This is a genomic window from Mesorhizobium sp. CNPSo 4689 (assembly GCF_057784325.1).
The window spans coordinates 1-55,684 of the sequence record NZ_JBWLUZ010000001.1 but is presented as its reverse complement, the minus strand read 5'-3'; the positions used below and the strand labels follow the sequence as shown (position 1 = coordinate 55,684).

General features: G+C 62.9%; 56 protein-coding genes, 1 tRNA gene and 1 pseudogene (1 of these 58 cut by a window edge). 21 read left to right on the top strand and 37 right to left on the bottom strand.

All coding sequences use genetic code 11. The features are described from left to right. From AC04SI_RS00290 to gcvA (AC04SI_RS00275), 4 genes are all read right to left on the bottom strand, one after another. Positions 1–505 carry the 5' end (the start) of an ABC transporter substrate-binding protein gene (locus tag AC04SI_RS00290; RefSeq protein WP_404274748.1) on the bottom strand. Its footprint begins 800 nt before the window's first position, so the window shows 505 of its 1,305 coding nt (coding positions 1–505); its start codon is at positions 503–505; the stop codon falls past the left edge of the window. A 150-nt stretch (positions 506–655) separates the two neighbouring features. Continuing rightward, positions 656–2,110 (bottom strand): hypothetical protein, encoded by a 1,455-nt coding sequence (locus tag AC04SI_RS00285; protein ID WP_488473887.1) that lies wholly within the window; start codon positions 2,108–2,110, stop codon positions 656–658. Between the two features lie 221 nt (positions 2,111–2,331). Then, positions 2,332–3,636, bottom strand: coding sequence for a nicotinate phosphoribosyltransferase (gene pncB / locus AC04SI_RS00280; RefSeq protein WP_404274746.1), 1,305 nt, complete (start codon positions 3,634–3,636; stop codon positions 2,332–2,334). Positions 3,637–3,771: 135 nt separating this feature from the next. Next, positions 3,772–4,746 (bottom strand): transcriptional regulator GcvA, encoded by a 975-nt coding sequence (gcvA, locus tag AC04SI_RS00275; RefSeq protein ID WP_404274745.1) that lies wholly within the window; start codon positions 4,744–4,746, stop codon positions 3,772–3,774. A 262-nt stretch (positions 4,747–5,008) separates the two neighbouring features. On the opposite strand from gcvA (AC04SI_RS00275), the gene speB reads away from it, so the two are divergent. The 8 genes from speB to AC04SI_RS00235 all read left to right on the top strand — a co-directional run bounded on the left by speB (position 5,009) and on the right by AC04SI_RS00235 (position 12,295). Next, entirely contained in the window at positions 5,009–6,070 is a 1,062-nt protein-coding gene (speB, locus tag AC04SI_RS00270; RefSeq protein ID WP_404274743.1) for an agmatinase, read from the top strand. Between the two features lie 81 nt (positions 6,071–6,151). Further along, positions 6,152–6,958 (top strand): transporter substrate-binding domain-containing protein, encoded by an 807-nt coding sequence (locus AC04SI_RS00265; protein ID WP_404274742.1) that lies wholly within the window; start codon positions 6,152–6,154, stop codon positions 6,956–6,958. A gap of 100 nt (positions 6,959–7,058) precedes the next feature. Continuing rightward, entirely contained in the window at positions 7,059–7,727 is a 669-nt protein-coding gene (locus tag AC04SI_RS00260; RefSeq protein WP_404274741.1) for an amino acid ABC transporter permease, read from the top strand. Then, positions 7,724–8,371 carry an amino acid ABC transporter permease gene (locus AC04SI_RS00255; protein WP_006201831.1) on the top strand — a complete coding sequence of 216 codons (648 nt, stop codon included), beginning with the start codon at positions 7,724–7,726 and terminating at the stop codon, positions 8,369–8,371. Before AC04SI_RS00260 ends, AC04SI_RS00255 begins: the two co-directional genes overlap by 4 nt. A 68-nt stretch (positions 8,372–8,439) precedes the next feature. Continuing rightward, entirely contained in the window at positions 8,440–9,528 is a 1,089-nt protein-coding gene (locus tag AC04SI_RS00250) for an ABC transporter substrate-binding protein (protein WP_404274739.1), read from the top strand. Between the two features lie 78 nt (positions 9,529–9,606). Continuing rightward, a complete protein-coding gene (locus tag AC04SI_RS00245) occupies positions 9,607–10,644 on the top strand; it encodes an ABC transporter ATP-binding protein (RefSeq protein ID WP_404274737.1) in 1,038 nt (345 codons plus the stop codon). Further along, a complete protein-coding gene (locus AC04SI_RS00240) occupies positions 10,641–11,495 on the top strand; it encodes an ABC transporter permease (protein ID WP_404274736.1) in 855 nt (284 codons plus the stop codon). The genes AC04SI_RS00245 and AC04SI_RS00240 overlap by 4 nt, the downstream gene beginning before the upstream one ends. Further along, positions 11,492–12,295, top strand: a complete 804-nt coding sequence (locus tag AC04SI_RS00235; protein WP_404274734.1) for an ABC transporter permease — start codon at positions 11,492–11,494, stop codon at positions 12,293–12,295. The genes AC04SI_RS00240 and AC04SI_RS00235 overlap by 4 nt, the downstream gene beginning before the upstream one ends. 50 nt (positions 12,296–12,345) lie before the next feature. On the opposite strand, the gene AC04SI_RS00230 is transcribed toward AC04SI_RS00235, so the two are convergent. The 10 genes from AC04SI_RS00230 to gcvA (AC04SI_RS00185) form a co-directional block, all read right to left on the bottom strand. Continuing rightward, the gene (locus tag AC04SI_RS00230) at positions 12,346–13,749 is read right to left on the bottom strand and encodes an MATE family efflux transporter (protein WP_488473767.1); all 1,404 of its coding nucleotides are present in this window, start codon (positions 13,747–13,749) and stop codon (positions 12,346–12,348) included. Between the two features lie 256 nt (positions 13,750–14,005). Further along, positions 14,006–15,592: an FGGY-family carbohydrate kinase gene (locus tag AC04SI_RS00225; protein WP_488473766.1), complete on the bottom strand. Its 1,587-nt coding sequence runs from the start codon at positions 15,590–15,592 to the stop codon at positions 14,006–14,008. Next, entirely contained in the window at positions 15,589–16,272 is a 684-nt protein-coding gene (locus AC04SI_RS00220) for an HAD family hydrolase (RefSeq protein WP_404274730.1), read from the bottom strand. Before AC04SI_RS00220 ends, AC04SI_RS00225 begins: the two co-directional genes overlap by 4 nt. 18 nt (positions 16,273–16,290) lie before the next feature. Then, positions 16,291–17,769: a mannitol dehydrogenase family protein gene (locus tag AC04SI_RS00215; protein ID WP_404274728.1), complete on the bottom strand. Its 1,479-nt coding sequence runs from the start codon at positions 17,767–17,769 to the stop codon at positions 16,291–16,293. 87 nt (positions 17,770–17,856) lie between these two features. Next, on the bottom strand, positions 17,857–18,627 hold the full coding sequence (locus AC04SI_RS00210; protein WP_404274726.1) for an L-iditol 2-dehydrogenase: 771 nt from the start codon (positions 18,625–18,627) through the stop codon (positions 17,857–17,859). A 2-nt stretch (positions 18,628–18,629) separates the two neighbouring features. Further along, complete coding sequence (locus tag AC04SI_RS00205; protein WP_192178251.1) at positions 18,630–19,628, bottom strand: ABC transporter ATP-binding protein; 999 nt, start codon at positions 19,626–19,628, stop codon at positions 18,630–18,632. 45 nt (positions 19,629–19,673) lie between these two features. Beyond that, positions 19,674–20,498 carry a carbohydrate ABC transporter permease gene (locus AC04SI_RS00200; RefSeq protein WP_120011784.1) on the bottom strand — a complete coding sequence of 275 codons (825 nt, stop codon included), beginning with the start codon at positions 20,496–20,498 and terminating at the stop codon, positions 19,674–19,676. A gap of 11 nt (positions 20,499–20,509) precedes the next feature. After that, the gene (locus tag AC04SI_RS00195; protein ID WP_006201819.1) at positions 20,510–21,382 is read right to left on the bottom strand and encodes a carbohydrate ABC transporter permease; all 873 of its coding nucleotides are present in this window, start codon (positions 21,380–21,382) and stop codon (positions 20,510–20,512) included. Between the two features lie 138 nt (positions 21,383–21,520). Next, the gene (locus AC04SI_RS00190) at positions 21,521–22,831 is read right to left on the bottom strand and encodes an ABC transporter substrate-binding protein (RefSeq protein WP_404274723.1); all 1,311 of its coding nucleotides are present in this window, start codon (positions 22,829–22,831) and stop codon (positions 21,521–21,523) included. Positions 22,832–23,044: 213 nt separating this feature from the next. After that, positions 23,045–23,953, bottom strand: a complete 909-nt coding sequence (gcvA, locus tag AC04SI_RS00185; RefSeq protein ID WP_404274721.1) for a transcriptional regulator GcvA — start codon at positions 23,951–23,953, stop codon at positions 23,045–23,047. A gap of 110 nt (positions 23,954–24,063) precedes the next feature. Here gcvA (AC04SI_RS00185) and AC04SI_RS00180 point away from each other — a divergent pair, with 110 nt between their 5' ends. Next, the gene (locus AC04SI_RS00180; RefSeq protein WP_404274720.1) at positions 24,064–24,249 is read left to right on the top strand and encodes a hypothetical protein; all 186 of its coding nucleotides are present in this window, start codon (positions 24,064–24,066) and stop codon (positions 24,247–24,249) included. Between the two features lie 21 nt (positions 24,250–24,270). On the opposite strand, the gene AC04SI_RS00175 is transcribed toward AC04SI_RS00180, so the two are convergent. Then, positions 24,271–25,230, bottom strand: coding sequence for a sugar-binding transcriptional regulator (locus tag AC04SI_RS00175; protein WP_404274718.1), 960 nt, complete (start codon positions 25,228–25,230; stop codon positions 24,271–24,273). Between the two features lie 243 nt (positions 25,231–25,473). Between AC04SI_RS00175 and AC04SI_RS00170 the strand changes: the two genes are divergently transcribed. Then, positions 25,474–26,106 (top strand): HAD family hydrolase, encoded by a 633-nt coding sequence (locus AC04SI_RS00170; RefSeq protein ID WP_404274717.1) that lies wholly within the window; start codon positions 25,474–25,476, stop codon positions 26,104–26,106. Positions 26,107–26,115: 9 nt separating this feature from the next. Here the strand turns inward: AC04SI_RS00170 and AC04SI_RS00165 are convergent, their stop codons facing one another. From AC04SI_RS00165 to ureC, 8 genes are all read right to left on the bottom strand, one after another. Continuing rightward, positions 26,116–26,883 (bottom strand): class II aldolase and adducin N-terminal domain-containing protein, encoded by a 768-nt coding sequence (locus AC04SI_RS00165; protein ID WP_404274715.1) that lies wholly within the window; start codon positions 26,881–26,883, stop codon positions 26,116–26,118. Between the two features lie 97 nt (positions 26,884–26,980). Continuing rightward, positions 26,981–27,622 carry an urease accessory protein UreG gene (ureG, locus tag AC04SI_RS00160; protein WP_488473765.1) on the bottom strand — a complete coding sequence of 214 codons (642 nt, stop codon included), beginning with the start codon at positions 27,620–27,622 and terminating at the stop codon, positions 26,981–26,983. After that, the gene (locus tag AC04SI_RS00155; RefSeq protein WP_488473764.1) at positions 27,619–28,068 is read right to left on the bottom strand and encodes a DUF3995 domain-containing protein; all 450 of its coding nucleotides are present in this window, start codon (positions 28,066–28,068) and stop codon (positions 27,619–27,621) included. Before AC04SI_RS00155 ends, ureG begins: the two co-directional genes overlap by 4 nt. Beyond that, positions 28,065–28,736 (bottom strand): urease accessory protein UreF, encoded by a 672-nt coding sequence (locus tag AC04SI_RS00150; RefSeq protein ID WP_404275344.1) that lies wholly within the window; start codon positions 28,734–28,736, stop codon positions 28,065–28,067. The genes AC04SI_RS00155 and AC04SI_RS00150 overlap by 4 nt, the downstream gene beginning before the upstream one ends. Further along, entirely contained in the window at positions 28,729–29,340 is a 612-nt protein-coding gene (locus AC04SI_RS00145; protein WP_404274711.1) for an urease accessory protein UreE, read from the bottom strand. Before AC04SI_RS00145 ends, AC04SI_RS00150 begins: the two co-directional genes overlap by 8 nt. After that, a complete protein-coding gene (locus AC04SI_RS00140; protein ID WP_404274709.1) occupies positions 29,337–29,942 on the bottom strand; it encodes a glutathione S-transferase family protein in 606 nt (201 codons plus the stop codon). The genes AC04SI_RS00145 and AC04SI_RS00140 overlap by 4 nt, the downstream gene beginning before the upstream one ends. Positions 29,943–30,087: 145 nt before the next feature. Then, the gene (locus tag AC04SI_RS00135; protein ID WP_404274707.1) at positions 30,088–30,681 is read right to left on the bottom strand and encodes a hypothetical protein; all 594 of its coding nucleotides are present in this window, start codon (positions 30,679–30,681) and stop codon (positions 30,088–30,090) included. A gap of 92 nt (positions 30,682–30,773) precedes the next feature. Continuing rightward, positions 30,774–32,486, bottom strand: coding sequence for an urease subunit alpha (gene ureC / locus AC04SI_RS00130; protein WP_404274705.1), 1,713 nt, complete (start codon positions 32,484–32,486; stop codon positions 30,774–30,776). Positions 32,487–32,650: 164 nt separating this feature from the next. Between ureC and AC04SI_RS00125 the strand changes: the two genes are divergently transcribed. Further along, positions 32,651–33,031 (top strand): hypothetical protein, encoded by a 381-nt coding sequence (locus tag AC04SI_RS00125; protein ID WP_404274703.1) that lies wholly within the window; start codon positions 32,651–32,653, stop codon positions 33,029–33,031. 129 nt (positions 33,032–33,160) lie between these two features. Next, positions 33,161–33,649, top strand: a complete 489-nt coding sequence (locus tag AC04SI_RS00120) for a hypothetical protein (RefSeq protein ID WP_404274702.1) — start codon at positions 33,161–33,163, stop codon at positions 33,647–33,649. A gap of 83 nt (positions 33,650–33,732) precedes the next feature. On the opposite strand, the gene AC04SI_RS00115 is transcribed toward AC04SI_RS00120, so the two are convergent. The 5 genes from AC04SI_RS00115 to AC04SI_RS00095 are packed head-to-tail and all read right to left on the bottom strand — an operon-like array spanning position 33,733 to position 36,115. Next, positions 33,733–34,038, bottom strand: coding sequence for an urease subunit beta (locus tag AC04SI_RS00115; protein WP_192178264.1), 306 nt, complete (start codon positions 34,036–34,038; stop codon positions 33,733–33,735). A gap of 8 nt (positions 34,039–34,046) precedes the next feature. Then, entirely contained in the window at positions 34,047–34,640 is a 594-nt protein-coding gene (locus AC04SI_RS00110) for a HupE/UreJ family protein (RefSeq protein ID WP_404274701.1), read from the bottom strand. A gap of 35 nt (positions 34,641–34,675) precedes the next feature. Then, entirely contained in the window at positions 34,676–34,930 is a 255-nt protein-coding gene (locus AC04SI_RS00105; RefSeq protein ID WP_404274700.1) for a DUF1272 domain-containing protein, read from the bottom strand. A gap of 10 nt (positions 34,931–34,940) precedes the next feature. After that, positions 34,941–35,243, bottom strand: coding sequence for an urease subunit gamma (locus AC04SI_RS00100; protein ID WP_006200750.1), 303 nt, complete (start codon positions 35,241–35,243; stop codon positions 34,941–34,943). Between the two features lie 35 nt (positions 35,244–35,278). Beyond that, positions 35,279–36,115, bottom strand: coding sequence for an urease accessory protein UreD (locus AC04SI_RS00095; RefSeq protein WP_404274698.1), 837 nt, complete (start codon positions 36,113–36,115; stop codon positions 35,279–35,281). 209 nt (positions 36,116–36,324) lie between these two features. Between AC04SI_RS00095 and AC04SI_RS00090 the strand changes: the two genes are divergently transcribed. The 3 genes from AC04SI_RS00090 (at position 36,325) to AC04SI_RS00080 (ending at position 38,611) form a co-directional block, all read left to right on the top strand. Next, positions 36,325–36,579 carry an acyl carrier protein gene (locus AC04SI_RS00090; RefSeq protein ID WP_404274697.1) on the top strand — a complete coding sequence of 85 codons (255 nt, stop codon included), beginning with the start codon at positions 36,325–36,327 and terminating at the stop codon, positions 36,577–36,579. 4 nt (positions 36,580–36,583) lie between these two features. Continuing rightward, the gene (locus AC04SI_RS00085; RefSeq protein ID WP_404274695.1) at positions 36,584–37,792 is read left to right on the top strand and encodes a beta-ketoacyl-[acyl-carrier-protein] synthase family protein; all 1,209 of its coding nucleotides are present in this window, start codon (positions 36,584–36,586) and stop codon (positions 37,790–37,792) included. 114 nt (positions 37,793–37,906) lie between these two features. Further along, positions 37,907–38,611 carry a glutathione S-transferase family protein gene (locus AC04SI_RS00080; protein WP_192178270.1) on the top strand — a complete coding sequence of 235 codons (705 nt, stop codon included), beginning with the start codon at positions 37,907–37,909 and terminating at the stop codon, positions 38,609–38,611. Positions 38,612–38,643: 32 nt separating this feature from the next. Here the strand turns inward: AC04SI_RS00080 and AC04SI_RS00075 are convergent, their stop codons facing one another. The 4 genes from AC04SI_RS00075 to AC04SI_RS00060 form a co-directional block, all read right to left on the bottom strand. After that, entirely contained in the window at positions 38,644–38,967 is a 324-nt protein-coding gene (locus tag AC04SI_RS00075; protein WP_404274694.1) for a hypothetical protein, read from the bottom strand. A 77-nt stretch (positions 38,968–39,044) separates the two neighbouring features. Beyond that, a complete protein-coding gene (locus AC04SI_RS00070) occupies positions 39,045–39,671 on the bottom strand; it encodes a nucleoside triphosphate hydrolase (RefSeq protein WP_404274692.1) in 627 nt (208 codons plus the stop codon). A gap of 85 nt (positions 39,672–39,756) precedes the next feature. Beyond that, a complete protein-coding gene (locus AC04SI_RS00065) occupies positions 39,757–40,863 on the bottom strand; it encodes a hypothetical protein (RefSeq protein WP_404274691.1) in 1,107 nt (368 codons plus the stop codon). A 311-nt stretch (positions 40,864–41,174) separates the two neighbouring features. Further along, complete coding sequence (locus AC04SI_RS00060) at positions 41,175–42,992, bottom strand: methyl-accepting chemotaxis protein (protein WP_404274689.1); 1,818 nt, start codon at positions 42,990–42,992, stop codon at positions 41,175–41,177. 455 nt (positions 42,993–43,447) lie between these two features. Between AC04SI_RS00060 and AC04SI_RS00055 the strand changes: the two genes are divergently transcribed. The 4 genes from AC04SI_RS00055 (at position 43,448) to AC04SI_RS00040 (ending at position 48,561) form a co-directional block, all read left to right on the top strand. After that, on the top strand, positions 43,448–44,335 hold the full coding sequence (locus AC04SI_RS00055; RefSeq protein WP_488473763.1) for a D-alanyl-D-alanine carboxypeptidase family protein: 888 nt from the start codon (positions 43,448–43,450) through the stop codon (positions 44,333–44,335). A gap of 281 nt (positions 44,336–44,616) precedes the next feature. After that, entirely contained in the window at positions 44,617–45,534 is a 918-nt protein-coding gene (locus AC04SI_RS00050) for a DUF1003 domain-containing protein (RefSeq protein ID WP_404274686.1), read from the top strand. 322 nt (positions 45,535–45,856) lie between these two features. Further along, positions 45,857–45,933 (top strand) — tRNA-Arg (locus tag AC04SI_RS00045). Positions 45,934–46,392: 459 nt separating this feature from the next. Beyond that, the gene (locus AC04SI_RS00040; protein WP_404274684.1) at positions 46,393–48,561 is read left to right on the top strand and encodes a tetratricopeptide repeat protein; all 2,169 of its coding nucleotides are present in this window, start codon (positions 46,393–46,395) and stop codon (positions 48,559–48,561) included. A 442-nt stretch (positions 48,562–49,003) separates the two neighbouring features. On the opposite strand, the gene AC04SI_RS00035 is transcribed toward AC04SI_RS00040, so the two are convergent. Next, complete coding sequence (locus AC04SI_RS00035; RefSeq protein WP_488473762.1) at positions 49,004–50,779, bottom strand: hypothetical protein; 1,776 nt, start codon at positions 50,777–50,779, stop codon at positions 49,004–49,006. Between the two features lie 401 nt (positions 50,780–51,180). Here AC04SI_RS00035 and AC04SI_RS00030 point away from each other — a divergent pair, with 401 nt between their 5' ends. Then, positions 51,181–51,924 (top strand): COG3904 family protein, encoded by a 744-nt coding sequence (locus AC04SI_RS00030; RefSeq protein WP_404274681.1) that lies wholly within the window; start codon positions 51,181–51,183, stop codon positions 51,922–51,924. A gap of 82 nt (positions 51,925–52,006) precedes the next feature. Continuing rightward, complete coding sequence (locus AC04SI_RS00025; protein WP_404274680.1) at positions 52,007–52,216, top strand: hypothetical protein; 210 nt, start codon at positions 52,007–52,009, stop codon at positions 52,214–52,216. 443 nt (positions 52,217–52,659) lie between these two features. Here AC04SI_RS00025 and AC04SI_RS00020 read toward each other — a convergent pair whose 3' ends face one another. From AC04SI_RS00020 to AC04SI_RS00005, 4 genes and pseudogenes are all read right to left on the bottom strand, one after another. Continuing rightward, complete coding sequence (locus AC04SI_RS00020; RefSeq protein ID WP_488473761.1) at positions 52,660–54,405, bottom strand: adenylate/guanylate cyclase domain-containing protein; 1,746 nt, start codon at positions 54,403–54,405, stop codon at positions 52,660–52,662. Between the two features lie 462 nt (positions 54,406–54,867). After that, complete coding sequence (locus AC04SI_RS00015) at positions 54,868–55,167, bottom strand: DUF982 domain-containing protein (protein WP_404274677.1); 300 nt, start codon at positions 55,165–55,167, stop codon at positions 54,868–54,870. A gap of 140 nt (positions 55,168–55,307) precedes the next feature. Continuing rightward, positions 55,308–55,451, bottom strand: a pseudogene (locus AC04SI_RS00010) (hypothetical protein); the annotation flags it as partial. Between the two features lie 2 nt (positions 55,452–55,453). Beyond that, a partial coding sequence (locus tag AC04SI_RS00005) for a hypothetical protein (RefSeq protein ID WP_488473760.1) occupies positions 55,454–55,684 on the bottom strand: 231 nt, incomplete at its 5' end.

The window sequence follows — 55,684 nt, the reverse complement described above, 5'->3', positions numbered from 1 at the left end:
TCACGTCGGTGATGCCGGGCTGGAAGACGTAGCGGTTGAGCTTGGTCGAAGCGACGTGATGGCCTTCGCTGACGACGAAATAGGGAATCTTGGCCTCGCCGGCAGCGGGCGCCGAGCCGATGACGACATGCGAGAACAGCGTGCCGAAGACGATGTCGGTCTTGTGCTGAGTGGCGAACTTGCCGACCACCTCGGCGCCGCGGGCGGGATCGGTGCCGTCGTCCTCGATCACCACCTCGACCGGGCGGCCGTTGATGCCGCCGGCATCGTTGATCGCCTTGACGGCGGCAGCGGTGGTCTTCTCGTACCAGCGGCCATAGGCGGCGCCGATGCCGGTGCGGTGCGACTGGAAGCCGATCTTGACCGGTGCCGAGCTCTGCGCCTGGCTGTAGCGGACGAAGCCCGGAGCGACCGCGAGGCCGGCGCCGGCGGCGAGGCCCTTCAGTGCGGTGCGGCGGCTAAGAGTGCTTTTGGAGAGATCGAAAAACCCATTCTTGTCAGTCACGGCAGTTCCCCTTTTTTGAGTTTTGACCAATGGCTGTAACGAGGCGGGCCACTCCTTGCAGGAGGACCGAAATTGCATGTGTACAAACTAAATCACCAAAGCCCCGACGTGGCAAGCGAGCTTTGCCCAAAGGGATGTGGTCGCCTTGTGTCATCCCGCTGTCGGCGTGGCAAGCAGCCAAAGGCCGAAGACGGTATTGGCGATCATCAGCACGGTGAGCGGCAATTGGCTGAGTGCCGCACGCGACGGAACTGGGTGCAGCCGCCAGGCGAGATCGTGGGCGACGAGCACTGCGAGCATATGGCCGGCGATGATGATTCCGGCCTGCAGATTCCACAGCCACCAGGCCGAGTCGGCACCGGCAACGACGCCAGCTTCGATCTGCATGGCAGAGGTGCCAAAGAGGTTCCAGCCGAGCGCAAACGGGTCGGACAGGGCGGCAATCGCATACTGGCCGTCGACCAGCAGCGCCGTCAGATAGTGCGCTACATGATAGGCGAGCGCGATCGGCACGATCGACCAGACCAGCAGACCTGTCGCTTGACCGAAGGAGTGCCGGCTGGCGGCAAGGCGCTGGCCGAGCACGACGGCAAGCATGAATGCCGCTGCCAGCAGCACGAATGTCAACACGAGGCCGAAACTGCCGACGCCGATCACCGCGGTGCGGCCCGGATATTCGAGCGGATTGATGCCGAACAGGTCGAGCCAGAAAAAGGTTTTGGACAGGCCGTCGAAGGATACCGATGAGAGGGCAAGCAGCAGAAAGGCGATGCCGCCTGCCGACAGCGGCTCGGTCGCGCGCAGCTTGGCGCCCGGCCAGCAGAGATTGAGCCGGCCGTCTTCATCGCGCTCGACTTTATTGCGCTCAAGGAGGGCGAAACGCGCCACCATGGCGAAGAAAACCGTCAGGAACTCACAGCGGCGGCTCCAGGCGCGATAGCCGAAGACAAGCATGGCGATGAAGGTCAGCAGCCAGTAGAGGCCGGCAGCAAATGCCAGCCGCGCCGGATCGTCGGGCGCCGGATCAATCAGCTCGAACCAGGCGAAGGCGAAGAACAGGATGACCGCCGGCCAGCTGCCGAGCCATGCGGGCAGGCGCGTTTCCTGCGCCTCGCCTTCGCGCCCGATCAGGCGACTGATGATGCGCCATGGTCCATACCAGGGATTGAGCCACGACCAGAGATCGCCGAGTACCCCCTGCAACATGGCCAAGCCCACCCACAGCAGCGTCCATATGACAAGGGGCAGCGGGTTGGAGAGCGGATCGCGGCTGCCGAACAGGCCGGCGGCGATGAGGATTGCGAAGCCGGCAAAAGAGATCAGGCTGGTGATCGTGCGGAGCCCGTCGCTAAAGACGAAAAGCGGCAGGCGCCGACGCCAGAAGCGGTCGAGGGCGTCGGGCGGCAACAGGGCCAGGACGAGGAAGCTGGCGGCGACAGCCAAGGCACCGCCGGCGATGTAGTAGCCGGTCGGGAGAAGGAGGACGTGGCCGAGATCGGAGGCGTGGGCGAAGGCGGGAGTGGGGAGGAGTGTCAGGGCAGCAGTATGAAGGGCTAACCAGTGACGAAAGCGCTCTACGGCGCCCCCCTCTGTCCTGCCGGACATCTCCCCCACTTGGGGGGAGATTGGCGGTTTCGCCGCCGGCTCTTCCCTTGCAGCGTCGAAAATTGGCGAAGGCGGAGAGGAGATCGCAATCTCCCCCCTTGTGGGGGAGATGTCCGGCAGGACAGAGGGGGGCGCGACGGAACTCAGCCTATCCAAATTTGCCATCCCGGACGCTGACGCCGGATCAAACCAGATGTCGGCGCAGGCTGCCGTCCGACTCCTCACACCTTGACCAGCTGCTCCACGCGATCCTTCGCCCCGAAAATCCTGAGATACCGCTCGATCTCCTTCAGGTCCCCCGTAGCCTTGGCCGGGTTGTCGGACAGCTTGACCGCCGGGCGGCCATTCGCCTCGGTGACCTTGCAGACCAGCGAGATCGCGTCGAGGCTGTTGGTCTCCGTCGGCGCGCAGCCCTCAAAGTCGTTGGTCAGGTTGGTACCCCAGCCGAAGGACATGCGCACCTTGCCCTTGAAGTGGCGGTAGGTCTCCTCGATGGTCTCGACCTCCAACCCGTCGGAGAAGATCAGCAGCTTCTGCCTGGGATCCTTGCCCCTCTCGCGCCACCAGGAAATGATCTTCTCGCCGCCCTCGATCGGCGGCGCGCTGTCGGGACGGAAGCCGGTCCAGTCGGCGACCCAGTCCGGCGCGTCGCGCAGGAAGGACGCGGTGCCGAAGGCGTCGGGCAGCACGATCAAGAGATTGCCACCATAGTAGCGCTGCCAGTCCTGCAGCACCTTGTAGGGCGACTGTTTCAGTTCCTTTTCGGAATTGGCGAGAGCTGCAAACACCATCGGCAGTTCATGCGCGTTGGTGCCGAGCGCCTCGAGGTCGTTGTCCATGGCCAGAAGCACGTTGGAGGTGCCGGTGAAGGCCTCGCCGATGCCTTCCTTGAGCGCCTCGACACACCAGCGCTGCCACAGGAAGGAATGGCGGCGGCGCGTGCCGAAATCGGAGATGCGGATGCCGGGCAAGGCCTTCAGCCGCTCGGTCTTGGCCCACATCTTGGCCTTGGCGCGGGCATAAAGCACATCGAGCGCAAAGGGGCCGAAGGCGCGCATGGCCGCGCGAGATCGGAGTTCATTGATAATAGCCAGCGCCGGGATCTCCCACAGCGTCGTGTACATCCACGGGCCGCTGAAGGAGAGCTCATACTGGCCGTCGCGCTTGGACAGCTCGTAGTCCGGCAGCTGGAAATCTTCGAGCCAGGCGAGGAACTCCGGTTCGAAGATCTGCTTGCGGCCATAGAAATTGTTGCCGCCCAGCCAGATCATCTCCTTCTTGGAGAAGCGCAAGGTGCGGGCGTGGTCGAGCTGGTCGCGCAGCTCCGCCTCGTCGATCTCCTCGGCGAGGCGCACCGAAGTGGTGCGGTTGATCAGCGAGAAGGTGGCGTCCACCTTGGGATACATGCCCCAGATCATCTGCAGCATCAAAAGCTTGTAGAAATCGGTGTCGAGCAGGCTGCGGACGATCGGGTCAAGCTTCCAGGTGTGGTTGTAGACGCGCCGCGCTATATCGGTCTTTGCCATATCTCGTGCCGCCTTCGCTGCTCGCTTCCCGCGAAATGCCTCTTAGCATTGAATTTTTGAAAGCGCCTCCCGCTTTGCGGCCTGGCCCGACAAAAAGCGACCGCTGCGCAAGCGCCGGGTTTACTTGAAACGGCCTCAAGAAGCGCTCTTGGTGCCGATCACCCGCAGCGCCGGACGCTTCCTGCGGATGCCGATGCGGCCGGCCACCGGCGCGTCGGCGCGGCCGTCGGCCTGTTCCTTCTCGGCAAACAGCCAGTCGATGAACAGCTGCACGATCGGCGCCGAACGCATCTCGTTGCGGCAGACGACGTAAAAATCGTCGACCGCCGGCACCGACAGGCTGAACGGCGCAACCAGCAGGCCCCTGGCAAGCAGCGTGCTTGCCGTCACGGAATCGCCAAGCGCCACACCATGGCCATGCACCGCGGCCTCCGTTGCCGTGCGGGCGTCGCCGAGATGGTGGCGGCGGCCGCGCTCGAGATCCAGCCCGTCGGCGGCGGCAAGCCAGGTGTGCCATTCGCGGCCGTCGTCGCCATGCAGGAAGACATGGTCCGCGAGATCGCGGACGGTGCGGATCGGGCGGTTGTTGATCAGCGTCGGGCTGACCACCGGGAACAATTCGAGGCCCGACCATTTGCGCATCCAGCAGTCGCTCCAGCTGCCGTCGCCATAATGCACGCAGACATCGATGTGCGGCGCGCGGATGTCCCTGGCGTCGTTGGACGGGACAAGCGTCAGCCTGATGTCGGGATATTGCGACATGAAGCTGCCGAGCCGGGGCGCCATCCACAAAAGCAGCAGCGCCGGCACGCAGGAGACCGAGAGCGTGCCGGCACTGGCCGGCCTGGTCATGCGCTGGGTGGCGGCGGCGATGCCGTCGAAGGCGCTCGACACCGCCGGCAAGAGTTCGGCGCCGTGCGGCGTGAGTTTCACCCGCTGTCCGGCGCGCTCGAACAGCTTGACGCCGAGCGATTGCTCGAGCGCCTTGATCTGGTGGCTGATGGCGCCGTGCGTGACATTGAGCTCGGTCGCCGCCTTGGTCAGCGAGGCGTGGCGTGCCGTCGCCTCGAAGGCGCGCAGCGGATTCAACGGGGGCAGACGCTTGGCCATCGGCACTCGCTAAGCATGATCCCGGGGCCGGTTTTCGGACAAGATCGCGCGCCAAATTGATTGTGAGATTTTCTCACAGTAATTACACTAACAATATCAATTGATTTTTCAATCCAGCTGCCGGACACTTTGAACCAGAGCAGCATCAAGACGTGAAATTCGAAGGCAGCCAGAGCGGGACAGCGGTCCGGCCGGATGGTGGTCAGTTCGCCAAGCGTCGCCGAGGCCTTTCGAGTCATCATTCAGACAGGAGGAGACCGACATGGGTTATGATCGCGGCAAGCTCGAAGCGTTGCGTCGCAAATATGGCGAAGGCCATGGCGGCGAGATGTTCGACCCGAAATTCCGCAAGGTCGCCGACAAGATCTTTTCAAAGAGCGGCACGCGGCTGGCGCCCTATTCCGGCATCCCGACCTTCCTTGCAGCACCCTATCGCGAAATTGCCGCCGACAATCCGGACTTCGGCGACCTGCAGGTGGCGATCATCGGCGTCCCGATGGATCTCGGCGTCACCAACCGGCCGGGTTCGCGCTTCGGGCCGCGGGCGCTGCGCGCCATCGAACGCATCGGCCCTTACAACCACGTCCTGGAATGTGCTCCAACGCATGAGCTTCGGGTCGCCGACATCGGCGACGTGCCGTTCCAGAGCCGCTACCGGCTGGAGACCAGCCATGAAGACATCGAGCGCCGTACCAACCAGATCGTCGATGCCGGCGTGATCCCGCTTTCAGTCGGCGGCGACCATTCGATCAGCCATCCGATCCTGAAGGCGGTCGGCAAGAAGGTGCCGGTCGGCATGATCCATATCGACGCCCACTGCGACACCAGCGGCCTGTTCGACCTGACCAAGTTCCATCATGGCGGGCCGTTCCGCAACGCGGTGCTGGACGGCGTGCTCGACCCGTCGCGCACCATCCAGATCGGCATCCGCGGCGCGGCCGAGTATCTGTGGGAATTCAGCTACGAATCCGGCATGACCGTGGTGCATGCCGAGGAGGTGACCGGCCTCGGCATCCCCGCCATCATCGAGAAGGCGCGCAAGATTGTCGGCGACGGCCCGACCTACATCTCCTTCGACGTCGACAGCGTCGATCCGGCCTTCGCGCCGGGCACCGGCACGCCGGAGATCGGCGGACTGACGACGCGCGAGGTGCTCGAACTGCTGCGCGGCCTCAAGGGCCTCAACATCGTCGGCGGCGACGTCGTCGAGGTGGCGCCGCAGTATGACGCGACCACCAACACCGCTCATGTCGGCGCTCAGATTCTGTTCGAGATCCTGAGCCTGATGGTGTTCAGCCCGGCGATCACGAGCAAAGGATCCTGACACTAGACAAATCGAAGGCGGCCGCCGCGCTGGAGCCGGCGGCCGGCCTCAAACAAACAAGCTTCCAGCAGGGGAACGACAATGACTTTTCACATGAAGCTCAAATCATCCATCGCCGCCGTGCTGATGCTCGGCGCGACCGGCTTTGGTTTCACCACGCAGGCCAATGCCGACGCGGTCGACGACATCGCCAAGGCCGGCGCGATCAATGTCGGCATCTTCTCCGATTTCCCGCCCTTCTCCTCGGCCAGCGCCGACATGAGCATCAAGGGCTATGACATCGACGTGGCGCAGGCCATCGCCGATTCCCTGAAGGTCAAGCTCAACCTGGTCAGCGTCACCGGCCAGAACCGCATCCCATATCTGACCGACAAGCGCGTCGATATTTTGATGAGCGTCGGCTACTCCAAGGAGCGCGAGCAGGTGATCGATTTCGCCGCCGCCTACGCCCCTTACTACATCGCGGTCATCGGCCCGGCCGCACTTGCGGTCAAAGGCAAGGAAGACCTCGCCGACAAGTCGATCGCAGTCAACCGCGGCACGCTGGAGGACACCTCGCTGACCGAGGCAGCGCCGGCTTCGGCCGACATCCGCCGCTTCGACAACTACAACGCCGTCATCCAGGCCTTCATCTCCGGCCAGACCCAGTTGATGGTGGTCGGCAACGATGTCGGCGCCCAGGTGCTGGCCAAGCAGGACGCGCTGCAGCCGGAGCAGAAATTCCAGTTGCTCACTTCGCCTTCGCATATCGGCCTCAACAAGAACGAGGACCGGCTGAAGCAGGCGGTCAACGACGCGGTCGCCAAGATGCTGGCCGACGGCAAGCTGGATGAGAGCTCGAAGGCCTGGCTGAAGACGCCGCTCAATCCCGACAACCTCAAGGATTGATGCCAGAGTCGTTGATACTTAGAGCGGCTCAGCTTTTGATGAACCGCCGGACCCGCTCTAAGTATTTGTTTTTACGCAATTCCGGACGGGACCTATCGTCATGGGCTACAGCCTCGACTTCGGCTGGCTTGCGGGTGCTGTGGGCGCGATCGCGCGCGGCGCGGCCACGACGATGCTGTTGATCGTCGTGACCACGTTCGTGGGAACGCTGCTCAGCATCCTCGGCGCGGCCGGCCGGCGAAACGGCCCGCTGCTGCTGAAGCGGGCGATTGGCGTCTATGTCGAGGTGATGCGCAACACGCCGTTCCTGGTGCAGCTGTTCTTCATCTTCTTCGGCCTGCCCAGCCTCGGCATCAGGCTCGATCCGATCCTGGCCGCCATGCTGGCGATGACGCTCAACATGGCGGCCTACACGATCGAGATCGTCGGCGCCGGGCTCGACGCGGTACCGCGCGGACAGACGGAAGCAGCACTGGCGCTCGGGCTCAGGCCACGCCAGGTGTTCGTCAAGATCGTGCTGCCGCAGGCGCTGAAGGTGATCTACCCGGCGCTGACCAGCCAGGTCGTCATCATGATGCTGGAATCCGCCGTCGTGTCGCAGATCGCCGTGCGGGAACTGACCTACGAGGCAGACATGCTGCAGGCACGCACCTTCCGCGCCTTCGAAACCTATTTCGTGGTGACGATGGTCTATCTGGCGCTGTCGATGGGCCTGCGCCGGCTGCTGGTGTCAGGCGGACGCCGCGTTCTGGGAGCCGGTGTGTCATGATCGAATTCACCTTCTGGGATATTCTGCGCAACCTCTTGCTCGCCGCGCGCTGGACGGTGCTTTTGTCGCTTGCCGCTTTCGTCGGCGGCGCGCTGGTCGGCCTCGTCGTGCTGTTCTTCAGGATCGCCAAAAACAAGTGGAGCCGGCGCATTGCTTCCGGCTACATCGCGCTGTTCCAGGGCACGCCGCTCCTGATGCAGCTGTTCCTGATGTTCTTCGGCCTGCCGATGCTCGGCCTGCGCATCGAGCCGTGGACGGCGGCGGTGCTCGGCCTCACCTTCTTCGCCAGCGCCTACCTGGCCGAGATCTGGCGCAGCGGCGTCGCCGCGTTGCCGCAGGGACAGTGGGATGCCGGCGCCAGCCTCGGCCTCCACTATCTGCAGGAGCTGAGGCTGATCATCCTGCCGCAGGCGTTCTCGATCACCCGGGCGCCGACCGTCGGCTTCCTGGTACAGCTAATCAAATCGACAGCGCTGACCTCGATCATCGGCTTCGAGGAACTGGTCAGGACATCCAACGCCATCAACAACGCCACCTTCGAGCCGTTCAAGGTCTACGGGCTGGTGGCGCTGATCTTCTTCGTCATGTGCTTTCCACTGACGCAATACGCCCGCACGCTCGAACAACGAGCGGCGGCCCACTGACGCCAGGCGGCGAAACAGTGTGTGAAGGGAACCCGCCGGTTAGCCGGCATCAACTGAGGAGAAACGAGATGAACAGACTGATCGGAAAATCCCTGACACGGCGCGGCGTGCTTGGCGCCGGCCTCGCAACGGCAGGCATGCTCGCCATGCCTTCGATCCTGCGGGCGCAGGACAAGTCGCTGAAGGTCGGCGTCTATGGCGGCTACTTCAAGAAATCCTTCGACGAGCATGTCTTCCCGGATTTCACCAAGGCAACCGGTATCGCGGTCGAATCCGTCGCCGAGCCGACCGGCGAGGCCTGGCTGGTGCAGCTCGAACAGGCGGCCAAGGCCGGGCAGGCGCCGGCCGACCTTTCGATGATGTCGCAGGGCTCAACGATAAAGGGCCAGTCGACCGAATTGTGGACGCCGCTCGATACGTCGAAATTCAAGCACTACAACGACCTGTTGCCCCGCTTCGTCAACAAGTATCCGGACGGCCGCGTTGCCGGCATCGGTGCCGTTGCCTGGTGGATCACGCTGGTCACCAACACCGATGTCTACAAGGACGCGCCGACATCGTGGGCCGCACTGTGGGACAAGGCCAACGAAGACAAGCTCGGCCTGCTGGCGCTTGCCTCCAACTCGTTCCTGCTCGAAGTGACTGCCAAGACCTTCATGGGCGGTACCAACGCGCTCGACAGCGAGGACGGGCTGAACAAGGCGTTCGAAAAGCTCGCCGAGGTCAAGCCGAACGTCCGCCTCTGGTACCGCGACGAGGCGCAGTTCGAGCAGGCCTTGAAGTCGGGCGAGATCCCGATGGGCCAATATTATCACGACGTCACCGGGCTCGCGGCCGCCGACGGCTTCCATGTCCGCTCGACCTTCCCCAAGGAAGGCGGCATCCAGGATTCCGGCAATTGGGTGCTGTCGCGCGCCTCGACCAAGGTCGACGAGGCGCACGCCTTCATCGACTATATGAGCCAACCTTCGATGCAGGGTCTCATGTCGCGCAAGGTCGGCACGACGCCGACGCTCAAGAAAGAGGTGCTCGACCTCAAGCCAGAAGAGTTCGCCGCGGTGTCGTCGGACATCGAGCCGATCATCCCGCGCTACGACCTCTATACGTCGAAGGCCGACTGGATCAACCAGAAGTGGACCGAGCTGATCGTCGGCTAAGCCGACCTGCATTAACCTGACCGGCCGCCGGATAGCCTCCGGCGGCCCTTGCAGTGCAATGCCTGAGAGGGGTGAGTCATGTCCGGATTGAACATCAACGCCATCACCAAGAAATTCGGCAGCTTCGCCGCCGTCGACAATGTCCAGCTCAACGTACCGCACGGCACTTTCGTGTGCCTGCTCGGGCCATCGGGTTGCGGCAAGACCACGCTGCTACGCATGATTGCCGGGCTGGAGGAGCCGACCAGCGGCGCCATCGTGCTCGACGGCGAGGACATCACGCCGCTGCCGACGCACAAGCGCAATCTCGGCATGGTGTTCCAGTCGTTGGCGCTGTTTCCGCATCTTTCTGTCGGAGACAACATCGCCTATGCGCTGCGCATTCGCGGCGCCTCGAAGGAAGAGCAGAAGAAACGCGTCGACGAGTTGCTGAGCCTGATCCACCTGCCCGGCTTTGCCGATCGCCCGGTGGCGAAACTGTCGGGCGGCCAGCGCCAGCGCGTGGCGATCGCCCGTGCCTTGGCGCTGTCGCCGAAACTGTTCCTGCTCGACGAGCCGCTCTCGGCGCTCGACGCCAAATTGCGCGAGGCCATGCAGGTGGAATTGCGCCAGCTGCAGCAGCGGCTCGGCATCACCACCATCGTCGTCACCCACGACCAGCGCGAAGCAATGACCATGGCCGACCTTGTCGTCGTCATGGGCCACGGCAAGATCCTGCAGGCGGCGCCGCCGATCGAAATCTACCGCAAACCGGCCGACGCTTTCGTCGCCGACTTCATCGGCATCACCAATTTGTTGCCGGCCGAAGTCGACAGCGCCGGGCGCACCACCATCCTCGGCACCGCCTTTCCCGGCCTTGCCATGCCGGCGGGACAAAGCAAGGCCTCGGTGTCGATCCGTCCCGAGGACGTGCATCTCGGCGCTCCCGGCGGATCGGCAATCACCGGCGAGGTGAGTTTCGTGCGCGATCTCGGCGGCACCATCGAGACCTTCGTCGAGGTCGGCGGCACCAGCATCATCGCCGTGACGACGCCGCGCGAGCGGCATGACGTGCCGGTCGGCGCCAAGGTCGGCGTCACGCTGCCGCCCGCAAGCTGCGTGGTGCTCGGCTCATGAGACGCGAAGCTCCAAAGTCGGTAGCCGACTACACGCCGCTGTTCTTTCCGGCGCTGATGCTGATCGTCTTCTTCGTCGTGCCGTTCTCGACGATGATCGCGGTGAGCTTCTTCAAGCGCAACCCTTCCGGCTTCTACACGCCGGATTTCGTGTTCGACAATTACGCACGCTTCCTGTCGATGTTCTTCGGCGGCGTGCTCGGCTTTTCGCTGATGCTGGCGGTGCTGGTCGCCGTCTGCTGCGTCGCCATCGCCTTCCCCTTCACCTATCTTTTGACGCGGCGCCCGCGCCGCGTGCAAACGCTGTGGCTGGTCGGGCTGTTGTCGGTGCTGTCGCTGTCGGAGGTCATCATCGGCTTTGCCTGGTCGACACTGTTTTCGCGCACCGCGGGCATCACCAATCTGTTCGTGGCGATCGGGCTGATGGACAAGCCGGTGGCGCTGCTGCCGAGCTTCGGCGCGGTGCTGACCGGCATGGTCTACCAGGCGCTGCCCTACACGATCCTGGTGCTCTACCCCGCCCTCGTGCGCCTCGACCCGACACTGCTCGAGGCGGCGCGCACGCTTGGCGCCTCGCCGGTTCGGGCCTTCTTCAACGTCGTGGCGCCGGCGCTCCGAAACACCATCGTGGCAACGCTGATCATGGTCTTCGTGTTTGCGCTTGGTTCCTATCTGTTGCCGCAGATTCTCGGACGGCCGCAACACTGGACACTTTCGGTGCTGATCACCGACCAGGCGATCTATCAGTCCAACATGCCTTTCGGGGCGGCGATGGCGGTGTTCCTGGTGCTGATCTCGCTGGCGCTGGTTGGAATGACGCTGCTCGTTGGACGCAAGGAGAACGCGCTATGACCGAGACCTGGCTTCGCCGCTTCTATTTCGGCCTCGTCGCCCTGTTCCTGGCGGCGCCGCTCATCGTCGTTGCCGGCGTCTCGGTCAACGAGAAGCAGGACCTGGCTTTCCCGCCGGTCGGCTTCTCGCTGGCGTGGTACGCACAGATCTTCACCGACCCGGAATGGCGGCTGGCGCTGATCCATTCGGTGACGCTCGCCGTCTGCTCGGCGGCGATCGCGGTGGCCATCGCACTGCCGCTGGCCTGGTTCCTGTGGCGGCGCATCGCGCCATGGGCGAACATTTTTCAGGTGCTGGGGCTCGCGCCCTTCATCCTGCCGCCTGTCATCACGGCGCTCGGCTTCCTCAGCTTCTGGGCGACGGTCGGGCTGTTCGGCCAGTTCTTCACCGCAATCATCAGCCACGCCATCTTCTTCGTGACACTGCCGCTGGTGACGCTGTCGCTGGGTTTTGCCTCGATCGACCGCTCGCTGGTCGAGGCCGCCGCCACCATGGGCGCCGACGACCGCACCGTCTTGAAGACCGTGGTGTTGCCGCTGATTCTCCCCTACCTCGTCTCGGGCTACGCCTTCGCCTTCGTGCTGTCGCTCAACGAATATATCGTTGCCTATATGACGATCGGCTTCACCACCGAGACGCTGCCGATCAAGATCTTCAACGCGCTGCGCTACGGCTACACGCCGACCATGGCCTCGGTGTCGGTGTTCTTCGTCGCGGTGGCGGCGCTGGTGTTCGGCGCGATCGCGCGGTTCGGCGACATCCGCAGGCTGCTCGGCGCGATGTCGTCCGACGGTAACTGAGCAATCCGCTCGAAGAAGAAGGCCGTCGGGCAACCGGCGGCCTTTCTGTTTCAGTGCACGAATGCCAATGACGGCGCGATCCGGTCGCGCCGTAGCCAGCGCGCCAGAAGCATTGCCGCCACGACGGCGAGGCCCGACGACAGGCCGATCCAGATGCCGACGCCGTTGAAACCGAAATGGAAGGCGAGCAGCACGCCGAGCGGCAGGCCGATGCCCCAATAGCCGATCGCGGCATAGATCATCGGCACCTTGGTGTCGTGCAGGCCGCGCAGCATGCCGGCGGCAACCGCCTGCGCGCCGTCGAAGATCTGGAACAGTGCCGCAAACGCAAGAAAAGACACGGCAAGCGCGATCACCCTGGCGTTGGCCGGATTGGCGAGATCGATGAAGGCGCTGATCAACAGATGCGGCCAGAGAATCATCACCAGACCCATCAGCGCCATGAAGGAGACGCCGATGACGAAGGCTGTCCAGCCGGCGCGGGAAACCCCTTCCGGATTGCCCGCACCATGGGCAAGGCCGACCCGCACCGTCACCGCCTGGTTGAGGCCGAGCGGCACCATGAACGAGATCGAGGCGATCTGGATGGCGATGGCATGAGCGGCCAGCGAATCCGCATCGATCAGGCCCATCAGAAGCGCTGCCGCGTTGAAGATCGTCACCTCGAAGGCGAGGAGGCCGGCGATCGGCATGCCGAGCCGAAGCAGGCCAGTGAAGCGCGGCCAGTCGGCGCGCCAGAAGCGGCCGAACAGACGATAGCGGCGGAACTTCTTCTCCAGCATCACCACCGCCGCCATGCCGCAAAACATCAGCGTGCTGGAGAGCGTCGTGGCGAGACCGGAGCCGGCAATGCCCATCGAGGTGACCCCTAGATTGCCGAACATGAACACCCAGTTGAAGAAGGCGTTGCAGGCGACGGCGACGAAGACGATGATCAGCGCCCAGCCTGGCCGTTCCAGCGCCGAGATGAAGGAGCGCAGCACGATATAGCCGTAAAACGGCAGCATCGCCCATTCCAGCCAGCGCAGATAAATGCCCGCCTGATGCGCGAGTCTCGGCTCCTGGCCCATGGCCAACAGGATTGCCTCGCCGTGCCAGAGCGCGATCCAGATCGGAATTGAGATCAGGATCGCCAGCCACAGGCCCTGGCGCACGGTGCGGCGCAGGTCGCGCACGGAATGGCGGCGGCGGCCGAGTTCGGTCGCCATCATCGGCGAGGTCGCCAGCATCAGGCCGAGGCCGAAGATCAGCGGCATGAAATAGAGATTGGCGCCGAGCGCGCCGCTGGCCAGCGTGTCCGGTCCGAGACGGCCCATCATCATGACGTCGGTGGCGGTCATGGCCGTCTGGCCGAGATTGGTCAGCACCATCGGCCAGGCGAGCGCCAGCGTCGCCGTGATTTCCTGACGCCAAAGGTTTTCCGGCGCGCGAGCGCCGGCTTCGATCGCAGACATTGTCCTGCTCTTTCCGATTGCGGCGCGTCGGCATCGGAGCCGGAAGCCGCATTGCAAACGGCAAAACCCTCGGTTTCGCGGCGTTTGCGCCGTCTATTGAACGAAATGCGACATGAAGGCAAGGGAGGAGGAGCGGGCAGCTATTGAGCCAGAGCTTGAGCGGTTCAGCGTTTCACGGAAACGCAGAACCGCCCTATCTGTTTGTTTTGACGCAATTCCGGACGGAAAACCGTTTCACACTTTTCCTGGAATTGCTCTAGCGGATCTCATCCAGCGCCCGCCGCTGGCGGTGCATCTCCAAAAAGATGCGGTAGTCGCGGTCGAAGCGAGTGCCGGCGGCCGGGTTGGCGGCGCGTTTTTTGCCGCCTTGCTGCATGGCGACGCAGGCGGCGTTGAGGTCGGGGAAAAGCCCAGCGGCGGTGGCCGCGACCATGCCGGTGCCGAGCAGCACCGCCTCGTCGGCCAGCGGTTCGACCACCGCGCAGCCGGTGGCATCGGCATAGAGCTCCATCAAAAGCGGGTTCTTGGTGTGGCCGCCGGTGACATGCAGCGTGTCGATCAAATAGCCGTTCTCGTTCAGCGCCTCCAGCACATGGCGCACGCCGAGCGCGATGCCGACGGCGGTGCGCCAGTAGAGCTTGCACAGGCTGTCGAAGGAGGCATCGAGTGTAAGCCCGCTGACGACGCCGACCGCATGCGGATCGGCCAATGGCGAGCGGTTGCCGTGGAAATCCGGCAGCACATGCAGCCTCGCCGCGAGACCTTCGCCCTCGGCGGCGCGCAGTTCGGCGACACGGCGGGCGATCCTGGCGTGCATGGCGGCGTCGGGCTCGCCGCCGGCGCCGTGCCAGCGGATGATGTGGTCGAGCAGCGCGCCGGTGGCCGACTGGCCGCCTTCCGACAGCCAGAGTTTTGGCAGTGCCGCGCCATAATACGGCCCCCAGACGCCGGCGAAAGGCTGCGGGTCGGGCGACATTGCCATGACGCAGGAGGAGGTGCCGGCGATCAGCGCCAGATGGCGGCTGATATTGCTGCCGTCGCCGGCAAAACCACCAAGCACACCGAGCGCGCCGGCATAGGCATCGATGACGCCGGCACCGACCCGGCATTTATCCGTCAGACCAAGCTCCGCCGCCGCTTCCGGACTGAGCGGGCCGATATCGGTCCCGACCGGACTTGCCTTCTCCGGCAGATTGCCGTGCTCGAAAAGATCGCCAAGACCGACCGTCTCGAAGAAGTCTCGCCGCCAACCGGTCTCTTCATGCGCGAGATAGGTCCATTTGGCGGTCAGCGTGCATTGCGAGCGCGCCAGCGAGCCGGTCGCCTTCCAGGTCAGGAAATCGGTGAGGTCGAATAGATAGCCGGCTTCATTCCATGTTCCCGGCAATTTGCGCTTCAGCCACATCAGCTTCGGCGTCGCCATCTCCGGCGACATGACGCCGCCGATATAGTCGAGCACGGCATGGCCGCTTTCCGTACATTCGTCGGCCTCGGCGATGGCGCGATGGTCGAGCCAGACGATGGTGTCCCAGCGCCGCTCCCCGGTCACCGACACGCTGAGCTGGCCGCCTTGCCTGTCGCGCACCACCAGCGAGCAGGTGGCATCGAAGGAGATGCCGACAATGTCGCCTGCCGCCACACCGGCCTTCTCTCGGGCGGCGCGCACGGCGACGCACACCGCCGACCAGATATCCTGCGAATCATGCTCGGCATGATCGGCCTTGGGCTGGTGCATGGCGATCGGGTGATCGGCGCGGCCAAGCAAGGTGCCCTTGGTGTCGAGAATGCCCGCGCGGGCGCTCCCGGTGCCGACATCGACCGCGCAAACGAAACTGTTGGTCAAGATGCTTTTTCTCTCGCTCCCAGGCCTGCAATCAGATCGGGCAATTGCAGCATGTCAGCGAATATAAAGTCCGGCTCACTCGACGCAAGCCGCGCTTTCAATGCCGGGTTGCCGGCATGCGAGCCGCCGGTGAAGGCAAAGACGCGCATGCCCGCCGCGCGCGCGGCCGCGATGCCGGCCGGGCTGTCCTCGATGACCAGGCATTTGCGCGGATGGGCGCGCATGCTGGCGGCCGCGTGGAGAAAAAGGTCGGGCGACGGCTTGCCTTTGGCCACCATGGTGGCGCTGAACAGATGCGGCTCCAGATGGCCAAGCAATCCGGTGACCTCGAGCGCGTAGCGGATGCGCTCGAGCGTGCCCGAGGAGGCGACGCAGGATGGCACGCCGAGCTTCGGCAGCACGTCCTTGATGCCGGGGATCGGCTTCAACTCCTCGCGGAATTTGCGCATCAATTCGACGCGCATCGCGGTCAGATGCTGGTCGGTGATGTCGAGCCCGAAGTCGCGGCCGAGGATCTCGCGGACGCTCTTCATGCTTTTGCCGAGGAAATGCTCGTAGGCGTCGTCTTCGCTGACCACGCCGCCGGCAAGCGCGATCATGCCGAGCAGGGCCGAGACGGAGAGCGCCTCGCTGTCGACCAGGACGCCGTCACAGTCGAAGATGACCAGTTCGGGCGTCATTCTCTGCTTCCGTCGGCGTCAGAGCTGGCCGGCGATATAGCGCGTCAGCGTCTGCCGCGCGCCGTTCGCCCACAAAATGTTGAGCGCATGGGCGAACGCTTCGGCGAAGACCGGCGAGCGGCCGACATCGCCATAGATGTCCTCCATGGCAAGCCAGGCGGATGGCGCATCTTTTGCCGCCCTGGACGCCGCCTGCAGCCGGTCCCAGCTCGGATCGTTGGGTTCGATGACGGCGCCGCTGTCGGTGGTGCCGAAGCAGTAGCGGCACCAGAGCGCCGATTCCAGCGCCAGCCCGGCGACGCTCTTTCCCGCCTTCAGCCGGTCGGCAATCGTCGGGATGATGAATTTCGGCTGGCGGTTGGAACCGTCGAGACAAAGCCGGCGAATGGTGTCGCCGATCTTCGGGTTGGAGAAGCGGCGCTCGATGAGCTGGTAATAGTCTTCAAGCACGGTGTCGGGAACCGGCGGCACGGTCGGGATGATCTCGTCGCGCTCCAGCTTGGCGAGGAAGTCGCGCACCAGCGGCTCCTGCATCGCTTCATGGACGAAATGGATGTCCATCAGCCCAGCCGGATAGGCGATCGTCGCGTGGCCGCCATTGAGGATGCGGATCTTCATCAGCTCGTAGGGAGCCACGTCTTTGACGAACTGCACGCCGACCTTTTCCAGCGGCGGGCGGCCGTCGGTGAAATGATCCTCCAGCACCCATTGCTTGAAAGGCTCGCAGAACACCGGCCAGTTGTCCTCGAGGCCGAAATCGCTGGCCAGAATGCCGCGCTCGCGGTCGGTGGTGGCCGGCGTGATGCGATCGACCATGCCGTTCGGAAAGGCGACGTTGTCGCTCACCCAATTGGCGAGGTCCTCGTCGATCAGGCGGGCGAGGCCGATGACGCCGTCGGAGGTGACATGGCCGTTGTGAGGGATGTTGTCGCAGGACATGACGGTGAACGGCACGACGCCGTCGCTGCGGCGGTGCATCAGTCCGGCCAGGATCAGGCCAAAAACGGTCTTCGGCGTCGCCCCTGGCTGCGCGTCGGCAACGATATCAGGGTGGGTCGGGTTGAACACGCCGGAGGCCGGATCGATGAAATAACCGCCTTCGGTGATGGTCAGCGAAACGATCCTGATCGCCGGATCGGCAAGCTGCTCGATGATCGCCGTCGCATCGCCTGGCGTCAGGAAGTCGATCATGACGCCGGTGACGCGAGCACTCATATGGCCTGAGTCCTGCTCGACCACGGTGGTCAGCCAGTCCTGTTCCTGCAGCTTGCCGCGGCCGACCTTCTCGCCCTCGAAGACGCCGGCGCCGACCAGCGCCCAGTCATGGCCGACGCCCTGATTGAACAGGTCGTCGAGATAGACGGCCTGGTGCGAGCGATGGAAATTGCCGACGCCGAAATGCACGATGCCGGCCTTGAGGGCGGCGCGATCGTATTTCGGGCCGGCGACCTTCGGGGGAAGCTTGGCGAGAGTGGAAGACGAGAGTTTCACGGTCATCTGCTTTTACCCTTTGGCCCAACCCGGCCTTCGCGATCCCGGCGTCTTCTCCCCGCGGAGGTACGGGGAGAAGAGCGCCTTCGCCCCTCAACTCATCCACTGGCCGCCGTCGACATTGTAGGTCTGGGCGACAATGTATTCGGCGTCCTCGCTGGCCAGGAACACGGCCATGCCGGTCAAATCTTCCGCTCTGCCCATGCGGCCATAAGGCACGCTCTCGCCGACCAGTCTCTTCTTCTCGCCCTTCGGCCGGTTCTCGTATTTGGCGAACAGCGCATCGACATCGTCCCACATATCGCTGTCGACGACGCCGGGAGCGATGCCATTGACGTTGATGCGATGCTTGATCAAATCGAGCCCCGCCGACTGGGTGAGCGAGATGACGGCGGCCTTGGTGGCGCAGTAGACGGCGACCAGCGTCTCACCGCGCCGGCCGGCCTGGCTTGCGATGTTGATGATCTTGCCGCCTTTGCCGCGCGCGATCATCGAGCGGGCGGCTGCCTGCAGCATGAACAGCGTGCCGGCGACATTGACCGAAAACAGCTTTTCGTAACTTGCCTTGGTGATCTCGACGATCGGCGCCAGGTCGAACAGAGCGGCATTGTTGACCAATATGTCGAGACCGCCTGTCCTGGTCTCGACCGTCTTCACCGCCGCCTCGATCGACGCGAGATCGCTGACGTCGAGCTTGACCGCATAGGCTTTCCCGCCGATCTCCGAGGCCGTCTTCTCGGCGGCTTCGAGGTTGATGTCGGCAATCGCCACGATAGCGCCTTCGCGCGCATAGGCTTCGGCGAAGGCCTTGCCGATGCCGCGCGCCGACCCGGTGATCAGCGCCGATTTGCCGGCCAGGCGCATGCTTACAGCGCCTTCCCGTCGGGGCCGAAGCGATGCAGCTTGGCCTTGTCCGGGGTCAGGTAGATGGTGTCGCCGTGATGGACGGCGAGCTCGCCATCGGCGCGCACCGTCAGCGGCCCGACGCCATCGGCCTGGACGTGCAGGAAGGTGTCGGAGCCGAGATGCTCGGCAACGCCGACGGTCGCTTTCCACTCGCCGGCCGTGGTCGAAATCTCCATGTGCTCGGGACGGATGCCGATCGTCTTGGCGCCATATTTGGCAGTCGGCGCGCCCTCGATCAGGTTCATCTTCGGCGAGCCGATGAAGCCGGCGACAAACAGGTTCTTCGGCGTCTTGTAGAGCTCCATCGGCGAGCCGACCTGCTCGATGTTGCCGGCATTGAGGACGACGATCTTGTCGGCCATGGTCATGGCTTCGACCTGGTCATGGGTGACGTAGATCATCGTCGTCTTGAGCTGGTGGTGCAGTTCGCTGATCTCGAGGCGCATGGTGCCGCGCAGCGCTGCGTCGAGGTTGGACAGCGGCTCGTCGAACAGGAAGGCCGACGGCTGGCGCACGATGGCGCGGCCGATGGCGACGCGCTGGCGCTGGCCGCCGGAGAGCTGGCCGGGGCGGCGCTCGAGATAGTTGGTGAGGTTGAGCACCCGCGCCGCGTCCTTGACCTTCTTGTCGATGGTCGCCTGGTCCTCGCCCGCCATTTTCAGCGGGAAGGCGATGTTCTTGGCCACGGTCATATGCGGGTAGAGCGCGTAGGACTGGAACACCATGGCGAGCTTGCGCTTGGCCGGCGCTTCGCCGGTGACGTCGCGGCCATCGATGTTGATGGTGCCGCCGCTGGTGTCCTCCAGCCCGGCGATCAGCCGCAGCAGCGTGGACTTGCCGCAGCCCGACGGGCCGACGAAGACGACGAACTCGCCATTCTCGATGACCAGGTCGAGGCCGGGGATGATGGACGTCGACCCAAAGGATTTGGAGACGTTCTTGAGCGTGATGTTTCCCATGGTTTCCTCCCGGGGATTGGTGTCCGACGTCCGCCTGCGGCGTTGTTATTTAACCGCGCCAAAGGTCAGGCCGCGCACCAGCTGCTTCTGGCTGAACCAGCCCATGATCAGGATCGGCGCGATCGCCAGCGTCGAGGCGGCCGACAGCTTGGCCCAGAACAGGCCTTGCGGGCTGGAGAAAGAGCTGATGAAGGCGGTCAGGGGTGCGGCTTCGGTGGTAGTCAGCCGGATCGTCCAGAACGCCTCGTTCCAGGCGAGGATGATGTTGAGCAGCATGGTCGAGGCGATGCCCGGCACCGCCATCGGCGTCAGCACATAGACGATCTCGTTCCACAGCGAGGCGCCGTCCATGCGCGCTGCTTCGAGGATCTCGCCGGGGATCTCGCGGAAGTAGGTGTAGAGCATCCAGACCACGATCGGCAGGTTGATCAGCATCAGCATGACCATCAGGCCGGCGCGGCTGTCGAGCAGGCCCGAGTCGCGGAAGATCAGGTAGATCGGGAACAGCACGGCAACCGCCGGCATCATCTTGGTCGAGAGCATCCACATCAGGATGTCCTTGGTCCGCTTGGTCGGCGAGAAGGCCATCGACCACGCCGCCGGTATGGCGACGAGCAGGGCCAGGATTGTCGAACCGACCGACAGCAGCACGGAATTCAAGAAGAACTTGAAATAGCCGCTCTGCGCCTGGACTTCGGAATAGCTCTCGATGGTTCCGGACGGGATCAGGGCGAAGCCCTGGATCGCCTCCTGCTCCGACTTGAACGAGGTGATGATCGTGTAAAGGATCGGGAAGAAGATCAGCAGCGCGACGATCCATGCGGCAGCGGTCGCGATCGTCTTGTGCTGGGTGGTGACTGCACGTGCCATCTTAGCCTCCCTTACTTGTCCAGGTTCTTGCCGACGGCGCGCATGGCGAAGAAGGCGACGATGTTGGCGAGAATGACGGCGATCACACCGCCTGCGGATGCCTGGCCGATTTTGAACTCCAGCAATGCCTTCTGGTAGACGAGGAAGGGCAGGTTGGTGGAGGCATAGCCCGGGCCGCCATTGGTGGTGACCAGGATTTCGGCATAGACCGACAGCAGGAAGATGGTCTGGATCAGGATGACGACGGTGATCGCCCGCGACATGTGCGGCAGCGTCAGATAGATGAAGCGGCTGACGAAGCCGGCGCCATCCATCTCGGCGGCTTCCTTCTGCTCGCCGTCAAGCGACTGCAGAGCGGTCAACAGGATCAGCGTCGCGAATGGCAACCACTGCCAGGCGACGATGATGATGATCGCCAGCATCGGATGCTGCCCGAACCAGTCGATCGGCTGCATGCCGAAGAAACGCGCAATGTCGGCAAAGACGCCGTATTGCGGATGCATGATCATGTTCTTCCAGACCAGTGCGGCCACCGGCGGCATGACGAAGAAGGGCGAGATGACGAGGATACGGACGATGCCTTGTCCCCACATCGGCTGATCGATCAGCAGCGCCAGCGCGATGCCGCCAATCACCGTGATCAGCAGCACGCTGCCGACGAGGACAAGCGTGTTGAGGATCGACTGCAGGAAGGCCGGGTTGGAATAGAAAAGCGCGTAGTTCGAGAAGCCGACGAACCCGTCGCGGATCGGGTTGAGCGGGTTGTACTGCTGGAAGGAGAACCAAATGGTGATGACCAGCGGGACAATCATCCAGACAAACAGCAGCACCACGGATGGCGCCATCATGAAGCGGGCAAGCGAGCGGGTCTGCTGAGTAGCCATGACGGTCACCCTCCAAAGGTCAGCCAGATTTCAGAGTTGTGCCAGAATTTCCCGGGTTTTGAAGGTGGCCGCCCGAACTGGGATTCGGGCGGCCCCTGCCGGTCATGATGCGCGACCGGCTTCGGCACCGGGAGGAGCCTACTGGATATAGCCGCCCTCGGTCATCGCCGCGGTGGCGGCGTCCTGGGCCTGTTTGAGGGCGTCGTCGACGCTCGACTGGCCGGCGAGTGCCGCCGAGAAGAGTTGGCCGACGGTGGTGCCAAGGCCCTGGAACTCAGGGATGGCGACGAACTGGACGCCGACATAGGGCACCGGCTTGACGGTCGGATGCGTCGGGTCGGCGGCGTTGATGGAGTCCAGTGTCATCTTGGCGAAAGGTGCCGCCTTCTGGTACTCGGGATTGGCATAGAGCGAGGTGCGCGTTCCGGGCGGAGCGTTGGCCCAGCCTTCCTTCGACGCGACGAGCTCGGCATAGCCCTTGCTGGTCGCCCAGGACACGAACTTCTGTGCCGCGTCAGCCTTCTGCGTGCCGGCAGGAATGGCCAGCGACCAAGCCCACAACCAGTTACCGCGCTTGCCGAGGCCATTGTCCGGCGCCAGCGCATAGCCGACCTTGTCGGCGACGGTGGATGCCTTCGGGTCGGAGACGAAGGAGGCAGCGACGGTGGCGTCGATCCACATGCCGCACTTGCCCTGCTGGAACAGCGCCAGGTTTTCATTGAAGCCGTTGGACGAGGCGCCCTCCGGCCCAGCGGCCTTCATCAGGTCGACATAGAACTGCAGCGTGTTCTTCCATTCCGGCTGGTCGAATTGCGGCTTCCAGTTTTCGTCGAACCAGCGGGCGCCGAAGGAGTTCGACATGGCGGTCAGGAAAGCCATGTTCTCGCCCCAGCCGGCCTTGCCGCGCAGGCAGACGCCGTTCACGCCATTGGCGCGATCGGTCATCTTCTCGGCGGCCTGCTTGATGAAGTCCCAGGTCGGTGCGTCGGGCATGGTCAACCCGGCCTTCTCCATCAGGTCCTTGCGGTACATGACGAAGGAGCTTTCGCCGTAGAAAGGCGCGGCGTAGAGCTTGCCGTCGACCGAAAGGCCGCCGGCGATGGCCGGGATGATGTCCTTGGTGTCATAGTCGTCGCCGAGCTTGTCGAGCGGCAGGAGCCAGCTCTGCTTGGCCCAGATCGGAACCTCGTAGGTGCCGATGGTCATGACGTCGTACTGGCCGCCCTTGGTGGCGATGTCGGTGGTGACGCGCTCGCGCAGGACGTTTTCCTCGAGCGTAACCCAGTTGAGCTGGATATCGGGATTCTTGCTGGTGAAGTCGTCCGTCAGCTTCTGCATGCGGACCATATCGCCGTTGTTGACGGTGGCGATGGTGATGGATTCGGCGTGCGCGGCGAACGCAAGAGCGCTGGCCGACAACAGGCCCAGTGTGAGCGTGCGAAGTTTCATCAAATTCCTCCCATAAACCAAGATGAGCATTTGCCTTGGCTGTGAGCAATTACTCACCTGGCGTTAATTATGTCAAGCCGGATTCGTTGCTGCATTGCAGCACGACGATGCCGCGCGGCATCGTGCGCCGGGGCGCTTGAGGACGTAGGATGATGGATGTTGCGGCTGCGAAGCGGCGGATACCGGCGACGAGCCGCAGAGAAAACTGGCTGCCTACTGGCAAGCGATCTCGGCTAGAACCCAGTCGCGAAAGGCGCGGATCTTCGGCACGTTGCGGCGCGCCTCGGGATAGACCAGCCAGTAAGCATGGCCGTCGTCGCCGACGAGGTCAAAGGGCTGGATGAGGCGGCCATCGGCAAGTTCGGTCTTGAACAGCGCTCTGGTCAGGATGGCGACGCCCTGCCCGGCGATGGCGGCATTGGCCTCGTAGGCTTGCGCACCCATGCTTGAGCCGGGACGAGCGGCAAGATCGTGGGACTGCACACCGGCAGCCGCGAACCAGTCCCTCCACCAGATATCGCTGGGATCGAGGATGGGCAGGCGCAACAGATCGGCAGGCTCGTTGACGCCGCCGATGCTCGCTGCGAGTTTCGGACTCAGCATCGGTGTGAAGTCGGCATCGAGAAGCTTGTGCACTTCCATACCCGGCCAGTTTCCGCCGCCCGAACGGATGGCGATGTCGATGTCTTCGCGAGCGAAATCGACGAGGCGGTTCGACGTGTCGAGGCGAACGGCCAACGACGGATGCGCGAGCTGGAACGAGCCGAGATGCTGCGCCAGCCAGTTCGAGGCGAAGGTCAGCAGCGTCGAGACACAGAGCAGGCCATCGGCCCCGGTGCGCGCGGCGGAATAGGCTCCGCTCAGCAGGGCGAACGCCTCGCTGACGGCAGGCGCCATGCGCTGGCCAGCTTCGGTCAGGACGATCTGTTTTGGCCGGCGCAGGAACAAAGGCCCGCCGACGCGCTCTTCCAGCAGCTTGATCTGATAGCTCGCCGCTGCCTGCGTCATGCCGAGCTCTTCCGCGGCCTTGGTGAAGGAAAGATGCCGCGCCACCGCCTCGAACACCCGGATCGCCTGCAGCGGCGGGAGTTGGGAAATCTGTCGTGGCTCGAGATTCGGCATAAGCCCTCCTTATGGGCCATGATCGACGTTTGATTGGAAGCAAGGGCCAATCGGGCCGATATCTGGGGTCGACGATCACTCTCGTCTAGACATAGCGGAGGCTGACGATCATGACCACGGTACAGGAAAAGCTGTCTTTCACGCCAGGCTACAGCTGGTTTTCGTGGCTGGCGCGTGGATTTGCGCGGCACACGGCAAAGCGGCGGGCCTACATCGACATAAGGGAGCTGTCGCCGCATCTGCAGCGCGACATGGGTCTCCTCGACGGCAACGACCCTCACGGACCGTATAAATAGGCTTGCCTGTCTTATGGAAGGTCAACTGGCGGCCAGCAGCGCGGTTGCGGTTCGCTCGTCGGTGATCAGGCCGTTGATCAGCCGCCGGTTCACCGCCGCCAGGATGCCCGGCAGCTTGCGCTCGCCCATGGCCAGCGCAATCACCAGCGACCTTTCACGCGACGGCAGCGCGGCCGACGACACGCGGTCGTTGGTGATGCCCTCGATCATGCGGCCTTCGCGGTCGAACACCCAGCCGACGATCTCGGCAATGCCACCGGCTTTCTGCAGCGCCTTCAGCTCACTCTCCGAAATGAACCCGTCCTCGTAGAGCGGCGCCTTCGGACCGAGATCGCCGATGCCGACGAAGGTGACGTCGGCCTCTGCCGCGAGCGCGAGGGTCGGCTGGATCATCGGCTGGGCGAGCAGCATCTCGCGCTCCTCCGGCGAAGAGGCGATGACCGGCAGCGGCATCGGGAACGAGCGCGCCTTGACCCTGTCGGCCATGGTGAAGATGACGTTGTAGAAGGCGGCCGAACCGTCGGGCGAGATGTTGCCGGTCAGCGACACCACCTTGTGCTGCGGGCACTCCATCGGCGGCAACTGCTCGATCGCGGCCTTCAGCGTACGCCCTGTGCCGATTGCCATGACGATCGGCGCCGGCGATCTCAGCCGCCTTTCGATCTCGGCCGCGGCCGCCTCGGCAACGCCGACGATGGTGGAAGAGGAGGTCGGGTCGCTCGGCACGACCTCGACCAGATCGAGCGCGAAGCGCGATTTCAGCCGCGCCGCCAGGTCGAGGCAATTGGCGATCGGGTGGTCGACGCGCACCTTGATCAGCCCTTCGGACACCGCCAGCGACACCAGCCGTTGTGCAGTCTGCCTGGAGATGCCTAGCGTGGCGGCGATCTGGTCCTGCGTGTTGCCGGCGACATAGTAAAGCCAGCCGGCGCGCGCCGCGTCGTCCAACCGGTTGCTGCCACCGTCCTGCCGCGAATTCACGTCCTGCCTCCCAAGCCCCGCTCAGTATGCAAGCGGGTGCTTTAGCTTACAAGGAATGGCGCCATGCGCAATTGTCTATCCAAAGGGCAATTGCTTACGCCGTTTGATGCCCTGACCGGGCACCGGGCACTGTGAGCCGGACCTCCGCGAAGACGCTGCAGCCTCATGAATATCGGGGATCGCGGGTTCGACGGTTTATCTCCGGACACAAACGCTTTATGGGGGTCACAAAAGGAGCCTTGCATGACGCCGAAAGCGGTTTTCTGGGATATGGACGGCACGCTGGTCGACAGCGAGCCGCTGCACGAGGCAGCCCTGGTGGCGGCGCTGCGCAGCGTCGGCATCGCGCCGCCGACCAATCTGCATGAGCGGGTGCTGGGCGTCGCCGCATGGCCGGTCTACGAGATGCTGTGCGGCGAGTTCGGCCTCGACCTGCCGTTCGACGACTGGATCGTGCGCAAATACGATCACTATCTGCCAATGGCCGAAACGCTGAAGCCGCGCCCCGGCGCGATCGAGATCTTCAACGAATTGCGCGAACGCGGCGTGCAGCAGGCGGTGGTCTCCAATTCCGACCGGCTGATCGTCGATGCCAATCTGCGCGCGGTCGGCCTGGTCTATCCAGGCATGAAGACGATCAGCCGCAACGATGTGCACGAAGGCAAGCCGCATCCAGAACCCTTCCTGCGCGCCGCCTTCCTGGCCGGCGTCGAGCCGGCTGACGCGGCGGCGGTCGACGACAGCCGCACCGGCGCCATGGCCGGGCTGGCGGCGGGAATGCGCACGATGTTCTGGCCGGAAGCGCCGATGGAAGGGCCGCCTGGTGCTGTCGTCATCAACAGCGCCGAAGATCTGCGCCGGGAATTCGGGCTTTAAAAATAGCCCTCAGTTCCGGTAGACCGGCTCCTGCTCGTCGAGGATCGCCTTCAATTCGCTGAGATGCCGTTCGGCTTGGCCGGGATAGTCGTCCATCTCGCTTGCCGTCTTCTCGGCAATGGCATCGGACAACATACGCAGCGGACGGCCGGTCCACAGCGCCTTGATGTAGGTCTCGGCGGCGCGCTCGAAATAGAACATGCGGTTGAAGGCATCGGCAACATTGTCGCCGATGACCAGCACGCCGTGATTGCCCATCACCATGACCTTGACCTTCGGATCGGTCAGAAGCTGCGAGCAGCGCTCGCCCTCCTCTTCGAAGGCCAGTCCGCCATAGTTGGCGTCGACGACATGGCGGTTGAAGAACATGGCCGAGTTCTGGTCGACCGGCGGCAGCGTCGAGTCGGCGAGCGATGCCAGCACGGTGGCGTGGACCGAATGCACATGCATGACGCAGCGCGCATGCGGCACATTGCGGTGGATGGCGCCGTGCAGACCCCAGGCCGTCGGGTCGGGCGCGTTGGGGCCGGAGAGCGTCTCGGGATCGTTGGCGTCGATCAGCAGAAGATCGCTAGCCTTGATCCGAGAGAAATGCACCTGGTTGGGATTCATCAGGAATTTGGTGCCGTCCTCGTTGACGGCCAGCGAGAAATGATTGGCCACCGCCTCGTGCATGTTGAGCCGCGCCGTCCAGCGGAAGGCGCAAGCGAGATCGACGCGCTCCTCATAGAAGGGTAGATTGGTCAGCGGCTCTTTCTGCAGGCGGGCAATGCTCATCGAGAATACTCCATAAAAGAGGCGAGGATGCCGCGCGCCTGACAAGCGTGCAACCGGTTTCGTTTGGTGCAGCCTTCGGTCGGATGAGGCTCCCGCCTTACGCGGCCGTGCTTTTGGCGGCGCCGACGCCGAGCCCGCCATGCTCGACGATGAAATCGATCACCTCCTGCAGCCCCTTGCCGCGCGACAGGTCGGTGAAGCCGAAGGGGCGTTTACCGCGCATGCGGGTGGCATCGCTCTCCATGACATCGAGGTTGACGTTCACATAGGGCGCGAGATCGCTCTTGTTGATGACGAGGAAATCGGAGCGGGTGATCGCCGGCCCACCCTTGCGCGGAATTTCCTCGCCCTGGCAGACGGAGATGACATAGAGCGTCAGGTCGGCGAGATCGGGCGAGAAGGTGGCGGCGAGATTGTCGCCGCCGGATTCGATGAAGATGACGTCGAGATCCGCGAATTTTTTGTTCAGCTCGGCGATCGCCTGCAGATTGATCGAGGCATCCTCGCGAATGGCGGTGTGCGGGCAGCCGCCTGTCTCGACGCCGACGATGCGGTCTTCGGGCAGCGCCTGCAGCCTGGCCAGCATCATGGCGTCTTCCCTGGTGTAGATGTCGTTGGTGACGACGGCGATGGAGAAGTCGTCGCGCAGCGCTTTACAGAGCTTTTCGGTGAGCGTCGTCTTGCCGGAACCGACAGGACCGCCGATGCCGATGCGAAGGGGACCATTGGCTTGGGTCATGTCGAGAACTCCGTGATGGCAAGGACGGCGAAGCCGAGCCCGATCAGCAGGCACAGCGGCGAATAATACCGGACATCGAGCCGCGCGAAAGGCTGCTCGGGCGTGAGCCGCCGCCACCAGGGCGTGAAGCCGGCAATGCCGCGACCGAGGAAGACCAGCGCAATCAGCATCGATGTGGCGGCAAGACCTTGCTTGGGAAAGGGCGAGGCAAAGACGCCTTCGAGCGCCATCGGCCACAATGTCGCCAGGCCAAGGCAGGCGGCAACGGCAAAGCTGGCAAAGCTGGCAAAGGGCGAGGGCATCTCACTGACGCCGCGAAAGCCGACGACAGCATGGGCGCAGGACGAAGCGTCCCTGCCCGGCCAGACACCGCCGATCCCCCAATAGACATGCAGAGCGGTGATCACGAGCAGGACGAGCGACAGCGTAAAGGCGATGAGGATCATGAACGAAACAGCCGCGAATATTGGGTTTCGTGCTTCATCGCCATGACGTCGGAGACGAAGGCGCAGCCGCCGAGATCGTCTGGCGTCGAGCCGGCGGCGCGGGCAGCCGTCGCCAGCGCCAGTGGTTCGAAGCCGGCGAGCAGCGCGGTGGCGTCGCTCTGTCCGACGACGCCAAGCCTGATCGCTGCCTGGACGAGGTTGGAGAAGAAAGCCTGCAGAAAGGCAGAGAGTGCATCCTGCAAGGCGATGCCATTGCCGCCGGCAACGGCGCCGACGGCGACGCAATAGGCGCAGTCTTCCGGCAGACGATCCAGCACCTGAGACGGCCAGGCCGATGCCGCTTTCAGGAAGGCGGCGCCCTGCAGCATGGTCTCGGCATGACGCTCGCGCGAGCCGGCCAAGGCTTCGGCGAGTGCGGCAATCTCATCCAGGTCGCCGGCTTCGCGGGCACGCCGCCAGGCTTCGGCGAACAGCACGGCGTCGTTCCAGCCCGAGCCCATCTCGACCAGCGTCTCCAGCCAGGCAGCGAGGCTTTGCCTGTCGGTTATCAGGCCGTCGTGCACGGCGCGTTCGAGGCCATGGCTGTAGGAAAAGCCGCCGACAGGAAAGGCCGGCGACAGCCATGCCATCAGCCGCAGCAAGGCGATGCCGGAAGGCTGGTCAGTCATGATGGTGGTGGTCATCATCATGCGAATGGGAATGGCCGTGCGAATGGGAATGCGATTCGGCATGGGAATGGGAATGCGATTCAGAATGGCTGTGCGCATGCGCCTCGGCATGGGCATGACCGTGATCATGACCGCCGTGGCCGGAATAGGCGCCGCGTACAGGTTTGAATGGCTCGGAGACGTCGCTCACCGTGGCGCCGAGTCCCTCCAGCATCGCCTTGATGACATGGTCGCGCAGGATGAGGATGCGATCGGCTTCGATGCTTGCTGCGAGATGGCGGTTGCCGATATGCCAGGCGAGTTCGGCCAGATGCACGGCATTGCGGGCGCGAATGTCATAGACCTCTTCGCGCGCCGCTACGATCTCGACATGACGGCCGTCCTCCAGCACCAGCCTGTCGCCGTCGTTCAAGGCAACCGCCTCCGGCAGATCGACAAGCACCTTCTCGCCGACTGACGTCTCGATGGCGCGACGGCGCAGATGCCGCTCGTCGTGAGCAAGCACAGCCTTGGCGTAAGGCACGGTCGGCCCCGCCTCTGCGCCTGCCAGCACGGAGACGGCACGCGGAAACTTGGTGAAGTCGGTGCGGATGTCGAGCTTCATCTGGAAGATCCTCCATTGGCCTGCGCGCGGGCGCGGGCCGGACGGGCCAGCACGCGGTCGAAATAGGCGTTGACGCTGTCGGACTCTATCGGGAACCGGCCGGCGCGGGCCCAGCCGCCCATATCGCCTAAAAGCACATCGATAGCGGAAAACCGGTCGCCGAGGGCAAAGGGCTTGTCGCCAAGCCGACGGTCCAGCGCCTTGACCTCCGTGGCGAAGTCATGCGCCGCAGCGGGGCCGACATCGACCCGCACCTCCTTCGGCAGCAGGAAGCGGTGGCGCACTTTGTTCCACAGCGGTGCCTCGAATTCCGACTGGGCAAAATGCATCCAGGAATCCATCTCGGCCCGGCCTGCGAGACCGGAATTGGCGCCCATGCCCTTATCCGCGTGCTTTTCGCCGAGATAGACGCAGATCGCTGCCGAATCCGTCACCATGAGCTCGCCGTCGATCAGGATCGGTACCTTGCCGGACGGGTTCAGCGCATAGGCTTCCGGCGAGCGCAATTTGACCTCGACGAATTCATAGGGCTGCCCGAGTTCCTCGAGCATCCAGAGAACACGACTAACCCGGGATCCGCGCGATCCGACGGCCTTGTACATGGTTGAAACCTGCCTTTTCCGAGAAGCATAGAGCCTGTTCCATCCCGATGGTATCGGGATGGGCTCTAGCTTTTTGTTTGAGCATGATCTTTTCCGAAAACCGGTTCCCACTTTTCGGGATCATGTTCTAGACCATCCGCCGCCGTCATACGATCGTGTCGAAGAGCCGCAGGATGAACGATACCTGATAGATCAGCGTGCCGGCGACGAAGACGATGTGAAAGCGGCGATCGCGGACCAGGATGGCTGCGATGCACAGCGCAACGAAAACCGGGGTGCGGATGAGATATTCATTGCCGTAGTGGGCGAAATGCTCCGGCCCTTTCAGCAACGTGTCGACGACGTCGAGCAGATAGGTCATCGCCAGCAGGCCGAAGAACCAGGCGCGGCGCGAATAGAAGAAATCCTCGTAGCCGGTGTAGTCGAGCATGGAGTCCGGGAACAGCAGCGCGCAGAGCAGGAACAGCGTGACGGCATAGAAGATGAGGAACAGGTACGTGCCGAAGGTCCAGGTCTCGATGGCGTAGAGGCCAAACTCCCACCACCAGAAATGCACCAGCAACAACAGCATCGAGCCGACCCAGGCCAGATGCACGGGATAGAGCTTGTACTGGCCGGGATGCTGGACGATGCGGGCGACCCCCGACAGCAGCCGCGTCACGCCAAGGCCGATCACCATGCCCATGACGATGCGGATATGCGGAAAGACGTCGTGGGGAGAGGCGATTTCGGTGGCCATGCCTGATCACAATGCGACTTCTGCTCGACGGCATATTGCGGCGTCCGGATAGCAGCCGCAACGCTTTTTGCCCGGGCGATCGAACTGCCGCGTCAGAACAGAAAATACCTCTGCGCCATCGGCAGTACGGTTGCCGGCTCGCAGGTGAGCAATTCGCCGTCGGCGCGCACCTCGTAAGTTTCGGGGTCGACCTCGACATGCGGGGTGGCGTCGTTGAGCACCATCGAATGCTTGCCGATGCCGCCGCGGGTGTTTTCGACCGCGACCATGGCCTTGTCGACGCCGAGGCGGCCTTGCAGTCCTGACTCGAAAGCTGCCTTGGAAACGAAGGTCACCGAGGAGTTGGTCAGCGCCTTGCCATAGGCGCCGAACATCGGCCGGTAGTGCATCGGCTGCGGCGTCGGGATCGAGGCGTTGGGATCGCCCATCGGCGCTGCGGCAATCGAGCCGCCGACCAGCACCATCTCCGGCTTGACGCCGAAGAAGGCCGGGTTCCACAGCACGAGATCGGCGCGTTTTCCGACCGCCACCGAGCCGATCTCCTTCGACAGACCATGCGCGATGGCCGGGTTGATGGTGTATTTGGCGATGTAGCGGCGGACGCGGAAATTATCGTTTTCGCCGGTCTCCTGCGGCAGCGAGCCGCGCTGGCGCTTCATCTTGTCGGCGGTCTGCCAACAACGGATCGCCACCTCGCCGACGCGACCCATGGCCTGGCTGTCCGAGGAGATGATCGAGAAGGCGCCGATGTCGTGCAGTATGTCTTCGGCGGCTATGGTTTCCTTGCGGATGCGGCTTTCGGCGAAGGCGATATCCTCCGGGATCGACGGCGACAGATGATGGCAGACCATCAGCATGTCGAGATGCTCGGCCAGCGTGTTGACCGTGTAGGGCCTGGTCGGATTGGTCGAGGACGGGATGACGTTGGGCAGGCCGCAGACCTTGATAATATCAGGCGCATGGCCGCCGCCGGCGCCTTCGGTGTGGAAGGCATGGATGGTGCGGCCCTTGATCGCCGCGACGGTGTTTTCGACAAACCCCGATTCGTTCAGCGTGTCGGTGTGGATCATCACCTGCACGTCGTGGTCGTCGGCGACCGACAGGCAGCAGTCGATGGCAGCCGGGGTCGTGCCCCAGTCCTCGTGCAGCTTCAGCGAGCAGGCGCCGGCGAGCACCATCTCTTCAAGGGCGGCCGGCAGCGAGGCGTTACCCTTGCCCGACAGGCCGATGTTCATCGGGAAGGCGTCGAAGGACTGGATCATGCGCGCCATGTGCCACGGCCCCGGCGTGCAGGTGGTGGCCAGAGTGCCGTGCGCCGGACCGGTGCCGCCGCCGAGCATGGTGGTGATGCCGCTCATCAGCGCTTCCTCGATCTGCTGCGGGCAGATGAAGTGGATATGCGCGTCGATACCCCCGGCAGTCAGTATCTTGCCCTCGCCGGCGATGATCTCGGTGCTGGGGCCGATGATGATGGTGACGCCATCTTGAGTATCCGGATTGCCGGCCTTGCCGATGGCGGCGATGCGGCCGTCCTTGAGGCCGATATCGGCCTTGAAGATACCGGCCGACGCATCGATGACCAGCGCGTTGGTGATGACGGTGTCGACCGCGCCTTGCGCCCGCGAAACCTGGCTCTGGCCCATGCCGTCGCGGATGACCTTGCCGCCGCCGAATTTCACTTCCTCGCCGTGAACGGTGAGGTCTTTTTCCACCTCGATGAACAATTCGGTGTCGGCCAGCCGCACCTTGTCGCCGACCGTCGGGCCGTACATCTGCGCAAAGGCGGCGCGGGTAATTCTAGCCATCAGCAATTGCTCCCGAAATGCGGCTGCGAAGCCATGCCCCACATTGCCGCCATCCTATGGTCACGCAATGACCTGCTAAGCGACACCTTGTGTTCCCATTTGGCGGTTGAGGTGGGCGAGTCACCCCAAAACGACCGTTTGCCAAATCGATGGAAGGAAGATCCATGCGCAAAACGATACTTATCGCAGCCGCCGCCACCCTGGCGTTGGCGAGTGCAGCCAGCGCTCAGCAACAGCCCGCGCAGCAACAGCCCAGCCAGCCGCCGGCAGCACCCGCCGCGCCCGGCGCGCAGCCGGCCGTGCCGACGATCCAGAGCGTGAACATCGTCGACATCACGGAACTGCCCAAGGATACCCAGACGCAGGTCAACCAGGTGATCGCCCAGCGCGGCGAGGGCGGTTTGCAGAAGCTGCGCAGCTCGATCGACGCGACGCCCAAGGTCAAGTCGGCGCTCGAAGCCAAGGGGCTGACCTCGGCGCAGGTTATCGCCGCCAGCATGAACCCCGACGGCGCACTGACGCTGATCACAAAGAAGGCGAGCTGACGCGTGGTTGCGGCGGGCCGGCACCCGGCCCGCCCGCCACATCAGAAAGGGAACCTTCGCCGGGCGGGATTCGTTTCTATCTTTTCGCGCTGAACCGCGTCCCGAAAAGAGTTCCGTCTGGAGCGAGCGATGGCGATTACCCTCACGACAAGATGGCTGCAAGCGATGGCCGCGCTGGCGCTTCTCGCTGCGGCCGGCTCCCACACCGAGCTCAACGCGCAAGGGTTTGGAAGCAACGAGACCGTTGACCGCATCATCGGCTCGGAGGTCAAGCAGGAAGAGACCAGGACAAGCACTGAAGCCGGGAAGGTCAGCAGCGCGATCGACCGGACGCGCGAAAACATCGGCACGGTGCGCAAGACGTCCAAGCTCGACAAGGTCGATATCGTGTTCCTGACCGACGCGGCGCGCAGCGAAGGCGGCCCGCCGCCGGCGATCGAGACCAAGATCAAGCAGCATCAGGACGATATCGCGGAACTGCGCAAGGAGATCGAGGCGAACGCGCTGCTGTTCAATGCCATCGATTCCAGGCGCGTGGCCGCCGAGGACGTTCTCGCCATCGAGTTCGACGATCCGGGAAAAGTCGTCATCTATGCGGCGGCCAAGCCGTCGGGCTGAGCCGAAAGCGCTGCTTGTTTCCATGCATGTCGTTGCCCCAAAACCACTCAGCACTTTTGGGCGACATGCATCAGCAATCGATCTCACAGCTTGCCCATCACCTTTTGCTGGAAGCCGTAGACCTCGCGCTTGCCGCCGAGCGGCACCAGCGTGACGTCGCGCTCCTGACCCGGCTCGAAGCGCATCGCCGTGCCGGCGGCGATGTCGAGCCGCATGCCGCGCGCCCTTGCACGATCGAATTTCAACCCTTCATTGGTCTCGAAGAAGTGGTAGTGGCTGCCGACCTGGATCGGCCGGTCGCCGCTGTTGGCCACTTTCAGCGTCACGGTCGGCAGGCCCTTGTTCAGTTCGATCTCGCCGCTCGCGGTGATGACTTCGCCCGGGATCATCTGAGGCCTCACAGCACGCCGAAGACGAGGCCGACGCCAACAGCCGCGCAGGCGGCGCCGGCCGCACGGGCAAAGCCGCGGAAGCGCATACCAAGGCCCAGACCAGCCGCAATGCCCGTCGCATGGAGCAGCACGGTGGCCGCGGCAAAGCCGGCCATGTACTCCAGCCCGCCGGCATTTTCGGGCACCTCAGTGCCATGGGCATGACCATGAAACAGCGCGAACAGGCCGATAGTGGCAACCCCCGCCGAGACAGGCAGATCGACCGCCAGCGCCACCAGCAGGCCCAAGGCCACGACGGAAGCGAGGATGCCCGGTTCGACGAAGGGCAGCGGCACGTGCAGCATGCCGAGCGCGCCGCCGACCAGCATGACGCCGACAAACGCCGCCGGCCAGGCCCAGATCGCCTTGCCACCCTTGAGCGCCGCCCAAAGCCCGACGGCGATCATCACCATCATGTGGTCGAGGCCCGACAGCGGATGCATGAAGCCGGCCGCGAAGGACGAGGTGGTGCCGACGCCGACATGAGCGTAGGCGGGCATGGCGGCGGCAAGCAGCAGGATCGTCGCGAGCGTGGTTCGTTTCATCGGAGCTGATATCATCGAAATGCCTTCTCTGCTGACAGGGTTCGTGCCGGTCACGCGGCCTTGCGGGGACCGCAGCCCTCGGCCTTGAGCACGCGCTTGGTCGAAGCGGGATATTTCTCCAGCTTCGCTGCCGGGCGGATCGGCCGCGCCGAAAAATTGCCGCCGCAATTCGGGCAGACACCGCCAAGCACGTTTTCCGCGCAATCGGCGCAGAAGGTGCATTCGAAGGTGCAGATCAGCGCATCCGTCGCCTCCGGCGGCAGGTCCTTGTCGCAACATTCGCAATTTGGGCGCAGCTCGAGCATGTTTTTCTCCTCACCGTATCGGTTCGTGCACGGTCACCAGCTTGGTGCCGTCGGGAAACGTCGCCTCGACCTGGACGTCGTGGATCATCTCGGCGATGCCGTCCATCACCTGCGCGCGGGTGACGACATGGGCGCCGGCCTCCATCAATTCGGCGACCGCACGGCCGTCGCGAGCACCCTCGACGACGAAATCGGTGATCAGCGCAATCGCCTCCGGATGGTTGAGCTTGACGCCGCGTTCGAGCCGCTTGCGCGCCACGATCGCCGCCATGGCGATGAGCAGCTTGTCCTTTTCCCTCGGCGTCAGGTTCATGCGTTTTCCTAAGAGGTAGAATCAAAGTGGCAGAATCAGAGTGACCATAATTTGGGCAGGCCCGCCCGCCCGTTGAGCAATTCGACAAGCGGAACCAGCCGCTTGCGGAGCTGGTAGCCGTCCTCGGCAAACAGCCTCGCAAGAAGCTTGCCAGATTTTTTCACGCTCCAGGCACTGGCGTCGCCCTCACCGCCGATGATTGCGCGAACCGGTTCGAGAAACGCCTCGGCGCGCGGCGAGACCAACAGCACCGTCGTCATCGCGGCGGCGCCGCCGGCGACGGCCGCACGGCCAAGGCTGGCGGCAATAGCCGGTCCGATACGGAAATCCTCGGCGTGGACGAGCGCTCCGTCCTGGCGGACGCGCCAGCGGTCGTGAAAACCGCCATGCGTCGCGCGCTCGCCCATCGCCAGGCGGCCGAAGACGGTGGCCTCGAGCAGCAGCGCCTCGGCATCGGCGGCAAGCTCGACATCGAGCGTGCGGGCGAAGGCCGCCCGATCGAAGACGATGGTTTCCTGCGGCAGCCAGGCGATGCGGCCGCCGGCGCCGACGGTCAGCCTCAGCCGCACTTCGGCGCGATCCGATGCCGCGCGATAGATTTTTTCGCAGGCCTGGGTGGTGATCGAGGCCGAGGCACCGGCGCCGACATCCACCTCCCAGTCGAGACGGTCGCCACCGGTCAGGCCGCCGGCGGTGTTGATCAGCACGGCTTCCAGCGGATCGGCCGAGACTGCCGGCATGCGGATCTTGGCCGAGCCGTCCTGATAGAGACGCCGAAGGCGCGTGCGACCATCGCTCTTGCCGCAGAAAAGCCTGGCTCGCCCCGCAACACGCTGGGCCGCGGGCGCCGAAGTCGAGATAGTTTCCATCATGTCCACACGACCAACGTTAAGCACTCCCGTGGCTTTGTCGATATATAGCTTGTTGCCTCACAACGTTTCGGTTTCTATAGAGGGAGCCTCCTTGGAACGGTCACGCAGCGCCTGGCGGGGTATAGGGCGACGACGACGATGTGAATCCGGGGACAAAGGGGCGCTGATCAGTCGGCGTCGGGAAACGACAAAGTTGGGGAAGAAACCGAATGGCTGACCAGCTGGCAGCGGACATCATCGAGAAGATCAAGGCTCATGCCGAGCCTGGCGGCGAAGAGATCACCACCAATACCGAATTGACGTCGCTGGGCATCCATTCGCTCGAACTAACGGAGATCATCTTCGATCTCGAAGAACAGTATGGCATCGAGATCGAGATGAACACGGTCGATGCCTGGAGCAATTTGAAGAATGTCGGCGACATGGTCGAGGCTGTTCGCGCGCTGATCGCGAAAAAAGCCTAACCGAATGCTGAAGCGCGTCGTCATTACCGGCATCGGCGGGATTTGCGGGCTCGGCACCGATGCACCGGCAATCTGGAACGAAATGCGCGCCGGCCGCTCGGCGATCGGCCCGATCGACAATCCGCTGCTGCATGATTTGAAGGTCAAGATCGGCTGCGAGATCAAGGCGCTGCCCGAGCACGGCATCGACCGCAAGCAATTGGTATCGATGGACCGGTTCAGCCTGCTGGCGGTGATTGCCGCGCGCGAAGCCATGCAGCACTCCGGATTGACCGCGCATGCGGACAACACCTACCGCATGGGCACCATCGTCGGCGTCGGGGTCTGCGGGTTTGAGGCGGTCGAGGAAAACTATCGCGCGATTTTGATCGAGAAGAAGAACCGCGCCGGCATCTTCACGGTGCCGAAAGTCATGCCGGGAGCGGCCTCCGGCCAGGTCAGCATGCATCTCGGCCTGCGCGGGCCGGTCTTCGGCGTCACCTCGGCCTGCTCGTCGGCCAACCACGCGATCGCCGCGGGGGTCGACCAGATTCGGCTCGGCCGCGCCGACGTCATGGTCGCCGGCGGCACCGACGCGCCGCTGGTGTGGGGCGTGCTGAAGGGCTGGGAAGCGCTGCGCGTTCTGTCGCCTGACACATGCCGACCGTTCTCGGCCGATCGCCAGGGCCTGATCCTCGGCGAAGGTGCCGGCATGGCGGTGCTGGAAAGCTACGACCACGCCATGGCGCGCGGCGCCACCATCCTGGCCGAGATCGCCGGCACGGGCCTGTCCGCCGACGCATCCGACATCGTCGCGCCGACCATTGAAGGACCGGAAGCAGCGATGCGTTTCTGTCTGGCGGACGCCGGGCTCAATCCGGAAGACATCGACTATCTCAACGCGCATGGCACCGGCACCAAGGCCAACGACCAGATCGAGACGGCGGCGATCAAGCGCGTTTTCGGTGAGCACGCGCATTCGCTCTCCATCTCCTCGACCAAGTCGATGCATGCGCACTGCCTTGGCGCCTCGGGCGGCTTGGAGATGATCGCCTGCGTCATGGCGATCCGCGAAGGCATCGTGCCGCCGACGGCGAATTTCCGCGAAGCTGATCCAGATTGCGATCTCGACGTGACGCCGAACGTGGCGCGCGAGCGCAAGGTGCGCGTCGCGATCAGCAACGGCTTTGCCTTTGGCGGCACCAATGCTGTGCTGGCATTCAAGGCGGTCTGAGGCCGTTCTGCACCATTTGCCCGGAACTTTTGCCGGCCATATTGATCGGGGTCGGGCCTGCTCCTAATTCTTTGCGACCCGCCCCTTGCGCCGCTTCCGATCCCGGAGCCTTCCATGACCGACCTGTCCGCCTTTCCGATTACCAAGCGCTGGCCGGCCAAGCATCCAGACCGCCTCCAGCTCTATTCCGCGACAACGCCCAACGGCGTGAAAATCTCGATCGCGCTGGAGGAACTCGGCCTGCCCTACGAGGCACACGCGGTCAACATCGGCAAGAACGAGAGCTGGACGCCGGAATTCCTATCACTGAACCCGAACGGCAAGATACCGGCGATGATCGACCCGAACGGTCCCGGCGGCCAGCCGATCGGCCTGTTCGAATCCGGCGCCATCCTGCTCTATCTCACCGACAAGACCGGCAAGCTGATCCCCGCCGACCCTATCCGGCGCTACGAGACGATCCAGTGGGTGTTCTTCCAGATGGCCTCGATCGGGCCGATCTTCGGACAGGTCGGCTTCTTCAACAAATTCGCCGGGCGCGAGATCGCCGACAAGCGGCCGCTGGAGCGCTACCGCGACGAATCGCGGCGGCTGATCGGCGTGCTGGAGACCAGGCTCAAGGGTCGGACATGGATCATGGACGACGACTACACCATCGCCGACATCTCGATGCTCGGCTGGGTGCGCAATCTGATCGGCTTTTATGAGGCGCGCGAACTGGTAGGCTTCGACGATTTCCCGATCGTCGCGGCATGGCTGGAGCGCGGCCTCGCGCGGCCCGCGGTGCAAAAAGGCCTGACCATTCCCGCAAGGGGCTGAGCGCGGCCGGCCGCAAGGACGGAGGACCGGCCCTATTTTGCCTTGGCTTTGGACCCGCCCCGGCCGACGACGGAGGCCGCAAGCGACGCGACGCCTCGCGCAGTGGCGACGACCGCTCCGGCCGCAACGTTGGCTGCCGTGCGAACGGCGCCCTTCGAGGTGCTTGCCGCCGGCTTCCTGGCCTTGGTGACTTTCGGCGCGGCGCCGGGCACCACTTTCCTCGGCGCGGCCTTGCCGAAGGCAGGCTTGGCGTCCTTCGAGCGCTCGGCGATTGCCGGGCCGGCACCCGCTTTTGCCTGCGTTGCCCTGGGTTGAACTGACTTGCCCTTGGCGGGTTTTTTGGTCCTGGTTGCCATCGGATTTTCCCTGATACAGCTAAATGCCGTGTCGGGCATAACGACCGGAAAGTCTTAAGGTTCCCCGACCAACACTGCTAAAATCCGCCATGATCGCCGATGACGAGATCGGCGGGCCGCCGCCGCGCCAGCACGCGGTCGATGTTGGGCATGTCGTTGGACGCGATCCAGGCGCGGGCGTCTTCATCGGAGCGGCCATGCCCGTGCCAGCGCTCCAGCAGGCGGCGTTCGAGCTCGTCGCGCGGCACGTCGACGAAGATGGTGAAATCGAACAGCGGCGCCAGCTTCGACCATGGCTCCTCGTCGAGCAGGAGATAGTTGCCCTCGACCAGGATGAACTTGGTGTCAGCACCGACGATTGCTGCGGCGGCGCGCGACAATTCCAAGCTGCGGTCGAACACCGGGATGGCAATGTCGGGCTCGCCCGAACGGATGCGCTTCAACAGCGTTTCGAAGCCGGCAAAGTCGAAGGTTTCCGGCGCGCCTTTTCTTGGCCGAAGACCGCGCTGGTTGAGGACGATGTCGTCATAGTGGAAACCGTCCATCGGCACGACTTCCGAGGATCCTTCCGGCAGCAGGTCATGCAAGGAGGCCGACAGCGTCGACTTGCCGGCGCCGGGAGGGCCGGCGATGGCGACGATGAACCGCGGCGCCTTGCCGGCACGCTTGAAGATAGTGGCGGCGAGATGGGCGATTTCGGACATGAGGCATTCCTGGCTGGATGTTCCGCAGGGTGATCGGCGCATCTTGGCGACAGTTGGTGGAAATTTCAAACGCGGCGCTCGCGCCTCAGGCCGGGACGGACCGGCCGATGCGCAGGAAGTCGCCGTCGAAGGCAATTTCCTTCGTCGCACCGTCGGCGGCGAGGATGCGCATCCGGTCGCGCAGGGTTTCGATGTCGCGCGGCGGCTCGCCGCCGGCCAGGGGGACGGCGCCGATGACATGGCGGAACGACACCGAGCGCCCTTCGGCAAGCGCGAAGGCTGTCGCCACCCCTTCATGCTTCAGCCAATTGTCGCCGAGCGAGGCGGCATGGCCGACGGCGGCGCGGCCGTCCTCGATGCCGAGCACGCCGCGGTGGCGGCCGTTCCACGGCGCGTAGTCGCGCCCGCCATTGCTGAACCACAGCATGGTGATGGGCAGTTCGGCCGGGTTCTTCAGCACCAGCACCAGATCCTGCTCGGCATGCCGCGCCAGTGCCGTCCAGCCCGGCCCGCCGTGATCGGCCTCGACCAGAGTGATGAAATCCTCGCGCAGCTGTTCGTTGCGGTACTCGCCAAGGTCGGTCGCGCCGCCATCGGCGGTCGGAAACCGCGCCAGGTCGGTGGAGCGTGCGGGGTAGGCGAGCATGAAGCGGCCGCGGGCCGGATCGGGCTCCAGCGGGTCGGCGGGGGTGGCGGCGAAGCGCTTGGGCGAAAAGGCGAGCCGGCCGCCGTCGCGCATTGCCGTCATCGGATGATGGGCGACGGAAATGGCACCCGCGCCGCCCGAGAAGACATGCTCCTGATAGAGGAAGGGATGGCCGTCGCGAACGGTCAGGACCTTGTCGACGGCGGCACCCATGACCTTGCGGCGCAGCCGGAACGTGGCGCGCCAGCCATCGGCGATGGCGCTGTTTTCGACGACATCCCAGGCGCTATTGGCCGGCCAGCCATGCAGCGGTGCCTCCTCGACATCGCTGCGCGAAAACGGCGCACAGAGAAAATCGCCTGACAGCCGCACCGTACCCTCGGGCAGGTTTTCAGGCAGCGTTTCGCGCGGCGCGCCGACCCAGGGCGCGCGATGCAATGGGTTTAGCCGGCGGCCATCGATGTCGACCGCCATGTCGGCAAGGTGGCCGACCGCGAGGTCGAGCGAGACCGAAATGCCCTTTGCGTTGATCGTGACCGTATCCATGTCCACCTGCCGATTCTGCCCGGCGTGAGCAAAGCCCGGTCGGCGCCGGTTGTGCAAGCATGAGGGCAGGCATTTTGCATCAGGCTGTGCACGAGCCTCAGCGTGAGGCGGCCACTTGTCGACTGTCGGCGCCGCCCCTCATTGCCCTGCCGGGCATTTCTCCCCGTTTACGGGGAGAAAGTAGCAGGCCGCAGTGTCGGCGCTCTCTTGCAACGCAGGTGATTGGCGAAATCAGCCATGAGAGCGTCCCTCGCCCCGTTTACGGGGAGAGGGTGCCGGCAGGCAGGTGAGGGGCGGCGCCGACGCCAAGTCTACTGCCGCTTGTACTCCCGCACCGGCGACTTTGTGCCGTCGGTGTAGGTGACCTGCACCGACATCGACTTCACGCTGTCGGCGACCTTGAAATAGGGCTGGTAGTCGTAGGGGATGGCGTAAGGGTCCTTCTTGTCGCAAGGCGGCATCTTGATCTCCTTGTCGAGCGCGGCGCCGTTCAGGCCGTAATGCACCTGTTTGATGGCGCAGCGGAACGACAGCATCTGCGAGAAATAGACCAGGCCATGGTTGCCGCTGGCGTCGAAGGCGATCCACGACGTCCAGAACTGGTCGAGGATCTGCTTCGCGCCTTGCTGAAGGGCGGCGTCGGGATCGAAGCTGATGTCGAACGGGCCGGTCTCGCGGCCGCGGAGATCGAGATATTTGATCCCGATCGTAGTGGCCGCGGTGCTGTCGGGCAGCTCAAAACTCGGATTGGGCATCGGCTTGCCGGTCCGCTGGTCGTTCATCGCCATGAAACCGGTGTCGGTGAACGGGCCGCTGTTGCCCAGGCGCCAGGAAATGGCGATCGCCGGCTCGGGCAGCGAGATGGTCATCGACCAGCCCTGGTTCGACCGCATCGGCGTCAGCGTCGGGGCGAACAGCGCAGGATCGAGCACGTCGCCAAGCGCGGCCAGACGGCTGCGGCTGCGGTCCAGCCAGTCGGCGAGCTCTCTCTGGTCGACAAAATATTTGAGCAGCCCGCCATCCTTCTCGTAGGCGACGAATTTTGTCAGCGCCTGGGCTTCGCTGCGCTTGTCGGACAGCGACTGGCTGCCGAGGCGATCTTCGGAAAACTCCTGCGCCAAAAGGAAATAGGCCGGGGCGAAATCGGGGTGGGCCGCGATGAAGGCGTTGAGCTTGTCAAGGCGCTGGACATCGTCGAACTGCATGAGATGGACCAGCTTGATCGACAGCGCCTTGCCCTTGTCGGAGAGCGCGCCGAACACCTCGCGGGCGCCGGCCTTGCCGTCCTGCACCCGAAGCAGCGTGGCAAAGCGCGTGTAGGGGTCGACGGCGTCGACATCGAAGCCTGCGAAGGCGAGATAGGAGCGCCGTGCATTGAGCATGTCGCCCGACAGCTCGTAGACACGGGCATTGTGGTAGTACTCGTCGGGACGCTTGGGGTCGGCGATTGCGCCGCCCTGCGCGGCAAGAGCGGCAAAACCCTTGGCGATGGTGTCGATCGAGGCGGCGATCTGCTCGGTCGTCGCCTGCAGCTTTTCGGCCTGCGCCACCTGCTGCTGCTGGCCGGCGGCCAGCGTGTCGGTGGTCTGCTTGACCGCTTCGACGGTCTTTTGCGTTTCCGCGCCCTGGACGGTCTGCTGCTGCTGGTTGGAGGCGATCTCCTCGGTCTTCTTCGCCACCGTATCGGTCGACTGCTTGACAGCCTCGACCGTCTTTTGCGTCTGCGTGACCGTCTGCTCGATCTTGGCCACCTTCTCGGCGACGATGCCCATCGACTGCTGCAGCTCGGCCACCGCCGGCACCAGGCTGGCAATCACCCCGTTTTGCGAATTGGTCTGCTGTTGAAGGCCATAGACGCCGCCGGCGACCGCAGCCGCACTGGTGGCGAAAATCAATGCCGGCACGGCCTTGGCCGCCAGCACCAGCTTGAGCACGACGGCAATCGCGATGATGACCGCCGCGACAGCGGCGATTAAAGCGATATAGGCGGCAAACGGCGCCAACGGATTGAGCACGTCGGAAACGGCGCCACTGACGAACGCGACGCTGCCGGCCCATTTGCCGGTACGGCCCAGCGATGCCTTGAGAAGCGACGGCGCCTTGGCGCCGAGTTCCATTCCACCCGTCATGTCGTACCCCCAAGTCTTTGCCACGCGCATAATAGCAGCGCGACCCCGTGAGCAAAACAGGAGAGGAAGCGGGCGTTTTCGGGGCAGGGGTATGGGAGGGTGCTGGGCGAGCGGCAGGACAGGGCCGCAGAGGAACCCGCCAATTGCCAAGGCTGGCGCCGCCCCTCATTGCCCTGCCGGGCACTTCTCCCCGTATAGTGACGGGGAGAAAGAGGCTGGCCGCAGCCCCGGCGCCCCATCTTGCGACGCTGGTGATTGGCGAAGCCGTTTATGATAGCGCCCCTCTCCCCGTCACTATACGGGGAGAGGATGCCGGCAGGCAGGTGAGGGGCAGCGCCAGCCTCTGAAACCTGGGCAAATGCGTCACTACAGGTGTTAACCAAATGGACGCGGCAGGCGCATTACGTTAGCTTCGCCGCATCTCAGCAACAGCCGCGTTCAGAACAGTCCAGCCCTTGTCCGACCAGCGTCCCTTCCCGCTCATCCAGAAGATCATGGCCGCGTTCGCGCTGCTGGTGCTTGTCGCCGGCTGCACCACCGCGCCGCCCGACACCGTGCTGGCGGTGCCGGCGGCGCCGCAGAAATATGCGGCGATCGTCGTCGATGCCAGGAGCGGCAAGCAGCTCTTCGAGGTCAACTCGTCGGCGCAGCGCTATCCGGCCTCGCTGACCAAGATGATGACGCTCTATCTGCTGTTCGAGGCGCTGGAGAGCGGCCGCGTCAGCAAAGAGACGCAGATCCCGGTCTCGGACAATGCCGCCAGGCAGCCGCCGACCAAGCTGCGCTTCCGGCGCGGCGAGACGATCGACGTCGATTCGGCCATCCGCGCCATCGTCGTCAAATCGGCCAATGACGTGGCGGTGGCGGTGGGCGAATATCTCGGCGGCTCAGAGGAGCAGTTCGCCGCCATGATGACGTCCAAGGCGCGCCAGCTCGGCATGTCGAGCACCGTGTTCCGCAACGCGTCCGGCCTGCCCGACGGCGGCCAGATGACGACGGCGCGCGACATGGCGGTGCTGGGCATGGCGCTGCGCAACCGCTTCCCGCAGCATTTCCATTATTTCTCCGAAAGCGACTTCATGTTCCGGGGACGGCTGGTGCGCGGCCACAACGACATGCTCGGCCGGGTGCGCGGCGTCGACGGCATCAAGACCGGCTATATCAGGGCCTCCGGCTTCAACATCGTGACGTCCTACAGCGCCGACGGCCGCCAGCTGATCGTGGTGGTGATGGGCGCCGACAGCGCCCGCCAGCGCAACGATCATGTCGAGGCGCTGATCCAACGGAGTCTGTCGCCAACGGTGGCGGATGCGAAGACGCGGCTGATGTTCGTGCAGCAGTGAGGAGTGGTCCGCATAGCGGACGAAAAGCCAATTGCTTGGCTTTTCGAACGACGAACGCCCTGAGCCTGCGAAGGGCCGGATAGAAGCTTCGCAACTTGCCGGCACGTTCGGCACGCAGGCCGGGCGCCCTTCTCGCGCAATCGTGAACGCAGTGCCGCTACTACGCGGCTTCTCCCCCCTCGACCTGAAAAGACCAACATGGGATGCGGGAATCCGCCCGAGCGGTGGATCTGCTCCGCCGCCCCGGCCTCTCGCCCAGCGAGACAGCAGGAGCCCGCAGCATGAGCACCGCCCCCAAGACGCCCGAGAAGATGCCAGACAACGACAGCGGCGGCGAATATTTCGAGGCGCCGACCATCGGGGATGCCGATCACAGTTCGGACGAGCACCTCGAAACGCCAGACGTGCCGGACTCCGAGCCGGCCGCACCCGGCGCATCACGGGTAAAGCCGAAGAAGAAGCCATCGGCGATATCAGGTAGAAGATTCCGCAAGCGCGACCTCGTGCGCATCGACGATCTGCGCCCGAGCCTCGCCGACCGCATCCGCGCCGACCATCCCGACCTGCCGACCGGCGCCCGCATCAGCCGCGAGGAGCTCGGCCGCTACCGCATGCGCTACATGGAGGAGCTTCTGCAGCAGGAGCACGGCGAATTCTCCGAGCTGGACCGGCAGGTGGTGGAGAGCATCGCCAGGCAGGACACGATTTCCGAAAACAGCGAAGAGGAGTTCGAGGAGCACAGGTCATTCGCCGACCGCGTCTCCGACAATATGGCCGCGTTTGGCGGCAGTTGGTGGTTCCTGATCTCGTTCGCCAGCGTGCTGCTGGTGTGGATCGGCATCAACCTGATCGAGGGCGCCACAAGCGCCTTCGATCCCTACCCCTTCATCCTCCTGAACCTTCTGCTCTCCTGCATCGCCGCCATCCAGGCGCCGGTGATCATGATGAGCCAGAGGCGGCAGGAAGCAAAAGACCGCCTGCGCTCGTTCAACGACTACCGGGTCAATTTGAAAGCCGAGCTGGAAGTGCGGCACCTGCACGAGAAGCTCGACTACCTCATCTCGCGCCAATGGACGCGGCTGGCCGAAATGCAGCAGATGCAGTTGGATGCGATGCACGAGCTGACCGGCGCGAAGAAGGTGAAGCGGGCGCCACGCAGGGGGCGCAGTCGGGCGGTGAAGAGTGAGGCAGGGGAGTGAAGGCGGCTCGCGATCGGTTGCCCGGTGACGGCAATTATGCTATAAATTTGGACATGGTGCTGATTTGCGCCAGCGACCCGCCGCCGAGGCGGGTTTTTCGTTTCAGGCTTGCGGGCCGGCGGGCTTGGCTTCTCGTTGGACGGCCCCGTTCGATCCAGCTCTCATTCAGCACATAAATGGCGCACCCGACTGGATTCGAACCTGTGACCTCTGCGCGAGGAGGCAGCGCAATTGCCCGTTGAAGCCCGCCGCCGCTTCCGCTAAGAAGCCGTGACTGGCCGGTTCACCGGCTGGTTCGTTTTCAAGATCGCCGATCCTGAAGGCACCCGTAGCTCAGCTGGATAGAGCGCTGCCCTCCGAAGGCAGAGGTCACAGGTTCGAATCCTGTCGGGTGCGCCAAACTTTCGAACAGCTTGATTCGGACCGGTTTTCCGACGGGGCTTCTGAACAAAAGATAGAACTGCTTCGGACGGTAATTTGGCACCAACGACAAGGCAACGCGGCGTTGCCGTTTGAACGCGAAAGTTTGACCCAAGCTAGCCAATCCGGGAGGCAAGCCCAAATGTCTCGAATTGGTGAAATGCGGCAGGGGGCAAACGCCACGCCTAGATCCGCATCGCCCAGTAGAAGCTGCGTTCGTTGACGGTCTTCGCTTGGCGCGACTGCGGAGGGAGGCCCACGAGCATTCGGCTGACATAAGCCTCCCGCACCAGCAGGACAGCAAGTCGTTCACTTGGGCGTCCCAGTAGCAGCCATCGATGAAGCGCGGAAGGAAGGGGGTTCGCTGATGCGCTGGTGAGGTCGGACGTTTCCTTTTCGTGCGACCGATCCTATAATCCGCCGGAGCCAGGGCAGACAATGGACCGCAAGCTTTCCGCGATTCTCGCCGCCGACGTCGTGGGCTATTCCGCCCTAATGGAACGCGATGAGACGGGCACGTTCGAACGCCTTCGTGCCGGACGCAAGGAACTGTTCGAGCCCGAGATTGCCCGACACCACGGCCACATCTTCAAGCTGATAGGCGATGGGATGCTCGCGGAATTCGGCAGCGTCGTGGACGCGGTCGAATGTGCCGTGTCGTTGCAGCGCGGCCTAGTGGAACGCAACGCCGCCGTTTCCGAAGATCATCGGATTCGCGTCAGGATCGGGGTCAATCTCGGCGAGGTGATTGTCGAGGGCGAGGACCGGTATGGCGAGGGCGTCAACGTCGCTGCCAGGCTTCAACAGCTAGCGGAACCTGGCGGCATCTGTGTCTCGGGAAAAGTAGCCAAAGAGGTCGAGAAGAAGTTGGCTTTCGGCTTTGAGCCGATGGGCGAACAGAAGCTGAAGAACATCGCCGAACCGGTGCAGGCATACCGGGTGCTGCTCGATCCCGCGGTGGCGGGAAAGCCTAGGGATGATGTCAATCGACACCCACGCTTCTGGCGCAATCTGGCCGTCTCTGTTGGGGTCTTTGTTGTCGCAGTCGGCCTTGCAGCAGCCTGGTGGCGACCGTGGGAGCCGCCGATTCGGCCCGCCGCTTTGGAGGCCAACGCGAAAGCCGACGCCCGGCCATCCCTCGTCGTGCTTCCATTTGACAATCTCAGCGACGACCAGGCGCAAGGCTATCTGGCAGACGGTTTCACCGAAGACCTGACCACAGAACTTGCACGCATACCCGGCCTGTTCGTCGTGTCGCGAAACGCGGCTTCCGCCTACAAGGGCAAGGAGACTAAACCCGCAGAGATCGCCGCAGCGCTTGGTGTCCGGTACATGCTGGAGGGCTCGATACGTCGGGTCGGCGACGACATGCGTATCAACGCTCAATTGATCGACGGCTCGACCACCGGTCATCTCTGGGCGGAACGTTTCGACGGCCAGTGGGCGGATGTCTTTGCGCTACAAGACAAGGTCGTCGCCAGCATCGCAGGCGCGCTCAAGCTCCGTCTCGTCAGCGCCCAAGGTAAGGCTGACTTCGCGGGAGGCACGCGCAATCCCGCAGCCTACGAAGCTTACCTCATGGGCATGGAAATCTATAATCGTCGCAATACTCCAGAGGAGTTTGCGCAGGCGGTCAGGTTTTTCCAGCAGGCGCTGGAACTCGATCCGAATTTCGGCGCGGCGGCAGCATCGCTCGCATGGGCCTATTGGGAGATGGACGGGCCACGGGTCAAGGCTTTGGCCTTTTCGGAAACTATCGCGCTTTACAGAGTCTACAAGTACCTGGAGGAGGCGGCCAAGCATCCTTCGCCCTCGTACTATCAGCTCGTTGCCAGTTTGCTGGTTCGCGAGCACCGGTCCGACGAGGCAGTCGCCGTTATGTTCAAGGCAGTGGCGCTCGACCCGAGCGATCCCTTGAACTATGTCGGGTTGGCAGACGCCCTGACTTTCAATGGCAGGCCGAACGAGGCGCGCGACTATCTCGACGCGGCCAACCGTGTCGACCCAGGCGGCAATGACTATCGGCACTACCAGGCGGGGCTGGCTGAATTTGGCCAGGGTCGTTTCGCGGAGGCCGTCGACTACCTTGAAAGGATTGATCTCCAATCGCCCGATCCATGGCCGAAATTCTATGGCCTGCAGGTATTGGTTTCGGCCTACGCACATCTCGGGCGCAGCGACCAGGTCGCAGCCTACAGCGACAGGCTGAAGGAAGTCATGTTGGAACGAAAGGATGGAGGGGCAAATCAGCTGGTCACGCAGAGGTATTTTGTGTTCAAGAACCCGGCCGACATAGGACGCCTTCTGGATGGCCTGAACAAGGCCGGTTTGCCGGAATTGCCGGAAGAGGCCGATTTGGATGCGAAGGACCGGCTTACCGGTTCGGAAATCAGGTCTCTCATCCTTGGTCGCGAACTGCGCGGGGGAGGCGCATGGCTAGATAAAGAAACCAGCTGGGTGCAGGAGAACTTCCTGTGCGACGCTATTCCGAAAGATCAGACAACCTGCGGCGCGGTCTTCCGCAATCCAGTCGGGACGTCGGAGCGGGTGAACGAGTACAGAGCCGTCTTTCGTTTTGATCGTTTCGAGTTCTCGATCGTCAGATGAGACCATTCGGGATCACATTCGATCGGCCGCACGCGATGTCAGCAAACAGGCTCGTAGCGGTCGATGTTTCGTCAAATGTCGAGCTTCCGGTAATGGCGCGATCCGCGCCGTTGGCGACAAACCCCGCTCCCTCGAGCCGTCGAGCGCGGGACGGGATTTGAACCTGTGACCTCAGGTTATGAGCCTGAAGCTCCAGTTCTCATCTTCATCCTCTCCGGCGCGCAAAATTTCTCAATGAAAATCAGTCTTTAAACGATGCTCGTTTCGTTCTCGGTTGCAGTCTCCTGCAGCCAAATACGGAACACAGCGTGCAGGCATTTTCCGTACAAAATCCGTACACACATTCGCCCTTCGTTCTCAGCACGAATTGTCGGCGCGGCGCCAATCCAGATCCGCGGAGGGCTAACGCTTGTTTTGGTTTGGCGCGTTGCCGGGAGAATTCTCACTGTCTGACTATTGCCGGCACCCATTTGAAGGTCGCGTTGTTCCGAAATGCCGACCGAAGGGGAACAAGCAAGGATCCTAGAAACATAAGCCATAGCGGTGATAGCACCGTCAGTTGCTCCATGAGCTTGGTACTCTCGAACTTTGTCTGATTGAGTCGCCGCTCATTTTTTGTCAGCGATTTCGCATTGCCCAAAAATCGCAGTTTTCCGCCATCAGTTCCACCCGCCCGAAACCATCCGACGGCCCTGTATCGGTCTGTCGGCCGGACCTCCTGCGGCTTCCCATCGACATCTATCGACAAATTGCCCTCGGCCTCGATCAGACTGGCAACGCCATCAGGCATATCCTGGATCGAACGATTATCGATGTCGTCCACGGCGACCCACCCACTTTCGCCGGCTAAGGTCAATTCGCTCTCCTGTCGTGAAACCAACTCAGTAGGTCGGGCTACGATCGTAGCTCTCACTCCTACGTTCAGGGCGGAGTTGGGCAATGTAAGAGCACCGCTTTGGAAAGCACCGCGGCTTGCAATGAACTTGCAAGCGACTAGGTCTCCCACTTTAGATGGTGGCGTAACGAAATTGATTTGGTAAGGCTTGCCGTCTATCTCGACGTGAAGCTTCCGTTGCCCAAGCTCGATGATGTTACCCTTGTCATGTGGCTCGAGGAAGGATCTACCTGCGTAGAAAGATACCGTTCTGCTACCACTGCCAAAGGTGAGTCTCGATTTACTGCCAATAAATTGCCAGATGTTTTTCAGTCCTGGCTTGCTACCGGCCTCCATGCCAAATGCGGCGGCCAAATCTGTCGCAAGGGATAATGTCGACGGGCTTCTGTCGGTCTCTAGAATCCAGATGTCAGAAGCGCCACCATCGAATGAGATTGACACTCGCCTAACGTCGTTGACGCGGAAGCTTGACTTCTCAGCTTCGGGATCGGGAATCCAATCGCTTTCCGCACATCCAGACAGAATATCGATCTTAAGATCGAACTTCGCGTTCTGATTGGTGGCATGCCATGCCGCACTGAGTCCCGCGCCAGGGTCGTACCACCTCAAAAGCGAGCCGTCGAAACTTGCGGGGAACAGCGCGAAAGGCTTCTCACCAACATCGAATTGTGAGGGATTTGTTGATAAACCCCCGTTCAGTGGCGCATCCAAATAAGCGTCTATGTGGACCGGCAGAGGCCTATAGAAAAAATCCGCAGCGTAGAAGATGATTGCGTTGGACGCTAAACCAAGCACACAGACTTCTAGGCAAAGGCAGGCGAGAATGTATGGCCGTTCGACTTGAAAATGGTTGATCGTCCACTCGACGATTTGGGTCCATGAGACAATAACGCACGCTAAAAAAAATGCTCCTACAATATTGGAGAAAGAAGATTCCGCGAATGCCGAAAAATCAAAAAGGTTATGGGTCACGTCATTGACCGTTAGCGCAATAAACCCGACAGCAGTTGCCCGTCCCAGCATCCGCTGGGGGCTTTGCGCCGTGAGTGATAAAACTGAAATTGCGAATGCGAGGATTAGAAAGGCAGGTTGATAAGCTTCGGTCAGCCATTCGCCCAAAGTTAAAAAGGGCACCACCTGATCTCCATAGGCGGCCTCATATATCGACGCGGAATCGCCATTGAGAATGCTTATCAAGAAGCCCTGAAGGCGAGGACCAGGGCCTAGGAGCAGCGTTACAGCCACACAGTACGACAAGATAAGAGCAGCGCTTCGCAATGGCCCTAAATCGCTCGAAACGATCGACAAGTATTTTTTGGTCATCAAAAGCACCCAGGTGAATCGAATAAATGATGACTACGGGCTGTTAGGCCGTCAATAAAGGTGCAATTTTCGGGACGTTCATCGCAGCTCTTGGCCTTTCAGCTTGGGAAGCTAGCCCTTTCGACCGGACTCCAATGGCTTGGCTGTAAAGCTCGGTTAAGCGCGCTTGTTTATTTCAATGGGTTACGTTCGAAACGTAAAACCGATTGGGCTTAGAGCGCCGGTGTGACAGGCCAGTGAAATTGCCATTCTGATCAACGACTGTTTCGACAGCTCGGCAGGCCGAATTCGCACTAAAATGGGCAATAGTTGAAACTCCGACGGGATGACGGTGGCCGGTTGCGCTGGCTTACCACACGGTCTTCCGGTAAATGTTGCGGCAAGCCGAGGAGGGGAGACTCTTGCAGTTCGAATACACACATCCGCAGACGGAAGTGGAAAGACTACTCGGAGGATTTCACGAGATTAATGCCTTCGGGCCAATCGAAGATGGTGACGATACAAAATTCGAGGATTTCCTTCGTCGCGTAGCTCCCCCTCCTCGCACACCGATCCACATTGATTCTGAGGGTGGGTTTGTTGAGGCCGCGTTGTCGATTGGTCGGATCATCCGCGCGTCGTGGTACTCAACATCAATCGGAAAGTATATCCTCGATCATGACAGGCACCGGGAGCATATTATTCCGCGCATGCTTCTACCGGGATCGTGTTTGAGTGCTGCGACTTTGATGTACCTTGGGGGAAGGCTTAGACATTTTCCGATTGGATCTCGCTTCGGTGTGCATCAATTTTCTTTCAGAAACCCGACGCCCGATTATATTGGGAAATCGCAAATCCTCTCTTCCAAGATTGCGCAGTATGTTTTCGATATGGGCATCTCATCGCAATTTCTTGAGATATCGTCGTCAACCGACGTCATAAAGCTTATAGAGGTCGATGAGCTAAAAGAACTTCGCGTTGTGACCGGTGGTCAAACGGACGTAGAGTGGTCAGTGCAGGCCACAGGTATGCTCTATGTGCGAGGTGAAAGAGATTCTATTTTCGGACACCATAAGGTAATGCTTGGGTATACTAAGCAATCGGGTTTTTTTGTTTTGGATCGTGATAGAGGTCCAAGGTCGCGAAGCCGAACTGACTGGTTTTGATCTGGTAGAGATTGTAGTAAATGAAGAAGACATTCGAATTGATGTGTCAAATAGGTGTCGCCGAATTGTAAGCGGCATTTACGTGAATATCATTGCGAATGTCACCGACGTGGAAGCCCGCATGATGGCTTATTCTTTGAGCTTCGGCGTCCATATAAGAACCTCAAAGGAAGCCGAGGTTTTCCTAGGAATTTCAGCAATGTCAACGGATGGCGGCACCGAACAGCTGCAGACTTTTTACTCCTCATTTGCCGACCCAGAAACCGTTCACAGCCCATTGCTGGGTCGTTGACCGTCAGCTTGGGAAGCTAGCCCTTTCGGTGTGATTTCAAGACATTGCCTGTAAAACACGACGCGGCCCCCTTCAATCAATTCAATAACTTAGGGAGCAATTGTAAAACGATCGAACATGATCGGCCGGCCGTGCTGTGCAGCGAATGTCCCGACCAGGGGGGGGTCGGCTTTCCGACTCCAAGCAGAAACTCGCCCGTCCTCAGCTGAACTTGCGACAATGACCCGAAGGCGACATTTGTCTGGACCGTCGGTAGGTCTCGTCAGGGTGGAAACCGGAAGTTCGACGCGAACCCAACAGAGAGCTCGCCGGCTGTTCACAGCTGCTCTACGCGCTCAGTTATCGGACAAGCCGGCCAGAGAACTATCCTTCCAGAAGCGACGCGGGATCAAGGGCTGGCCGGACGTGACGCGCAGGAGAGGGCATCTTTGCAAACGCGACGATTACTCCGGCACGCCGGCAATACCCAGCGCCTCGACGTAGCGCTCGGCGAACACCTTGTCCCGCCACGGGTTGATCTGCCTCTGCAGGCCGAGCGTGTAGGTCGGGAACGCCTCCATCAGCCGCCGCGCCGCCGCCTGCGCTTCGTCCGACCGATTGAGTTTGACCAGCGCCATGATCACCGCCCGGTGCGAGGAGCCGTAATTCGGCATCTCGCGCAGCGCTCGTTCTCCCCAAGCCAGCGCCTCCTCGTAGCGTTCGAGCATCAGGTAGCTCATCGCGATGCCGGAGAGCGCGATGCCCTTCTCGGGGTCGACCGGGCTCAGCCGCATTGCCCTGTGGAAGTGCTCGATCGCGACGAGGGGGCGGCCGGAATGGGCGTTCACCCAGCCGCTGCCCGTATAGCCCTGCGCCGAATTGGGGTTGAGGAGCAGGGACCGTTCGATCGTGTCCAGCGCCGTCTCGTAATCCTTGGCGCTGTAGGCGATCACCTGCGCGGCGAAACGCAAGCTTGTCGGGTCGTCTCGCGCGTCCGCCAGCACCTCGCGGGCCATGCGCACGGCGACGCGGATATCGTCGGGCTCGTGCCAGCACTGACTCACGGACAGGCTGCGAATATAAGCACCGAGTGCCTTCGCCAGGGTGAAGCCTGGGTCGATGCTGAGCGCCTCGTTGGTGAGCCGGCGCACGTCGGCGAAGCCTTCGCGCGTCATGCTGTAGAAGCGCGGCAGCGCACGAAGGTAGAGGTCGTAGGCACCGATGTAGTCGGTCGGCTTCATGCGCGCTTGCTTGATCTCCTCCAGCCGGATGCGCGGCTCGACCGCACCGACGACGCTCTCGGTCACCTTGTCCTGCAGGTCGAAGATGTCGCTCACGTCGCCCTCAAAGCGGTCGGTCCAGACATGGTGCCCACTTATCGCGTCCACCAGCTGCCCGCTGATACGCACCCGCGATCCTGCTCTGCGGATGCTACCTTCGAGCACGTAGCGGACGCCCAACTCGCGCCCGACCTGGCGCAGGTCCACCGCCCGGCCCTTGTAGGTGAAGGACGAGTTGCGGGCGATCACGAAGAAGGAGTTCACCCGGCTCAATCCCGTGATGATGTCCTCCACCAGTCCGTCGGCGAAGTATTCCTGGTCGGGGTCGCCGCTCATGTTGGTGAAAGGCAGAACCGCGATCGAGGGTTTCGCAGGCAGGGGAGGCGGTGCAGTCACCGAGGCGCTGGCGTCGGTCTCGACGCGATAGGCGCGCACAGGCCGCTCGATGTTCTTGAGGCGCAGGTCGCCGAGCGGCGTGAAGCCTCCGTCGAGCTTGCCCTGAAGGTGGTCGTAGGCGGTGCCCGAGACGACCACGGCGCCGGGATCGGCGATGCTTTCGAGGCGGACAGCGATGTTGACACCGTCGCCGTAGAGGTCGCCGTCCTCCTCGCAGACCACGTCGCCGAGATTGACGCCGATGCGGAAGCGAATCCGCTCTTCCTCGGGCGTCTCCGCCTCGTGTTCTGCCAAAGCCTGCTGGATCGCCATCGCCGAGGTCACCGCGTTGACGACGCTTGCGAACTCGCACAGCATGCCGTCGCCGGTGAGCTTGACGATCCGGCCCTGATGCTCGGAGACCAGCGGTTCGAGGAGGTCCTTGCGGTATGTCTTGAGCCGCTCGAGCGTGCCGCGCTCGTCGCGCTCCATCAGGCGCGAATAGCCGACCACGTCGCAAGCCAGGATCGCTGCGAGGCGGCGCTGCGCGGTCATTGCACCGCCCGGCCAGGCGCGTGCACGCGGGCTGCCTCGCGCCAATTCCCCGCCAACTTCCAGACGCCCAACGTGCATGGCATCCACCTCTCCCAGCCGCCACCCGTCGCCGATTCAGAACGGAGAACGCAGCTTGACCTAGCCTTCACGAGATTTCGCTATCCCGCTTGCGAGGCGTGGAGCGATCCAGTCGTCGCGCTAACAGCCAACCGGCGACACGCCCACGCAGCCTCTGGGGACGCTGACACGCCACTCCCAGAAGGCTGGAGATATTTGCTGCCGTTGGTAACCGGTTGACGCCACCGTGGCGTGCTTTTGTCACGGCGATGTAACAGCGAAATGCCCTCCGAACGCGCGCATCGGGCACTACACCAGACGTTCGCGCTTAGAGGTGCTGAGGTCGGAAAGTGGCACCGGCGTCATAACCTGCCACGACGCCGGCGACCTCAATAGAGGTGTGAGTTATGCCGTTGCACCACCGCGGCCGGTCTTTCCTGCCATCCAAGGCATTGCGGCAGAGACATCTTCTAGAATCTTTGCCGATTTGGCGAAGCCAGCGAATGCGTCACGCGCGACGGAAAGTGGAATGTGGCCATCATGGGCTCGCTGACAGGCGCGAAACGCGGTGTCATAAATCGGTCCCCTGCGGTTCCTTGGCCACTCCTCAAGGAACTCGAATGCATCAGCCAGGCATCCAATCTCTTCGATCATAACCTGCCCATTTTTTACCAACACGGGCCGATCAAAAGTCCTGTCGTTCATGAGATCCTCCATACAGTCTGAACGAGTGCTTGGGCCTCAAAAAAGCGTCTTCGCAGACGGCCGCCGGCAAATATGTGAAGGGCATTTTTGCGTGTCAAGAACGGCGATCAGGTCGCAAAGCAGTAAATCGATCTAGAGTCTCAATGAGTGCCTTGGCCAGTGCTTCGCCCTCTGGATCGCCGCGCGAATGGCCCTTCGTGACGCGGGTTTTGGCTCAGCGCCTCCAGTTCCTGAAAGACTTTGCACCAGAAGCGGTGGTCACTTTCGCGACCGTCAAAGTGTGCATTTAGCGCGCAGTGTGCTGGCGCAGTTGCCGCGTTCGATCCATAAAGTCGATCGCCGCCCGCACCATGCGCTCGGTATCGGCGAGTTCCCCAAGCGTCAACTCACCTGCGCGCCCGGCATCTAGCTTAAACATCTCGACGTCTATCAACCATCGTCCCGCAAAATGCCAGGAAAAGACGGGGCGACCGACGTTGGGGGTGGGGTTTGGGGGGGCGCCGGTCACCCGTAGGAC

Excerpts from the sequence above, each read along its gene's own strand:
- AC04SI_RS00285 (WP_488473887.1), bottom strand. The coding sequence starts at position 2,110 with ATGTCCGGCAGGACAGAGGGGGGCGCCGTAGAGCGCTTTCGTCACTGG.
- pncB (WP_404274746.1), bottom strand. The coding sequence starts at position 3,636 with ATGGCAAAGACCGATATAGCGCGGCGCGTCTACAACCACACCTGGAAG.
- gcvA (WP_404274745.1), bottom strand. The coding sequence starts at position 4,746 with ATGGCCAAGCGTCTGCCCCCGTTGAATCCGCTGCGCGCCTTCGAGGCG.
- speB (WP_404274743.1), top strand. The coding sequence starts at position 5,009 with ATGGGTTATGATCGCGGCAAGCTCGAAGCGTTGCGTCGCAAATATGGC.
- AC04SI_RS00265 (WP_404274742.1), top strand. The coding sequence starts at position 6,152 with ATGACTTTTCACATGAAGCTCAAATCATCCATCGCCGCCGTGCTGATG.
- AC04SI_RS00260 (WP_404274741.1), top strand. The coding sequence starts at position 7,059 with ATGGGCTACAGCCTCGACTTCGGCTGGCTTGCGGGTGCTGTGGGCGCG.
- AC04SI_RS00255 (WP_006201831.1), top strand. The coding sequence starts at position 7,724 with ATGATCGAATTCACCTTCTGGGATATTCTGCGCAACCTCTTGCTCGCC.
- AC04SI_RS00250 (WP_404274739.1), top strand. The coding sequence starts at position 8,440 with ATGAACAGACTGATCGGAAAATCCCTGACACGGCGCGGCGTGCTTGGC.
- AC04SI_RS00245 (WP_404274737.1), top strand. The coding sequence starts at position 9,607 with ATGTCCGGATTGAACATCAACGCCATCACCAAGAAATTCGGCAGCTTC.
- AC04SI_RS00240 (WP_404274736.1), top strand. The coding sequence starts at position 10,641 with ATGAGACGCGAAGCTCCAAAGTCGGTAGCCGACTACACGCCGCTGTTC.
- AC04SI_RS00235 (WP_404274734.1), top strand. The coding sequence starts at position 11,492 with ATGACCGAGACCTGGCTTCGCCGCTTCTATTTCGGCCTCGTCGCCCTG.
- AC04SI_RS00230 (WP_488473767.1), bottom strand. The coding sequence starts at position 13,749 with ATGTCTGCGATCGAAGCCGGCGCTCGCGCGCCGGAAAACCTTTGGCGT.
- AC04SI_RS00220 (WP_404274730.1), bottom strand. The coding sequence starts at position 16,272 with ATGACGCCCGAACTGGTCATCTTCGACTGTGACGGCGTCCTGGTCGAC.
- AC04SI_RS00215 (WP_404274728.1), bottom strand. The coding sequence starts at position 17,769 with ATGACCGTGAAACTCTCGTCTTCCACTCTCGCCAAGCTTCCCCCGAAG.
- AC04SI_RS00210 (WP_404274726.1), bottom strand. The coding sequence starts at position 18,627 with ATGCGCCTGGCCGGCAAATCGGCGCTGATCACCGGGTCGGCGCGCGGC.
- AC04SI_RS00205 (WP_192178251.1), bottom strand. The coding sequence starts at position 19,628 with ATGGGAAACATCACGCTCAAGAACGTCTCCAAATCCTTTGGGTCGACG.
- AC04SI_RS00200 (WP_120011784.1), bottom strand. The coding sequence starts at position 20,498 with ATGGCACGTGCAGTCACCACCCAGCACAAGACGATCGCGACCGCTGCC.
- AC04SI_RS00195 (WP_006201819.1), bottom strand. The coding sequence starts at position 21,382 with ATGGCTACTCAGCAGACCCGCTCGCTTGCCCGCTTCATGATGGCGCCA.
- AC04SI_RS00190 (WP_404274723.1), bottom strand. The coding sequence starts at position 22,831 with ATGAAACTTCGCACGCTCACACTGGGCCTGTTGTCGGCCAGCGCTCTT.
- gcvA (WP_404274721.1), bottom strand. The coding sequence starts at position 23,953 with ATGCCGAATCTCGAGCCACGACAGATTTCCCAACTCCCGCCGCTGCAG.
- AC04SI_RS00180 (WP_404274720.1), top strand. The coding sequence starts at position 24,064 with ATGACCACGGTACAGGAAAAGCTGTCTTTCACGCCAGGCTACAGCTGG.
- AC04SI_RS00170 (WP_404274717.1), top strand. The coding sequence starts at position 25,474 with ATGACGCCGAAAGCGGTTTTCTGGGATATGGACGGCACGCTGGTCGAC.
- AC04SI_RS00165 (WP_404274715.1), bottom strand. The coding sequence starts at position 26,883 with ATGAGCATTGCCCGCCTGCAGAAAGAGCCGCTGACCAATCTACCCTTC.
- ureG (WP_488473765.1), bottom strand. The coding sequence starts at position 27,622 with ATGACCCAAGCCAATGGTCCCCTTCGCATCGGCATCGGCGGTCCTGTC.
- AC04SI_RS00155 (WP_488473764.1), bottom strand. The coding sequence starts at position 28,068 with ATGATCCTCATCGCCTTTACGCTGTCGCTCGTCCTGCTCGTGATCACC.
- AC04SI_RS00150 (WP_404275344.1), bottom strand. The coding sequence starts at position 28,736 with ATGACTGACCAGCCTTCCGGCATCGCCTTGCTGCGGCTGATGGCATGG.
- AC04SI_RS00145 (WP_404274711.1), bottom strand. The coding sequence starts at position 29,340 with ATGAAGCTCGACATCCGCACCGACTTCACCAAGTTTCCGCGTGCCGTC.
- AC04SI_RS00140 (WP_404274709.1), bottom strand. The coding sequence starts at position 29,942 with ATGTACAAGGCCGTCGGATCGCGCGGATCCCGGGTTAGTCGTGTTCTC.
- AC04SI_RS00135 (WP_404274707.1), bottom strand. The coding sequence starts at position 30,681 with ATGGCCACCGAAATCGCCTCTCCCCACGACGTCTTTCCGCATATCCGC.
- ureC (WP_404274705.1), bottom strand. The coding sequence starts at position 32,486 with ATGGCTAGAATTACCCGCGCCGCCTTTGCGCAGATGTACGGCCCGACG.
- AC04SI_RS00125 (WP_404274703.1), top strand. The coding sequence starts at position 32,651 with ATGCGCAAAACGATACTTATCGCAGCCGCCGCCACCCTGGCGTTGGCG.
- AC04SI_RS00120 (WP_404274702.1), top strand. The coding sequence starts at position 33,161 with ATGGCGATTACCCTCACGACAAGATGGCTGCAAGCGATGGCCGCGCTG.
- AC04SI_RS00115 (WP_192178264.1), bottom strand. The coding sequence starts at position 34,038 with ATGATCCCGGGCGAAGTCATCACCGCGAGCGGCGAGATCGAACTGAAC.
- AC04SI_RS00110 (WP_404274701.1), bottom strand. The coding sequence starts at position 34,640 with ATGATATCAGCTCCGATGAAACGAACCACGCTCGCGACGATCCTGCTG.
- AC04SI_RS00105 (WP_404274700.1), bottom strand. The coding sequence starts at position 34,930 with ATGCTCGAGCTGCGCCCAAATTGCGAATGTTGCGACAAGGACCTGCCG.
- AC04SI_RS00100 (WP_006200750.1), bottom strand. The coding sequence starts at position 35,243 with ATGAACCTGACGCCGAGGGAAAAGGACAAGCTGCTCATCGCCATGGCG.
- AC04SI_RS00095 (WP_404274698.1), bottom strand. The coding sequence starts at position 36,115 with ATGATGGAAACTATCTCGACTTCGGCGCCCGCGGCCCAGCGTGTTGCG.
- AC04SI_RS00090 (WP_404274697.1), top strand. The coding sequence starts at position 36,325 with ATGGCTGACCAGCTGGCAGCGGACATCATCGAGAAGATCAAGGCTCAT.
- AC04SI_RS00085 (WP_404274695.1), top strand. The coding sequence starts at position 36,584 with ATGCTGAAGCGCGTCGTCATTACCGGCATCGGCGGGATTTGCGGGCTC.
- AC04SI_RS00080 (WP_192178270.1), top strand. The coding sequence starts at position 37,907 with ATGACCGACCTGTCCGCCTTTCCGATTACCAAGCGCTGGCCGGCCAAG.
- AC04SI_RS00075 (WP_404274694.1), bottom strand. The coding sequence starts at position 38,967 with ATGGCAACCAGGACCAAAAAACCCGCCAAGGGCAAGTCAGTTCAACCC.
- AC04SI_RS00070 (WP_404274692.1), bottom strand. The coding sequence starts at position 39,671 with ATGTCCGAAATCGCCCATCTCGCCGCCACTATCTTCAAGCGTGCCGGC.
- AC04SI_RS00065 (WP_404274691.1), bottom strand. The coding sequence starts at position 40,863 with ATGGATACGGTCACGATCAACGCAAAGGGCATTTCGGTCTCGCTCGAC.
- AC04SI_RS00060 (WP_404274689.1), bottom strand. The coding sequence starts at position 42,992 with ATGACGGGTGGAATGGAACTCGGCGCCAAGGCGCCGTCGCTTCTCAAG.
- AC04SI_RS00050 (WP_404274686.1), top strand. The coding sequence starts at position 44,617 with ATGAGCACCGCCCCCAAGACGCCCGAGAAGATGCCAGACAACGACAGC.
- AC04SI_RS00040 (WP_404274684.1), top strand. The coding sequence starts at position 46,393 with ATGGACCGCAAGCTTTCCGCGATTCTCGCCGCCGACGTCGTGGGCTAT.
- AC04SI_RS00035 (WP_488473762.1), bottom strand. The coding sequence starts at position 50,779 with ATGACCAAAAAATACTTGTCGATCGTTTCGAGCGATTTAGGGCCATTG.
- AC04SI_RS00020 (WP_488473761.1), bottom strand. The coding sequence starts at position 54,405 with ATGACCGCGCAGCGCCGCCTCGCAGCGATCCTGGCTTGCGACGTGGTC.
- AC04SI_RS00015 (WP_404274677.1), bottom strand. The coding sequence starts at position 55,167 with ATGAACGACAGGACTTTTGATCGGCCCGTGTTGGTAAAAAATGGGCAG.